This window comes from Dysgonomonas sp. 520, assembly GCF_010501095.1.
Lineage (GTDB): Bacteria > Bacteroidota > Bacteroidia > Bacteroidales > Dysgonomonadaceae > QVMP01.
In genome coordinates this window covers 66557-124227 of record NZ_QVMP01000011.1, presented here as the reverse complement: position 1 = coordinate 124227, position 57671 = coordinate 66557, and the positions used below count along the sequence as shown (strand labels likewise).

Here is a 57671-nt window from a genome sequence, read left to right as displayed (position 1 = left end):
TTATGGACTATCATTAACCCATACGAATATATGGAACCAAATTTATCAAGCTGGATGGACTATCCGATGATGCGTACATTTAATTTTGGTGTTAATCTAACCCTTTAATACAGAGTAGAAAATGAAAAAATATATTTTATTGTTAACAGTAGTTTTGTTTTCTTTTTCATCGTGTGATGATTTCTTCGATGTAAAAGACTCGTCTACAATAAACCCTGAAATATGGGATGATTATGCTTCTGCAACATATTTTGTGAATACCTTGTATGGAGAGATGGTCATAACTCAGAATTTTGCCGGAGGTTCTACTCCTTTTGGCTTGCATGCTGGTTATACAGAAGAAACTGTTGGATCTAATAAATATCTGAACGGAGAATATGAAGTTGGAGATAACATGGGAACATTTACTCCTGAAGCATACGGAAAAATCCGTAGGATAAATATGGTGATAGAGAATATGAATGGAAGTGCAATGTCTGAAGATAATCAGAACAAGATATTAGGGCAGGCATATTTTTTTAGAGCTTGGACACATTGGACTATAATTCAGGTTCACGGTGGTGTACCTTATGTTAAGAGAACTATAAATCCATACGTAGATGGAGGTGAGAAGATAGATCCTCCTCGCGACAAAACTTCAGATTGTATAAAATATCTTTGTGAAGATTTGGATGAAGCTATAAATAGACTTCCTGCAAAATGGGACACAGAAGATTATGCCAGAATAACACGAGCAGCAGCTGCTGCTTTGAAAGGGCGTATCCTTTTACATTATGCAAGTCCAATGTTTAATCCAAGCAACGATGTTTCGAGATGGAATGATGCGTATGAAGCTAATAAAAAAGCAAAAGAAATATGTGATGCTGATGGTTATGGATTCTATAAAGGTGAATTAAAGGGCATGTTTTTAGCAGAAGGAAAAAGTAATCCGGAGGCAATATTTGTAAAAGCTTATAATTCTTCATTAAGTAGTACCTATTATCACAGTTGGTGTAATTCTGTGAGACCATTTGTTGGAGGTATTGGAGGTGCTGATGGTGGAGGAACAACAGCGAATCCAACATGGAATTTAGTTAGTGCATTTCCAATGAGCAACGGTCTTGCCATAAACGAATCAGGATCGGGGTACAGTCAAGATCATTATTGGGTAAACAGAGATCCTCGGTTTTATGCAACAATTGGTTACAATGGCTGTGATTGGCCTATACCGGGAATGTCTGCAGGTGGACAGTCTTTGACAAAAATATGGACTTATGTAGAGAGTGATACTGAGGAAGTTAACTATACAAGAACAGGCTTTTACTGTCGAAAGATGACCGATGATAATATTGCTGCAACAGACTCAAAGATGTGTGGTACCGATTGGATGGAAATAAGATATACTGAAGTGATAATGAACTTAGCGGAGGCAGCAAATGAATTCGGAAAACAAGATGAAGCATTGGATTTGTTAGCTCAGGTAAGAGATCGCGCGGGTATTGTTAAAGGTAGTGGAAGTTATGGTTACGGGTTGAAGGATTCTTATTCAACATTAAATCTGAGAGAGCTTATTTTGAATGAACGCCTTATTGAGTTTGCTTTCGAAAATAAGAGATTTTGGGATATGAGACGTTGGTTGATGTATCGTAATGATTTAGGAAATACTCCGAAATTGAATGGTTCAAAAAGAAAAAGAATTGATACAATGATGCTTGATGATCGCAATTCAAATATTGAGAAACTAATAGCTATAAGAGGAACTCTGGATATTACAAAAAATCCATCTCAATCGGATAGTTGGTTCTTTTTCGATATATCGGACTACACTAATGATAGGTTATATCCAATAGATGTACCTGAAAAATATGACTTCATTGCCATACCTAAACAGATAATTGAGCGCTCTGCAAATATAAAGCAAACAAAAGGCTGGACGGCTGATGCGGATGTGTTTGATCCTTATGAATAATATCATATAGATAATTAAAATAGCTTTTAGAAGATTATCCATTAAATGATTGAGTGCATTTAATGGATATCTTCTAACTTTAAATAAACAGAAAAGTATGAAAAAGTTATATTCTTTATTGTGTTTTGTGTTTTCTTTTTTACTGTTTACTAGTATTATGAATGCACAAACTTTGGCATTTCCTTCGGCAAAAGGATATGGTAAATATGCGACAGGTGGTCGTGGAGGTGTAGTTGTTGCTGTAACAAATTTGAAGGATTATATTCCCGGTGTAGAAGATCCTATAGAAGGAAGTTTCCGGTGGGCATTTACTCAAGGAAAAGATTCAACAAAAAACAAATGGGGCACATGGGTTTATTCATGGAAACCTCTTACTGTTGTTTTTAAAGTAGGTGGTGTAATTGATCTTAAAGCAGATTTTTCTTTAAATCGTAGTAATGTTACTATTGCAGGACAAACAGCCTTAGGTGATGGTATTTGTTTTAAAAACTATACAATAAAATTGGGCGGAAATAGAAATGGTATTATTCGTTATCTTAGGTCTAGGCCAGGCGATGTTACAGGAGAAGAAACATCTGGCATGCGTTGGGAAAATGGAGGTAATTTTATTATTGATCACTGTTCGTTAAGTTGGGCTATTGAAGAAACAACACATTTTTCTAGTGCTGATAATTTTACCGTACAGTGGTGTATTGTAAGCGAAGGATTGTATAACTCGATTCATAAGAAAGGTCCTCGTGGTTATGGAACACAATGGGGAGGACAATATTCAACATATCATCATAACTTGTTAGCTCATCATCAATCACGTAGTCCAAGAATAAACGGAGCAAATAAGGATGATATTGAGTCTTTAGTTGACTTTAGAAATAATGTTAATTTCAACTGGGGATCTTCCGGCGCTTGTTATGGAGGAGAGTGGGAAGTTCCTGGAGGTAAAGGTTTTGCTCATACTAATTTTGTTAATAATTACTATCAAAAAGGACCAGGAACAGCAAGCTCTTTGTATTTTGCCTCTCCATCCTACCATCGGCAAAATGTTACTCCTGCCGGATACGGAAAATGGTATTTTGACGGAAATGTAATGGAAGGTGATTCAGAAAAAACAGCTGATAACTGGAAAGGTGTTAATACAGGAACTGTAGGAGGAAAAGACAACATATATTCTGCAATAGAATTTGTTCAATCAGATGGTATATTGGAAGATCATAGCTCTTATACAGAGACTGCAATAAATGCTTATGAATCTATTTTAGACAAAGCAGGAGCAATATACCCAAAACGTGATGGTCATGATGAACGGCTTATTCGAGAGATGAAAGGCGAAATACCTATTTTGCGTTCAGTTTATAACAAGGAAGACTTTACAAGTCCGGCAAGAGGTGTAAACTCAGGCATTATTGATACTCCATGGAATTTAAAACCGGCTAATGCCGGAGATGATTGGGATCCTTGGTATAGTTATTATACAACAGTTGATTATTCTCAAGCTCCTCAAGATTCAGACCATGATGGTATGCCGGACGAATGGGAACAGGCTAACGGTCTTGACCCGAATGACCCGGAAGATCGTAATTTGGTGACAGAGGAAGGATATACTGCACTGGAAGTTTATTTGTGTTCGTTGGTTGACGAAAAAATCGACCCGATTTTTAAATCATCGATAGAAGATATTAAAAATAACGTGGAGATTAAAATTTCAGTCAATAAAGATAAACTATCTGTTTTGTCAGACTCGTCTGTAAAAAATATTAAAATATTCGACACCGTAGGTCAACAAGTTGTAAATGCGATGAATACTGATTCTGTGGATATATCGAATCTTACAAATGGAATATACATTGTGGAGGCGATAGTGGCAAACAATCAAAAACAGATATTAAAATTCAACAAATACTAAATGAAACGTTTATTATTCATAATATCAGTACAAATGCTTGGGCTGGCAAATTTGTCGGCTCAGGTGTTTGACTACGTGGTAGCAAAAGACAATTCGGGCGATTTTCAGACTGTGCAAGAAGCCATAAACGCATGTCCTGATAATGAGCGAAAAGTGATTTTTGTTAAAGCAGGCAAATATGAGGAGAAAGTGATGATTGGTTCCCACTCAAAAGCATCAAATAAGTTGTTGTCTATAATTGGTGAAGATCCTGAAAAAGTAATTATAACTTGGGACGATTATAACAAAAAGACTATAATTTACGATGGAAAGCAAGTTACTTCGGGAACTCCTCAATCCGCAACATTCACTGTAAATGCAGTTGATTTTTATGCTGAAAACCTAACCATAGAAAATTCGTACTCAAAAGCGCAGGCTGTGGCTCTATATAATGTTGGAGACAGGCAAACTTTCAAAAATTGTAGGTTGATAGGATATCAGGATACGCATTATTTGAAGAAGACCAAGAGGTCTTATTTCTACGACTGCTACATCGAGGGTGGTACAGATTATATCTGTGCCGGAGGTACTGCCATCTTTGATAATTGTCAGTTGCATAGCGTGAGAAATGGATCTTATATAACTGCCCCTGAAGATATTTCGGCTATGGCTTTTGGTGATGATAAAGTATATTTCTATGGATTTATATTCAGAAATTGTTTATTAACAACGGAGGCCGGATATGAAGTGTTTCTGGGAAGACCTTGGCAAGGAAAATCGTCTTCTGTTTTTCTTTCTTGCAAAATGGACGGTGTGAAAAGCGCAGGTTGGTCTACATGGGATGGAAACAATCATTTAACGTCGTTCTTTGCAGAATATAATAGTACGGATCGTGATGGAAATCCGATAGATGTTGCAAATCGTGTAGAGTGGAGCCATCAACTAACAAAGCAAGAGGTAGATACATATTACACTAACGAAAAAATATATTCATTTACTACCGGAGATTATGATCCGTTCTCGCTGGTCAAATCGCCAAAGAATCCAACTAGCGTAACTCTTTCGTCGGGAACTCTATCCTGGACAGAAGTTGCCGGAGCTAAAGGATATATTGTTTATAAGAATGATCAAATAATAGGCTTGACAGAAGCTACATCGTTTGTTGTTGATTCGAACGACAAAGATGTTTTCACCATCAAAATTGTTGGCGCACACGGTAATTTAAGTAATAAAATAGCAGAAGGAGAGTATTCTTCAATCGCAAATAAAAACACATCTGAAAGAGCAATATATTTCAGAAACGGAACATTATTCGTACCCGAAAATAAAAAAACAGATCTCTATACTTTAACAGGAGCATTGATAAGTAGAACTTATGGCGAAACAGGGATTAATTTGTCAGAAACAAAAACAGGTGTTTGTATCGTTAGAGTTGAAATAGAGAATGGAAATATAATAACTGTAAAAGTAGTTCTCTAAGGAACGTTAATCAAAATATTGAGTAGATGAAAAAAAGATTTTTTAGTGTATGTGCAGTTGCGATAGCTTGTTCGCTTTCAGTATCTGTGTTTGCACAGTATCCAAAAGTATCGAAAGAAGATCAGGAGAAAGAAAAAGAATTGGTAGCTAAAGCAAAGGCAGACTCAGAAGCAGCTTTTCAGAAGGCTTTGCCTATTATAGAAAAAGAAGCTAAAGAAGGAAAACCGTATATTCCTTGGGCAGCTCGTCCTACCGATCTTCCACAAGCAGAGATTCCCGCATTTCCGGGTGCGCAAGGTGGTGGAGCCTATTCGTTTGGCGGACGAGGAGGTAAAGTTATTGTTGTGACAAGCCTCGAAGATAGTGGGCCGGGTACTTTACGCGAAGCCTGTGAACAAGGAGGTGCACGTATCGTAGTATTTAACGTAGCCGGTATTATAAAGCTAAAATCACCGCTAATTATTCGTGCTCCGTATATTACAATTGCCGGACAAACTGCTCCCGGAGACGGAATATGTGTTGCCGGAGAAACTTTGTGGGTGAATACTCACGATGTGGTTGTGCGTCACATGCGTTTTCGTCGTGGAGAAACTTGGGTAGGTCGTCGTGACGATTCTTTCGGGGGAAATCCTGTCGGGAATATTATGATAGACCACTGTTCAACCAGTTGGGGATTGGATGAAAATATCTCATTCTATCGCCACATGTTCAATCCGGGCGATGGCTCTAAAGAACTGAAACTGGGTACAGTGAACGTGACAATTCAGAATACGATATCTTCGCAAGCATTAGACACATACAATCATGCTTTTGGCAGTACCCTTGGTGGTGAGAATTGCACGTTTATGCGTAACCTTTGGGCTAATAATGCAGGACGCAATCCATCTATCGGATGGAATGGCGTGTTCAATTTTGTAAACAATGTTATTTACAACTGGGTACATCGCTCTGTGGATGGTGGAGACTATACGGCTCTTTATAACATTATTAATAATTATTATAAGCCGGGTCCGCTTACCCCAAAAAACACTCCTGTCGGACATAGAATATTGAAGCCGGAGTCGGGACGCAGTAAGTTGGGTTATTATGTGTTTGGGCGTGTATATGCCAACGGAAACATAATGGAAGGATATCCCGAAATAACAAAGGACAACTGGGCCGGAGGTATACAGGTTCAGGAACAACCAAATACTGACGGATATACCGAAAACATGAAGTGGAACAAGCCATTCCCTATACAAAATCCTTTCCCTATTATGCAAGCTCAAGAGGCTTACGATTTTGTAATGGATAATGTTGGAGCAACTTTCCCTAAACGAGACATTGTAGACCAACGTGTTATTGAGCAGGTGAAGACTGGCAAGGTATATTATGATAAAAAAGCCGACAAGACAGATTTTTATCAATTCGAACATCGTCGCCTGCCGAAAGATTCTTATAAATATGGAATCATTACAGATATTGCTCAGGTAGGTGGATATCCTGAATATAAAGGTAATCCATACAAAGACAGTGATGGTGATGGCATACCGGACGAATGGGAAAAGAAATACGGCTTGAATCCTAACGATCCGTCGGATGCAGTGAAGGATATGAACGGAGACGGATATACCAATATAGAGAAATATATTAACGGTATAGATCCGACAAAGAAAGTAGACTGGACAAAACCGGAGAACAATTATGACACTTTGGCAAAAAGAACTAGTTTATTGAAATAATCTTTTATATAGGATTGACGGCTTTTTTTATTCTTGCCGTCAATTCTTTTTTTTGAAATAAATCAGATAAAACAGAATTTTAAGGAGGCGTCCGAAAAGTAAGATTACACTATCAAAGTGTTACTTATCTTTGTTATTTTGAGTGTGACGAAGAATCTGGATTCTCAAAAAACAGATCCTTCTCTCTGTTCAGGATGTCAAAAAGACATAGGTGTTTGCTTTTTGGACACCTTCTAAGGTAAAAAAGAAACATATATTTTAATTTTTAAGGTTATGAAAGTCATTTTTTCTTTTCTTGCAATCAATTTTCTTTTTCTGTCATCTCTATTTGCACAAGATGATGCGGATTATATAAAGGTGCTGACAGGAAGAGCAGACAAGATTGTTAAGACATTAGGAATCGAAGATTCGGAAAAATATAAAAGAGTTACAACAGCTTTGGTTAATCAATATAAAGGTTTAGGTGAAGCAAATGATGCTTTAGAATCTGAAAAGAAAGTAACTAAAGAGTCGATTAAAGATAAAGCAGAGTTAGAAAATGCTATAAAAGCTTTAGAAAATAAAAGAGATGCAGAGCTTTACAATTTGCAATGTATATTTATTGGAAGCCTTTCTGCTGATTTAACAAATGAGCAGATTGACATGGTAAAAGATGGTATGACTTACGGTGTGCTGAAAGTAACTTATGAATCGTATCAAGATATGATCCCGACTTTGAAAGAAGACGAAAAAAGACAAATATACGCATGGCTGGTCGAAGCCCGTGAGCATGCAATGTCTGCGTCGTCGTCGAAAGATAAACACGGATGGTTTGGAAAATATAAAGGACGTATCAACAACTATTTATCCAAGCAAGGATATAATCTCCAGAAAGAGCGTGAAGCCTGGGGCGAACGTGTAAAAGCAAGAGGAGGAACGTTATAAGAGAGTCTGTTTAAAAATATAATGAGAGCCACTACAACTATGAATAGATTAATTTTTCTGCTATTGTTCAGCTTTTTTTTCTGTGGAAATATTTTTTCGCAGAAAAAAGTAAAACCACAGCCGCCACTTAGCTTTAATAAAGATGGAAAATTGGTTTATCTGCCTGATAGTTTAGGTAATAGGATTCCCGATTTTTCGTATGCGGGATATATGGCGGGAGAAAAACCTATCCCCAATATCGAAACAAAAACTGTTGTGCCTCTGGTAAATGGAGATGCTACAACGTTGATACAAGCGGCATTAGACTATGTTGGTTCATTAAAACCTGATGCAAATGGTTTTAGGGGAACTGTTCTTCTTCAAAAAGGAATGTATAAGGTTTCGGGTAGTTTGCTTATCCGTAATTCGGGAGTTGTTTTGCGGGGTAGTGGAGTAGGAGAGAATGGTACTCAGCTCATAGCCACAGGAAAAGACAGACGTACATTGATTCGTGTTTTGGGTGAAGATGATAGACAAACAGGTGATACACTGCACATATCCGACTCTTATGTTCCTGTAAATTCTTTCTCGGTTACTCTGTCAAATCATAGCTTAAAAATTGGCGATAAAGTTCTGGTTGTTCGTCCATCAACAAAAGAGTGGATTGATAAAGTTGGTACAGAACACTTTGGTGGAGGCATCACCTCGTTAGGGTGGAAGGTCGGAGGTCAAAATATAGTTTGGGACAGAACTGTTGTTTCTGCAAATGCAGGCAGTGTTTCTTTTGATGCTCCTTTAACTACGGCTTTAGACAAGGAATATGGTGGTGGCTATCTCGTTCCTTACTCGTGGCAAGGTCGTATCTCGAATGTTGGTGTGGAGAATATGACACTTCTTTCGGAATATGACGAAAAAAATCTGAAAGATGAAGCACATTCGTGGATGGGTGTTACGTTAGAAAATGTGTCTGATGCTTGGGTACGTAATATTACATTCAAGCATTTCGCAGGTTCGGCAGTCATGGTTTTGGAAACAGCCAAATGTGTAACAGTCGAGAATTGTAAATCGTTGCAACCTGTATCTGAAATTGGCGGGCAACGAAGATATACTTTCTTCACGATGGGGCAACAATGCCTTTTTCAAAGATTATATGCAGAAAGTGGTTATCATGATTTCGGGACAGGATTTTGTGCGCCCGGACCCAATGTTTTTCTGCAATGTCATTCCGAACTACCATATAGTTTTAGTGGAGCTATTGACAGTTGGGCTTCCGGTGTTTTATTTGATATTGTAAATGTTAATGGCAATGCGTTGAGCTACAAGAACAGGATGCAAGAGGCTCAAGGTGCGGGATGGACAGCCGCAAACAGTGTTTTTTGGCAATGTTCGGCATCACTGATTGAGAATTTCTCGCCACCAACAGCTCAAAATTGGGCGTTTGGTTCTTGGTCTGAATTTTCGGGCGATGATTATTGGAACGAAAGTAATAACCACATTAAACCTCGAAGCCTGTATTATCAGCAATTGAAAGAACGTTTAGGCGAAAAATACATAGATCATTCAAATTTGATGCCTACCGAAACAGAGGCTTCAAGTTCTCCTCCCGTATCGGTTGCGATGGAATTGACGAAGAAAGCCTATGTCCCTGCTTTAACGCTTACGGAATGGATTGATAAACTGTGCGATGAAACTAATATTCCAATAATATTCGATCAGTCACAGATATATAACGAGAAGAAGCAAGGTTTTCTGAAACAGATATATAAACCGACAGCAAAAACAGCTCCTTTGTCAATAGAAAACGGCTGGATTGTGAGAGGGACTGAGGTGCAGACAGGCTTCAAACAAGATATCCGATGGTGGAGCGGCTCTGTTCAACCGGCTTATCTGAAAAAGAATGCAACACCTCATTTAACACGTTTTGTTCCCGGTCGGACGGGAATGGGTTTAACGGATGATGTAGACTCCGTTGTGCAGATAATGAAGCGGAATAATTTTCTTGCAATTGACCATAATTACGGATTGTGGTACGACCGTCGTCGCGACGATCACGAACGTATCCGACGTATTAACGGCGAGGTTTGGCCTCCGTTCTACGAACAGCCTTTTGCCCGAAGCGGGGAGGGCACGGCTTATGATGGATTGAGCAAGTATGACTTGACTAAATACAACGATTGGTATTGGATGCGCCTTCGTCAATTTGCCGATTTGGCAGATCAAAACGATTTGGTGTTGATGCACCAAAATTATTTTCAACATAATATTATCGAGGCGGGAGCGCACTGGACTGATAGTCCTTGGCGTCCGGCAAATAATATCAACAATACGGGATTTCCTGAGCCTGCGCCTTATGCAGGAGACAAACGTATCTTTTTGGCAGAACAGTTTTACGATATAAATCATCCTGTAAGAAGGGAATTACACCGTAAATATATCCGTCAGTGCTTAGACAATTTCAAAGGAAACAATAGTGTAATTCAGTTTCTTAGCGAGGAATATACAGGGCCTCTTCACTTTGTGGAGTTTTGGCTCGATGTGATTGCCGAATGGAAAATGGAAACAGGCGAAAAGCCTATGATTGCCCTGAGTGCAACAAAGGATGTGCAAGATGCCATTCTGAATGATCCTGTCAGGTCAGAAATTGTTGATGTGATTGATATTAAATATTGGTTTCACAGGGAAGATGGTACAACATACGAACCAAAAGGAGGGCAAAATCTTGCTCCTCGTCAGCATGCCCGTTTAACCAAACCCGGTAAAGTGTCATTTGCTTCAATTTACAGAGCTGTAAGTGAATACAGAACAAAGTACCCCGAAAAGGCGGTCGCTTATTTTTCCAATCTTTATCCTCAGTTTGCATGGGCGTCATTTATGGCTGGTGGCTCTATGGCTTGCCTGCCTGAGATAAGTGATCGTAATTTTTTGAGTGCTGCATCTTCCATGAAACCAATTGAAAGTCAAAATACAGATAATCAATATGTGTTGGGGAATGTTGAAAAGGGATATATAATTTATACGATGAATGGTTCGGTTTCACTGGATATCGAAAGTAAATATAAATACGATGTGTTGTGGATAAATTCCAAAACAGGAAAAACAACAAAAGCGAAACAAGTGAAAGGCGGAGGAAAGATAGAACTGCAAAGACCTTCCGATCAGGTAAACGTTGCTTGGTTGGTACGTAAATATTAAATATAAAGAGACAATGAAAAAGATATTATTGCTATTGGTTACAGGAACATTTTTGTTTTCCTGCAATTCGAATAAAAAAGATAATGGAGAGGATGCTCCTGCCGAAAAAGAAGTGTACATGTTTACTTCTTTTCACGAGCCTGCAACTGACGGACTGCGTTTGCTGTACAGTTACGATGGCTATAAATGGGATAGTATTCCGGGAATATTTCTGAAGCCTGATGTCGGACGGGATAAACTGATGCGTGATCCTAGTATTGTGAAAGGAGCGGACAGTACATTTCATCTGGTGTGGACATGCAGTTGGAAAGGCGATCCGGCATTTGGTCATGCTTCATCTAAAGATTTGGTTAATTGGTCGGAGCAGCAATATGTACCGATAATGGCTTTTGATACTACAACTGTAAATGTTTGGGCTCCTGAGCTTTTCTATGAAGATGAGACAAAAGATTTTATTATAGTTTGGGCGTCTACTATTCCGTTCAAATTTGAAAAAGGGATAGAAGATGAGTATAACAATCACCGTCTATATTACACAAAAACAAAAGATTTCAAGGATTTTACGAAAGCTGAATTGTTGTACGATCCGGGTTACAGTTCCATTGATGCTGTGATTGTGAAGCGTGCCCTTTCCGATTACGTTTTGGTGTTTAAGGATAATACTCGCCCCGAACGGAATATGCATGCTGCATTCGGTAAATCGGCAACAGGTCCGTACGAAAATCCGACTGAAAAGTTTACGGCTAATTTTACGGAAGGCCCTTCTGTTGTGAAAGTCGGTGATGAATGGCTGATCTATTTCGATGCTTACGAAAAAAAATCGTATGATGCCGTTTCCACTAAAGATTTCAAAACATTTACGGATGTGAATGATAAAATATCTATACCCGAAGGTCATAAACACGGAACCATATTTAAAGCATCGGAAAGCGTGCTGAAAGGTTTATTATCAGCTAAGAAATAATTATGAAAAAAACGATAATATTATCATTCGTATCACTATTAAGCGTGTTGATTATTCAAGCTCAAAGTGGGATACACTACACAGGAAAAACATTGTCGAATGTTGATTATCATCACGGGCAATTAAGTCCTGCCGTAGGAACACATAACATACAAACATTGCGGGCAAGCCGTGAGCATCCCGAAAAAAGTGATGGCTTGGGTTGGACTTACAATCATGCCCCGATGTTGGCGTATTGGAACGGAACATTTTATCTCGAATACCTGAATGCACCTGTTGGAGAGCATATGCCTCCCGGACGCACCATGTTGCAGACATCTAAAGATGGTTACAATTGGTCGATGCCGGTAACAATTTTCCCTGAATACAAGGTGCCTGACGGATATACAAAACCGAACAGAGATGGCGTTGCAAAAGATTTGTATGCAATCACGCATCATCGGGTAGGTTTCTTCACATCATCGAAAGGACGGTTGTTGGCAATGACATATTATTGTGTTGCCCTTGATATGAAAGACGATCCGAATGATGGCAACGGCATTGGTCGTGTGGTACGTGAAATAAAGAAAGACGGTTCGTTCGGAGATGTGTATTTTATACGATACAGCCATGCTTTCAACGAAAAAAATACCGATTTCAAATTTTATAAGAAGAATAAAGATAAAGGATTTGTCGAGGCTTGCGAAGAGTTGCTGGCAAACCCGCTCTATATGATGCAGTGGGTTGAAGAAGCGGACAGGAATGACCCCATTATCCCTTTGAAAAAGCCTTACAAAGCATTCAGTTACTACCGCTTACCTGATGGGCGCATTGCTGCTCTTTGGAAACATGCCTTGACCGCAATCAGTGAAGATGGTGGCAAAACATGGCCTGAAAACGCATATCGTGCGCCCGGTTTCGTTAACAGTAATGCTAAAATATGGGGGCAAAGAACTTCTGACGGAAAATATGCTACGGTTTACAATCCGTCCGAATTCCGTTGGCCTTTGGCAGTATCGACCAGCGTAGACGGTCTGAATTATAACACACTCTATCTGGTTCATGGCGATATCACGCCGATGCGTTACGGGGGCAATTATAAATCGAGAGGGCCTCAGTATGTGAGAGGAATTCTGGATAATAACGGAACTCCTCCCGATGGTAATATGTGGGTGACTTACAGCATGAACAAGGAAGATATGTGGGTTGCTCGCATTCCTGTGCCTGTTACGGATAAGGCAATGAGCCATGCCGATGAAACATTCAACTCTATGCCCGAAGGTAAGGAGCTGGATATGTGGAACATTTATAGTCCGTTGTGGGCTCCTGTGAAGATTGAGAAAAGAGCGGATGGAAAACGTTGGCTTTCGCTGAAAGATTGGGATTTGTTCGATTATGCTAAGGCAGAAAGGGTTGTGCCTGAATCCAAGACATTGGAATCTTCTTTTTCTGTAATCTCGGCGCAGAATGATAGGGGTAATCTTCAAATCGAATTTCAGAATGTAAAAGGGGAAGCCTGCACACGCATCATCTTTGATAAAGATGGCATATTGAAATTGAAAACGGGGGCAAGATATAATACTTTAATGCCATACGAGGCAAACAAGGAATATAACATTTCGGTGTCCTTAGCTACCGAAACACGTAGCCTGACAATGAAAATAAATGATAAGGAAATCCCGACACGCTTATTCTTCAATCCTGTTGAATCAATATCGAGGGTTGTGTTCCGCACAGGCGATTTGCCTATCGAACCAACTCCGAATACTCCTGCCGACAGATTCACGGATATGGAAAATACGGGTAAAGATGAGCCTAGGACAGAATATTATATCTCTCATCTAAAGACCTCTAATCCGTCTGTTCAATCGGCTGTGCTGGATGTAAATGACTATAAACATTATGTCGATTATTTCAACACAATGGAGGATGAGAATATTGTTCAGGCAATTCCAAACTCGCAGTCGTGGGAATGGATGAAAACGAATATTCCTTTGTTTGAATGTCCTCAGGCAAATTTCGAAGAAATGTATTATTACAGATGGTGGTCGTTGCGTAAGCATATTAAAGAAACCCCGGTTGGTTATATAATGACTGAGTTTCTCGTAAACCGTTCTTATGCAGATCAGTACAATCTGATTGCCTGTGCATTGGGTCATCATACCTATGAAAGTCGCTGGTTGCGCGATCCGAAATACTTGAATCAGTATGTACATGTCTGGTTTAGAGGGAACGAAGGTCAGCCGATGAAGAAACTTCGCAATTTTAGCAGCTGGACGGCTAATGCACTTTACAATAAATATCTGGTGGATGGAGACAAAAACTATCTGTTGGATATGTTCCCCGATCTTGAAAAAGAGTATGCCCTTTGGGAGGGAGATCACCGCTTACCTAGTGGTTTGTATTGGCAAGGAGATGTTCAGGACGGAATGGAAGAAACCATAAGCGGTGGTCGTCGCAAACAATATGCCCGCCCGACTATCAATTCGTATATGTTTGGGAATGCTAAAGCTTTAGCGAGTATTGCCCGATTGAAAGGCGATAATGCAACTGCACAAAAGTATGAGGAGAAAGCCTCCGAAATAAAGAATCTTGTACAATCTCAACTTTGGAATCCTGATAGCGTATTCTTCGAAACACTGAGAAAACCGGGCGAGTTTGCCCTTGTTCGTGAGGCTATCGGTTACATCCCCTGGTATTTTAATTTGCCTGACGATAAGGCAGATTATGCAAAAGCATGGGCGCAGGTGATGGACGAAGGTGGTTTCCTTGCTCCTTATGGAATGACAACTGCCGAACGCCGCCACCCTGAATTTCGTAGTCATGGTTGTTGTAAATGTGAGTGGGATGGTGCTATCTGGCCTTTTGCTTCTTCGCAAACATTGACAGCTATGTCCAACCTGATAAACAACTACAAGCAAGATGTGGTGAACGACAGTGTTTATTTCCGTCACATGGAGTTATACGTCGAAAGCCAATACCACAGAGGAAGACCATATATAGGTGAATATCAAGATGAAGTGACAGGCTATTGGCTGAAAGGTGATCAGGAACGTAGCCGTTATTACAATCATTCAACTTTTGGCGATTTGATTATTTCAGGTCTTATCGGTCTGAAACCTCGACCTGATAATGTGTTGGAAGTGAGTCCGCTTGTTCCGCAAGGTAAATGGGATTGGTTCTGTTTGGATAATGTGCCGTATCACGGAAAAAACGTGACAATAGTTTGGGACAAAACAGGCGAGAAATATAAGAGAGGGAAAGGCTTTTATATTATGTTGGATGGAAAGACGGTAGCCAAATCCGACAAATTGGAAAGATTGACTTACGAAATGAAGAATTAAAAGTGAAAAGTGAAAAATTAAAAGTTAAGAATATTACATTCTCAAAATTCCTCCTCCTTTTGGGGGAGGTTAGGAGGGGGCGTTTACTTGTAACTCGTAACTTGTTTACTTGTCTACTACTAAAAAAAGCAATAGCAAGTATCTGCCTTCTATTATTTACAATATCAACATTTGCCCTTGATGTAAAAAAACTTACCTGTGAATTTCAGGAGGCACCATTGGCAATAAACACTCTGAATCCACGATTTGGCTGGCAGTTGGCATCTGAAGCGAATGGAGATAAACAAACAGCTTATCAGATTACGGTTAACCATAATGGCGTGAAAATCTGGGATTCGGGAAAAGTGAAATCAGACCAGAGCCAACTTGTAAATTATAAAGGTAAATCTTTACAAAAAGGACAGAGATACGTTTGGTCTGTAAAAGTGTGGGATGCTAAAGGAAAAACGACCGAAAGCAACTCTACTTATTTTCAAACAGAACCTGATTTAACAAAATCGAAAGCCAAATGGGTTGGAGCAATAACCAGAGAAGCATCTAATCTGCCTATCGGTAGACGCGATTTTCACGGTCCATCGTTCAAGAAACAGGCGAATAAAGATGTTTATGAAAAAGTAGATCAACTGGCATTGCGTAGCATTATGCTACGTAAGTCTTTCAATACAAACAAAGAGGTTGTAAGAGCTATTATTTATGTTTCGGGATTGGGTCATTACAATTTATCGGTCAATGGAGAGAAAGTAAGCAAAGATATTTTTACTCCTGTTTGGAGCGATTATGACAAGACCGTTTATTATAATACATATCAGGTTGATACTCTTTTGAATAAAGGTGAAAATATACTTGGTGTTACTCTCGGAAATGGTTTTTACAATGCTGTTGGCAATCGTTACCGTAAATTGTGGGTGACTTTCGGACCACCGACATTATTTCTTGAAATGTATGTGTATTATAAGGATGGAACAGAAGAAGTTATCGTTTCCGATACTTCATGGAAATATGATTTAAGCCCTATCACGTTTAACGATATATACGGTGGGGAAGACTATGATGCCCGTTTGGAGCAATCGGGTTGGGATAAATCAGGATTTGACGATTCGGCATGGAAACCAGTGGTTGAACAAGGTGCGCCCGAAGGTACACTGCGTTCGCAAGTTGTGACAAGTGTTCGCAGGATGAAAGAATACGGTGCAACATCCATGTCGAAGATTGATTCCAGCTATGTATTGGACATGGGGCAGAATCTTGCCGGATATCCGGAAATTAAGGTAATGGGTAAAAAAGGGCAGACGGTGAAACTTACGGTCGGCGAAATTTTGAATGAAGAAACAGGAAAAGTTTCACAAAAACAGTCGGGAAGTCCTCATACTTACTCATATACGCTGAAAGGTGACGGCGTGGAAACATGGCATCCCGAATTTACTTACTACGGGTTTCAATATATCCAGATTGACGGAGCAAATGTTCTTTCTATGCAAGATGCTGATAAGCCGTTGGTAGTGGATGTTAAATCGCATTTTATTCATAATTCAACACCCGAAAGAGGTCATTTCGAGTCGTCGAACGAGATATTTAACAAAGCGCATATTCTGATTAAAAATGCTGTGAAAAGTAATATGCAATCGGTGTTTACCGATTGTCCGCATCGTGAAAAATTGGGTTGGCTGGAAGAAACACATCTGAATGGTCCCGGATTATTATACAATTGGGATTTGACGCAGTTCTATCCGAAGATAATGCAGGATATGAAAGACGCTCAAAAACCGGGTGGATTGGTTCCGACCATAGTTCCCGAATATGTGGTTTTTGATGCAAGCCTGGATGTATTTCGCGATTCGCCGGAGTGGGGGATAGCTTCTATTATAGACCCTTGGTTGTATTACAAATTTTATGGCGATGACTCTTTATTGAGGGACTACTTTGATGTGATGACCGGATATGTAGATCACATGCTTTCGAGGTCGGATAATTACATCGCTTCTCACGGATTGGGCGACTGGTATGATTATGGCGAGCATCGTGCAGGTTTCTCAAAAAACAGTCCTGTTGAAGTGTCTGCAACGGCTCATCTTTACTATGGTGCGCACCTTGTTGCAGAAGCAGCTAAAATGCTGAGCAGAAAGGATTTCGAAAAAAAATACAGGGAAATAGCCGATAATACGAAGAAGGCTTTTAATGATAAATTCTTTGATAAGAATACAATGCAATATGGTAACGGAAGCCAGTTTTGTAACGCAGTTGCCATATTTATGGGGTTGGTTGACCCGAAAGATAAACAGGCTGTGATGGAAAACCTGAAAGCGGATATCCATAAGCATGGCGACAGGCTTACAACAGGCGATGTGGGCAACCGTTATCTTTTTCAGGCGTTGGCTCTGAATGGCGAAAATGAGTTGATGTATTTGATGCACAATCATACAGATGCTCCGGGGTATGGTTTCCAGATTAATTTCGGTGTGACCACTCTTTCCGAGCAATGGGACCCGAGGAAAGGTGCTTCGTGGAATCATTTTATGATGGGACAGATCGACGAATGGTTTTTCCGCACATTGGCAGGAATCGAGCCGATGGCATCAGGTTTTAAAGAATTCAAGATCGAGCCAAAACCCGTAGGCGATTTGGAATGGGTGAAGGCAGACCATGAAACCCTGTATGGAAAAATAACAGTGGATTGGAAAAAGAAAGACGGTTTTTTCAATCTGTCTGTTGATGTTCCTGCAAATACGAGAGCAACTGTTGTGTTGCCCGATGGCAAAAAGCAGGTTGTGGGTTCGGGTAAATACAATTTTGAGTGTAAAATGTAATTCATTAAAATACTGTTTTGTCATCCTGAACGAAGTGAAGGATCTGGATTTCGAATATTGAGATTCTTCGTTTTACTCAGAATGACAAATCGAATATAATCTAATATACATAAGAATGAAGATTAAAGGTTTTATTGCGGGTTTGTTAGTTTTAGGAACTGTCGTTCCTGCCTCGGCGCAGAAAGGATTGACCAATACAACGCAAAGTCCTTATGCAAAGATGCATAGCGTAGATTTAAGTAGTGTGCAATGGACAAAAGGTTTCTGGGCAGAACGGTTTGATGTCTGTAAAGATACTATGTTGCTCAATATGTGGCGGATATTCGACGATCCTGAGTTGAGCCATGCCTATCGTAACTTCGAAATTGCAGCAGGCTTGAAAGAAGGAGAACATAAAGACCCTCCATTTTTTGACGGTGATATGTATAAATGGCTCGAAGGGGTTGCTGCTGTTTATGCCATAACTAAAAATCCTGAGTTGGATAAATTGATGGATAAGTTTATAGAAACAATCCGTTTGGCGCAACGTGAAGACGGGTATATCCATACAGCTACAATTGTGGCAGATAAAAATAATCCGGGTGCAAAAAAAGGTTTTGAGGAGCGTCTTCATTTCGAAACGTACAACATGGGTCACCTGATGACTGCCGGTTGTGTTCATTATCGTGCTACGGGAAAGCGAAATTTATTGGATATTGCCATAAAAACAACCGATTTCTTATACAATTTCTATAAAACAGCAACCGTAGAATTGGCTCGCAGTGCCATTTGCCCGTCTCATTATATGGGAGTTGTGGAAATGTATCGTACAACCCGCGATCCCAAATACCTGGACCTTTCTAAAAGTTTGATTGATATTCGTGGTATGATGGAAAACGGAACCGATGATAATCAAGACCGCATACCTTTCCGTGATCAAAGAGTAGCTATGGGGCATGCCGTACGTGCAAATTACCTTTATGCAGGTGTTGCAGATGTTTATTTGGAAACAGGAGATCAATCTCTGTTAGAGTGCTTAAATCCGATCTGGCATGACGTGACTCACAGAAAGATGTATGTAACAGGAGGTTGCGGTGCTTTGTATGACGGAACATCGCCCGATGGAACGTTCTATACTCCCGATAGTATTCAGAAAGTGCATCAGTCTTACGGTCGTGCTTACCAATTGCCACAAGAAACGGCTCACAATGAGACTTGCGCAAATATTGGTAATATGCTTTGGAATTTCCGTATGCTTCAACTTTCGGGTGACCCAAAATATGCCGATATTATGGAGTTGACATATTACAACAGTATTCTTTCGGGCATCAGTCTCGATGGAAAGAAATTCCTGTATACTAATCCGTTAAGCCAAACGGCGGATTTTCCTTATTCGCTTCGTTGGGGTGATTTCCGTCAGGAGTATATCACATGTTTCTGCTGTCCTCCCAACACTGTTCGCACGATAGCGGAAGCTAACAGTTATGCTTATGCAACATCCGAAAAAGGCGTTTATTGCAATCTTTATGGAGGTAATACGCTGAACACTAAACTGGCAGACGGTTCTGAAATCAGCATTACTCAAGATACAGATTATCCTTGGGATGGAACAATCAAGCTGAAGATAGAAAAAGCTCCGAAGAAAGAATATTCCGTATTTATGCGTATTCCCGAATGGGCAGATAATGCGACTTATACTTTTGGTGGAAAGGAATTTAAAGCAACGGCAGGAACTTATGCCGAGGTGAAGAACAAGTGGAAAAAAGGAGACGAAATAGTATTGAATCTGCCGCTTCGTCCTCGTCTGATAGAGTCTAATCCGTTGGTTGAAGAATCTCGTAATCAGGTTGCTGTGATGTACGGACCAATGGTTTATTGTATGGAATCGGTAGATTTGCCAAAAGAAACCTCTGTATATGATGTGCTGATTCCTTCGTCAATAAACCTGAAACCCAGAGCAACAACAATAGATGGCAGCAAAGTTGTTCTGTTGGATGGAACGGCAAAGGTTGTAGATAAGAATGAGTGGGATGGTAAGCTTTACAGGGAGATTAAAACTCCGGCAAAAGACGTAAATGTATCTCTTGTTCCTTACTATGCCTGGGGCAATAGAGGAAACTATGATATGTCGGTTTGGTTGAGATTGGGAAATTGAAATTGACGTGACTATAAGAAAAAAATGGGGTTACTCAAAAAGTAACCCCTTTTTTGTGAGTTTAGAATAATTATTTTATAATTACTTTACTTGCATTTCCATCCACAGAAACAATGTAGATTCCGGAAGGAAGTTCAGTTGATATTTCTGCGCCTGCCGCAATTGTTGAATATACGGATACACCTTGCAGGTTAATTACATTTATTCTTTCATAGCCATTTAAGCCATTGATGTATAGTATGTTTTCTCTTGCATAGATGTTGATGGCATCTTTCACACCCTCACCAATTCCAGTAGAAGCAAGAACTGCCATAGGGGTTGTTTTGAATACATTATCACCTGTAAATTTAGGGAAAGCTGTTGTGGTCATCGAACACACTACTTTCTCAGTCTGAGGTTTCAGGAAGGTGAATTTACCATCAGCTTCGGTATAATCGTCGTTTACCACCAATGCAGTACCAGACTCCGTTGTCCAAGTATATGTTGTAGCAACAGGAGTAGCTAAAACACCTTTTACGTTATTCTGAGAAGAAAGGTCAAGCTCGGCATTTTCCTGAATACTTTCAGGAATTTCATAAGCTGCCTGAGGAGCATAATTGAATCGGGCACTTAACGATCCGGGTTGAGGAAGAGTTGCAATATTCAGATAGTTTTTTGAGCAGTTAAAGGTAAAAGATGTTTTTGCCGCAAAAGCATCTGTTCCAACTAACGAGGTTAGCAGGTTGCCACTAACATTCAATGTTCTCAATTTTGTCAACGAAGGCCATACAGAATCATCAAGTGTTGCTATCTTATTATTCTGTAGATACAAATCCCTTACAACAGTATTTTTGCTATAATCGATTGACGAGATATTATTATCCGAAACATTCAGATAATCTAATAAAGGACTATCTTCTACATTTATTGCTGTCAGATTGTTGCCAGAACAATTCAAATAAGTTAAAGCAGCATTGTCTTTCAACTTAAGCGTTGTTAAGTTTTTATTTTTTGTGTTATTGATCACTAATCTGGTTAAAGCAGTGTTATAGCTTAAGTCGAGTGTAGAAATAGATTGGCTAACACATGTCAATCTGGTCAGGTTTACAGCACCTGTTACGTCAAGCGCTGTTACAACTTCCGGAGTTTCAAGGTTGAAATCGCAATCAAAAGCTGTGATTCCTACTCCTTTAATCGTAATTTCTCCTGTTCCGGATGGTGTGCCAGTGGCTTCGAAAGTTTCAGATGCGGAAGAACCGTCTTTATCTACGGTGTAGTCGACGAATGTACCATTTCCCCAATCAATTGACACGACTGTAGGTATGGTTGAAACTCCAAGACCAAATGTCATCTCACTTGTTGCGGTGGAGGTGAGTTTAATCACATCTTGTGCCTTAGTTATTGTCGTCAGACTGATAAAGCCCAGACACAATAAGAATGTAAGTAATCGTTTTTTCATAATTTGAAATTTTTAATGAGTATATAGAGTATTATTTTATCAATATTTTATATGATTGTGGCGATTTGCTTTCTCTAAACAATCTTATAATGTAAACACCTTTCGAGAGAATACTGGTTGATATGTCGTAAGATGTACTTGCGTTTTTATTCTCATACAGCATATTTCCGTTGAGATTATACAATGAGATGTTTTGAATATCACCTTCACTACTTAAGATATTTATATGAGAGTCAGATATGGATATCTTTATTTCGTCAGCATCTGTTTGTCCAATTCCAGATAGGTCATATTCTATAGTTACGCTATCGGAGAGAGGAGTTTCTCCAAAATCTCCAACTGCTTTCACTGCATAAATATTTTCACCGTTTAATGGACTTTCGTCCGTGAACAATAGTTCTTGCGAAGAACCTATCTTCTCACCATTTCTATATATGTGATATCCTTTGACTATTGATGAACTAGGGGTAGGATAGATGGCAATATTATCGACATGCCACCAATACGAAAGTCCTTCGTTGTTGTCGTCATAAGCATGGAACGCTATTTTCATATTATCCGATTGATGTGCAGATAGGTCAACAACAATGCGTTCATATTTATTTGTTGTTGAACTTTGAGTTTTCAAATCATATACATTCTCCCAACTATTACCACCGTCTTTACTAACTTTTACATAATAAAAATTATGAGCGTTCGTTTTTCCGGGAGCGATAGAGTTTGAATAGAATATCAATGTAGATCCATTGGCAAAGGCAGGAGATATCAGCCATTCATCTTGATGACGGTCTTGCATTTCGGAGTTGAGTCGTGCCGAGAATTTTCCTTCGTAAGGCAGTTTGTATTTCTCACTCTCTTGCCATACCCAACCAACGTTGTTTTCAGTTTTGAATGTCCATAAGCCTTTATTCGCAATGTTTTCGAAGTCTTCAGTTAAAGTCGGAGTTCCCTCTAACGGCTTTTTCCAAGTCAGGGCTATTTTGTTGTCCGTTTCTTCAGCAGTCAGTCCGTGAGGTGGTTGAATGATGTCAGACTTTTGGAATATGTCAATTGTTGCAAATATAGCATTGTTTGATGTGCTTTCGATTATCAGTTTACCATCTCGAATAGCAGCTTGGTTGTTCCGGCTATTTGTGGTAACGGTTAATGTGGAGCTACCTGCATTTCCGCTGAGTGGAGAAACTTCCAGCCAATCTGGTTTCGATTTTACTTGCCAGTCTGTATTCACTGCTTCTATTTGGAAAGATGTGCTGCTACCTTGGTTTCCATTCAATGAAATAGTGGTTAATGACGGGTGTATCTGAGTGGAAAACGGCAACAAGTCGAAAGATATTGTTTCTCCGCAAGATGAAACATTGCTGATTGCAAACTGAGCCTCGCGCCCATCTGTATAAAATGGTTTCTCGCTGGCCGATCCTCCGAATGCGACACGTCCACTTTCCTGGCTAAAAGCTGCTTGTGAAATGTTTCCGTCGGAGGTTGTTGTACCATTTTTACGGAAAAGATATTGTTCGTCAAATTTGCTTATTCCATCGTAATTCTCATTGCCTGTGAAATTGGGGTTGATTCGATATACTAATAGTCCGGAAGATGGAATGCCACTCTCGAAAGGGCCATCTTTTTTGCGGTATTCCAAAACAAAATACTCGCTTGATCCTGTGGGTTTTATTTTGTATGCTATGTTTTCTTTTGAGTTCCCTCCAACAGGATTTAATGTGTATGTACCGGGAGTGGATATTTCGGGAATTTCGTCTATCCATTTGCAGTATTTATACTTGGTATAGGCACTCATTCCCTGTGGTGTCTGCAAATTGTCAGACATCAAGTCCCATGTTCCTATCGGGCTCAGGCCTTTCTGATTATGATATAAGTCTCGCGTACCCAAAGTATGCGACATCTCGTGACACAAAACTCCTGCATTGAGGGGAGTGGGAGAGAGGTTGCTCCAACCATTTCCGTCGGCAAATAAGAGGATATATTCATTCACTCTTTTCTCATGAATACTACCTTGTATTATATACAATGTAGACCTGTGAGGCCACATCATATATCTGTTGCTGATTTCTGAGTTCCCGCTGATGATGAGTGTGATGTTGTCAATCACCCCATCGTTATTTTTGTCAAGGTTTTCGGTGGATGGAATTATAGTTTCCATGTAATCTGTGATTTCTTTCACCAGATTCTGTTCTCTCGATAAAGCATCGGTAGCATTATTTTCGTCATAACCTTCCGGGTTGATACTGGTTTTATGCAAGTAATAATTTCTGGACTTTTGAGCTTTATACGAAACTATCGTCGTATTATTTGCAAGGGGATACATTACACTTTTCCATTTCAATTGTCCGTACGACGCTTGCCAGAAATAATTGTACACCGATGCAGAAGTGGTCTCCTCGTTATTAAACAATTGCTCGTAATGAGTTATTGTCTGATCAAAAATAGATTCATCTTCATCTGCAAAACGGACAAAGCATACAAGGTTTGCCAGTTCTCCTTTATTTTGCTGAGCCTGCGATGAGAAGACGAACGATGTTAAAATGACAAATAGTGTAATGTATCTCATGCAATTATATTTTTATTTAATTATTATTTTTTGAGTATATGCTTTTTCGCCGTTTGCAGCTTTAACTACATAAACTCCTTTTGCCAAGTTGCTTACATCCAAACTGTTTGCATAAACAGATTTTTCAGTAGCACCTTGCAGATTGTAAACAGATATGTTTGCCATTCCGTCTAAAGAAATAGTTTTTCCGTCGAACTTGAATGAACCATTTTCAACATTTCCGATGCCTGAATTTGGAGTTGAAGTCATTATCTTCATTCCGTGGATGAAAATATCATTCTTTGTAAGATTTTGATAATAAGCATACATCGTGGTGGCAGATTCATAATCAAAGTAAGGTTCGTTTCCACTGTTTAATTTATGCATATCGGTCCAAGTTTTTTGACCAGCTGACATTAGTGGTGCAAATACAGTAGAGTATTTTGCCGAAACTACTGTGTAGTCGGTAAATCTTTTATTTGCAGCTTCAGCTCCTAACAAACGTGCATATACTTTACTATCGGCAGAAAGCATAATGTTAAACGATGTACATGAAGGCATTTTTATAGCGAAACCACCGCCGTTAGCAGTCATTGAAGCCGAAGCGGGTGCTACTTTTATTGCTCCTGTTTTAGCATCAGTACCACCAAGGTCGCCCTCTGTTCCTGCACCAATAACTGTAGGAGAGGCTTCAGAATCGGCATAAGGATCAAAATCGGCACAAACTAACTGGATAAGTTTTCCCGATTCGTCATATTGCATATTCTCATTATCAGCCAGACCAATATATTTGTCAATTTTGGCTTGAGTATCGAACCATATCCAGCCATCAGCATCCACATCGGCAGGATCGAATAAATTATATTCTTGTGCATTGGAGTAACTTACAAATCCAAAACACATCATTGCAATGGTAAAAATCTTTTTTTTCATATTCAATCTTTTTTTAATGTTGTTAATAAATTTACTTATATCTTTTTTTAACCTTCTGTCCAGTCCGGATTTTGTTCTACACCATGATATTTCTTATCATCCCATGCTATTGGGTAATAATATTGCCTATCTTCAAAATATCTGACTCTTGATGGGAATCTGTTTATATTAGATATGGTATAGGTGGTTGGTTTTCCTTCTTCTTTCACAATCTTCATTGCTTTCAGAGGATTAGTTTTACCGTTCATCTTATCAAAAGCAATATTGTAACGATAGAAGTCCCAATAAGTAGTTTCTTCGAAAGCCATTTCTACCCGACGTTCGTTCATAATAGCTTCCCATGTGATGCTCGTTAACTCGTGCATATGTGCCCGTCGGCGTATCCGGTTAACTTTCTCCAGTGCATCGCCTGTTCGTCCTTGTTTAAAGTCTATTTCGGCATAGTCGAGCAATACTTCTGCAAATCGCCAGATTATGTAATTCTGGCTACTGGCATAGGTTGGGTCGGAATTTATTTTTTCTCCTTCTTTGACAAATTTCCCCATATAATATCCTGTTTTTGTAACAGCAGCACTTTCAGACGCACCATACGGAGTTAGGTCTGCACCGGCTACTTCTTTGCCATCTACCTTTGTATAATGGATTTCCATTGTGTGATTATTATAAACACAGCCATCGTACAGAATATTGGCATAGAAACGATAGTCTCTGTTTTCATACGGATTGCTGGGATCGTAAGTTTTGCCTTCCTGCATTCCATATTCATCCACATGGTTTTGTGTGGGAGTGTATGCAGCGGTTGTTCCTCCATAATAAGAAGAAGAGGCTTCCCTGTCCAGTTTATGTCCGAATCCTGATGAATAATCGCCATTATCGGAATGTTGAACTTCCCAGATAGATTCGATAGAATTTTTTGTAAGAAAAATCTGCCTGTATCCTTCCTTAATCTGTTCTTGTGAATCACCATCTATTTGCACTAAATCATACGGAAGTTTCATCAATTCGTCATAAGCCTCTTTTGCACTAATAAGCATAGCTTCTGATCTATTATCAGGAAAACCTAAATAGTCTTTTTCCTGATTTTGGAAGTGGTCGCCTGCCACCCAAAAGTACGTTTTGGCTCTCAGCATAATTGCTGCGCCTTTGGTTGCCCGTCCTATATCTTCCGAACCATACGTATCGGGAAGATAAGATTCAGCCAGAATTGCCTCTTGTGTTATAAATTCCACCATTTCTTCGTAAGAAGCTCTTGGGTATTTCTGTGGGTTTTTTAGTGGGTCATACACTTCTTTCAATAAGATAGGCCCTCCGAATTGACGCAATAGCATATAGTAATAATATGCTCTGAAAAAGTGAGCTTCTCCCAGAATTCGATCTTTATGAGTCCCTTCAGGAATTTTTCCCTGATTCTCGAAAAGAAGATTTATAGATCTGATCTGCTCGTAATAAGTGGTCCAAAGAGAAAGCCCTTTTATCCTTATGTTTTTGGGGTCGCACTGCAATATACCTCCATAGGAAGTATTATACCAATCGCTCTTACTCACAGTTATCTGGTCGCCAAACCAAGGCAAAAACTCCCTGCTGATACCATGTAGTAAAGTATTGGTTGGCATGTATACGCTAAAACCGTTATTCATTTTCCTATACCAAGGCAAGACATATCCGTCCAACAGTTTTGGATCTTCCCAGATCATGTTTTCGGGTAGTTTATTAATGGGACTATCCCGAAAAAGATCATCACACGATGTAGTTGTCAATAAGCCTGCAAACAGGACGAATGTTGCGATATATTTTTTTATTTTCATAATGAAATTTCTTTTCTGTTATACCTTAAAAACCGATACTTAGACTAGCTCCATAGCTCCGTTGAATGGGATATCCTCGTTGCGATTCGGGGTCCATATCTTTTAGTGACGATATGGTAAATAAATTGCTTCCTTGCAAGGATATACTCAGGGAACTGAGACGCAGTTTTTTTACTATATGAGTGGGCATTGCATAACCGATAGATAGAGATTTGAGGCGCAAGAAGTCACATTCTCTTATCCACAGAGTCGATGCTTTCCGATTGTTATCGGTTGTGGGCGCAAATTTTATCCTGGGATATTTTGCATTTGGGTTATCTTCTGTCCATGTTTCCTCCAGATGATATTTTTGGAAACGTTGCAAGCTGTTGCTTTCGAGAGTATAGATATCATTGATATATTTTTTATATCCCGTAACACCATGAAACAGTGCATTCATAAAGAATCCTTTGTAATTAACACCCAATTTCAACCCAATTGATAAGTCGGGATAATTAGAGCTTTTCACGGCTATCTGATCTTTCTCATCTATAACCTTGTCTTCGTCCGGATTCTGGTTTTTGTATCTGATATCGCCCGGAGCCAGGGTTGTATTCCCTTTTCCGTCTTGGTCATAATCCAGATTTTCTATTTCTTCCCACGATTGGAACAGCCCTTCGGCTTCATATACCCAAGTCATAAAACGGCCTTTGCCTTTTCTTCTGAGATTTTCGAGTTGGTTAGATTCGTTCCCGTAATCCAGCCATTTATCCGTAAATTTGGATAAAGTCAGATCAATATTATATTTCACTTTATCTATGGCATTCTTGTGGCTAAATGTCAAGTCCCACCCCCAGACTTTCATTTTTCCAAAGTTCTGATATGGAAGCCTGCCTCCAATACCTGACGATGGCGGGTAATTGTAGGATGAAACCGGCTGTAACATATTAGTTTCATACCTCCAATAGTACTCATACGTTAATCCAAATCTATTATCCCAAAAACCAAGATCGGCAGCTATGTTATAATCTTCTCTTTTTGCCCATTGAGTTTCTATGTTGGGAAGTTCTTGCACGGCCATGATAATTCCCTGATTATACTTGCCCCCTATATTATAACCATCGTTGGAAGTAGCTATATACCCCATTAGATATGAATACTCATTTACTAACCCATCATCGCCGAGAAGCCCTGCTGATCCTCTGAATTTGATGTTTGAAATAGCGTCTTGTTTCCAATCTTTAAAGAATTTCTCATTCGATAATATCCAAGAAGCCGAGGCCGAAGGGAAGAATCCCCACCTATTGTCAGGGTGAAATTTAGTAGATCCATCCACCCTGAAATTAGCTTCGAAAAAATATCGGTAATCATATCCATAAGTAAAACGGCCTATTAACGAAGCTCTTTCAGTGTAAAATTCATCTCCGTTCAGTTTTCCGGAAATATTGGTTCCGATAATTTCAGGATATGAACTGGTCATGTTTTCATTTATTCCACTGAAATATCTGGACTTAGTTTCCTGATAGTTTGCAACCAACATGCCCGATACATTGTGTTTGGCTGCAAATGTGTTATTGTAATTGATACCGGCTTCCAGCAACCTGTTGTCAAGATTCTGATCTCTTTCAGTCAGTGTACCGGTTGCGTCGGGGTATATCGTTTTTTCATCCACACTTATTTCTCCTGTTTTCTCATCGTATGTGTAGAGGGCAACCGGATTCTTTTGCGTTTTGATTATGCTGTTATTGGTGTCAAAAGTTGCTCTTAGATATGTGGAAAGCCCTTTTATGCCCGAGAAATCATATTTAAGATTAGCTGATAAGGTGTTAAGGTTTCCTTTGTTTTTTGTGTATCCTCCCAACCCTTTTATTCCTATAAGAGGATTGGAACTGTTGATACTGGCCAGATGCCCGTCGGTGAACTGTAATGTCTGTGTTGGCCTGAAATTATATGCAGCATCTAAGGCTCCGGAAGTTGTATACTTATATTCAGATCGTGTACCCATCATGTCTACCGACAATGTCAACCCTTTCATCAATTTGGCATCCAACTTCATTGAATAATTGTACCTGTCTCGTCCTATCCCGCTATATAAACCCCGAGTGTTTACGTAACCTCCCGAAATATAGTATGTAATATCTTCTCCACCTCCTGTTGCCGAAAGGGTGTGGGTGGTTGAATAACCATAATCTTTCAGATAATCCATCAAATTATTGTCTCCATACACGTTCGGATTGGAATGAGTTTGGATCATTTCCAATTGTTCATCTGTATAAGGTGTATAAGTTGCATCAGGCGAATTTTCAACTGCTCTGTTAAAAAGCTTGGCAAATTCGTAAGCATTCAGAAATTCAGGGAGTTTAGTCGCTTTTTGCAGGTTGAACTGACCCCTGTAGTTTAATTTTACTTTTTTGTTGCCTTTCCCTCGTTTAGTTGTTACAAGTACAACTCCATTGGCAGCTCTGGCTCCATATACGGCGGAGGCAGCGGCATCTTTAAGGATGGAGATACTTTCTATGTCGTCCGGATTCAAGTCCGATAATCGGGTTTCGCTGTTGGAAGTATCTGTTCCGAAACGAGGTACACCATCAATCACGAGTAAAGGATCTTTTGATATTCCCCGGATGCTTATATTTGCCTCGCGTCCCGAACTTGGATCGCCACTCATTGACATGGCATTCATTCCTGCAACTTGTCCGGCAAGAGCCTGATCAATATTTGTGATAGGAACTTTCAGAAGGTCGTCACTATTTATAGTTTCGATAGAACTGGTAAGGGATGAACGCTTTTGTGTTCCGTAACCGATAACCACTATCTCATCCAGTTTCTGAGCGTCTTCTTTCAGTACGATATTGAGCTCCGTTTTTCCTGCTACTTTCACATTCTGAGATTGATATCCCATGTATGAAACCGTTAATATAAGATCGGGTTTGCTAGGAACGTCAGCTTTAAAAAGTCCGTCAATATCGGTAACAGCTATCATCTTGCCGTCCAGTAGCTTTATACTTGCTCCGATGATGGGTTCGCCTCGTGTATCAGAAATCTTCCCTTTTATTGAAACATTCTGTGCTACTAAACCCACCGAAAAGAGGAATAGTATGAAAGTGTATATCAATTTTTTCATTAGCAATATATTTTGTAATTGATGTAATTTATATGTTATAATTTAAAGATTATAACTTTCTCTTAATCTTTAAACAGTTTTTCGAGTTTAAGAATCTGATACTCATAGTAGTTCTTTGTTGTTGCATCAGAAACTGACGACCTTTTTTTCTTATATAGGTTCAATACATTCTTCAATTGACTGGTCATTAATGGATTTAATGACATTGCGGGCAATGTAGACAGTCCGAAGTTGATTCTCAGAAAAGAATGTCCGTCATGATCACTGTGCTCCAATGCCGAATGATTGCAAGGAAGTGTTGGTTCGTCCATCGCTAAGACGAATTCTTCGTAAGCTCCTAAAATAGAAGATGCTTTCTTTTCCGGTTGTTTTAATCCGCTTCCGTTTATCATATAAGTTATGGCAGAAGTTTGAAGATTGATATCTGCCGAACTTAATGCTTTATTGTTATGTGTCGGCTTAAATATTTCGGCAACAACATCGTTCACATATTCATTGAGAGAATAGTTGTTTTCAGGATCAATTTTTTCACTTTCGGTGATGCGATAGAGAACTCCGGTGTTGAACAATCCGCCAACTACTGCGTTTTGTAACTTATCGTTGGCATTCAGGTCTATACCGATTTTCATTGCCAGGTTAGGTGGAGTCAGCCAGTCGTTGTAGGTTCTTGCCTGATCAACAAGCCAGATTATAGCTCTTTTTTGTTCCTTCTTGTCAAAATATTTTTTCGCAGCATCGGCGTCGGAATCACCTTGTCTGATTTCTTTGAAGTTCACACCTCCTATGTATGGAAGTACGTGGCGGAGATGTCGTCCGTATTGACGGACAACCTGCTGGTATGTGCTTTCTACATTGTCGAAACGTTCACCTCTTTCCATCGTCCAGTCTTCCAGATTTTGCATCACGATTTTCAGGTTGCTGATAGCCAAATCGCCTGCTTTGATGTGATCATTACCTAAGTCTTCTGTTTGGTCGGTAGGGTCGATGGTTCCGAAAAATTGTTGTGCACCAAATTCATACATCGGGTCATTTTTCTTTTCTTCAATCCACGATGTAAGGATTGGTTTTTCATCTTCGGGAGTTTCTGCATTCGGGATTAGCCTGTATCCCCAATTGATAGCAAAAATATCGTAAACACCTAATATTGGCGGTGTTAGTTTTACTCCTTTTTCCATATCTCCGGGTTGAGCTATGAAGTTGTTACGTGCATAGTCCATTATACTTGGCGTTGTGCCATATTGTTGAGTAAAAGACGGACTGCGCAGTGAATCGACCGGATAAGAGTAACTTGCTCCCATATTGTGCATTAGCCCGATTGTATGCCCTATCTCGTGAGATGATACATAGCGCATCGATTCTTGCATTACATCATCGTCAAACACACTTTTGCGAACACGAGGATCGACAGAAGCTGTTTGAACAAATCGCCAGTTGTGTAGCAGCGATAAGATGTTGTGATACCAGATGACGTCTGCTGTAAGTATTTCTCCCGATCTGGGGTCTATGTGGCTTGGACCCATTGCATTAGCTGTGCGCGTGGTTGCATATTTTACACAACTGTACCGCATGTCGTCAGGATCGAAATCAGGGTCATTCTTCGGATAATCGACTGCCTTTATGGCGTTCTTGAATCCGGCAACTTCGAAAGCCATGTTCCAGTCTTCAATTCCTTGTTTTACTGCCACTCTCCATTTTTCGGGGAATGCGCTGTCTACATAGAAAACAATTGGTTTTACAGGTTCAACCAGTTCACCTCTGAAATATGCGTCTTTATCTTCGGGTTTGGGTTGCAAATTCCACTTATGAATAAAGGTGTATGGCACAACTTTATCTTGTTTGGTTGTATATAAACTTCTGTCGGAGCTGAAAAATCCAACCCGATTGTCTTGTAAGCGTTTGTTCATCAACGTATCGGGTAGAAGAATAATCGAGCGGTTCATAACCACAGTATAAGGCTCATTGAGTGGAGTAGTGGTGAATGTCAGCATACTGCGTATCTCAATGTTTTTTACAAATGTTTTTACTTCCTGCACGCTTGAGGCATCCGAAACAAATGTCCCTTTCAGGTTTGAAGAGCCTCCAAGTAGTTTGGCAAGAGGGCTGTCCGGCTTTATGGGACTGATACACTTCTCATTGTCACCAAAAAATGATGTGACATCAATAACAATGTTTTCTCCGTTTTCGGAAACAATAGGAAAACCTTTGATAACCGGATCGAAAAAGTTCTTTTCGAAAGAAGATTCTATTGAAGACCCTTTTTCTACTTCGCTGTCTGTTTGCACTTTATGCAGGTATACATTTTTCTGGTCTTTCGAAAAACGTATTACCATAGGCCGGGTAGCCATTTGACCTGCCACAAAATCGTGTGTATTGCTGGTTGATGCAATTCGGTTCGAAAGTAGATATGTATGTTCTAGAGCCGAATCGTTGAATTCGAGATATAGCTTATTTTCTTTCGAAAAATGAGTGGTAAATAGACCCTTCTTTGTTTTAGAGTCTTTTATTATATCCTCATATTTCTTTTTAGGAGTTGATGTACTATCATTTTTTGCTTTTTCAACAGCTTCTTCAACTAATTTTTTAAATGGATTTGAGGCATAGGAGTTGAATGAAAATGATAGTAATAACACAATACATAGAGAAACTTTTTTCATACACAAATTTCGTTTAGTTTTTGAGACAGATCACCTGCTTTTAAACTTCTATTTAAGATAAATAGTTAGCTTTTAATACAAAAGTAAGCTATTTTATTTTATGTTTTTCTTTCAATATTGTCGTTAACATTGTTAAAATCTTAAATATAGCAATAAAAAAACATTTGAAACATAAAAAAAAGTATTAGTTTTATGACAAATGTTAAAATATTACTTCCTGTTTCCTGTTATGGTTCTGGTCTTTATGTATTTGTTCTTTTTTTATTTAGAGAAAATAAATAAAAATTGTTAATTTGAGTCAGTGGTTGTTTTGTCTTGCTGATGATAGGAAGTATCTGAAGAACACATGACAGTTATCAGTAATTAGTTGACAATCTCGTATTCTAAAAACAGATCCTTCTCTTTGTTGAGAAATAGCGTTCGCCGAGGTGTAGATGAGGCAATGGCTAGTCTTTGGGCAGACTAGAAGCGGCGTAGAGCAATATTCCCAGTAATATGAAATACTTTATTTTCATGACTTTATTCATCTTTCAGATCCAACATCATTTCTATCCATTGCGGAATGAGTGTGCGTCTTTTTTCTAAGAATGTTTGGTAATCGTCTTCTGTCATTTCGTTTATTTTTGTCAAAAGAGGTTTCGCAATAACAGGAAAAACGGCCATTGATATAATGTTTATAAAAACCTGAAGAGGAAAATATGGATCTGGATTTTTAATTTTACTTCTTTCGTCCAATTGTTTATATAATGTGCTGTTGCGGATGAAATTTCTGTTAATGTTGCTCTTTTCAATGAATTTATCCGGATTTGATTGAATCTCCCGTAGAACAAATAGCGGGAGATGAGGGTTCCCTTTAATTAAGTCTACATAGTTATTAGTTATTAAGTATATTTTTTCTTCTATACTTGTATTAAGATCATCAGCGATTTCCATCATAAAGGCGAACATTTCATTCACGCTTTCTGCCATGATTATATCGAAAAGTTTTTCTTTACTGCGATAATAATAATTGAGTAAGGCTAAGTTAATACCTGCTTCTTCCGCTATTTCTCTCGATTTTGTTCCTTCATAACCTTTTTTCTGAAATAGTTTTCTGGCGGCTTCCTTTATTTTTTCTTCTGTTGATGAATCTTTTTCCATGATGTCTTTTTTTTGATAGAAGTCATCTAGACTTTTTAAATTATACTTAATTTTTGAGTTTTTGTCATGTTGAACGTAGTGAAACATCTAAAAAACAGATCCTTCGATACTCTCAGGATGACAAAATTGAATAAAACGAAAAAGTCTAGACGGTTTGATAGTTATTTATTTTCGATAAAAGTAATTTGAATATTTGATTTAAACAAGTGTTTAATTGTTAATTTTTAAACATCTGTTTAAATTGGTGTTTTATACTATTAAGGACAGGACATCACCCGGAAGCTATGGCTTCGAAGCGTGCCGATAAGGTGGTGCAGACAAATCGGAGATAGGATGGGAGAGGCTTTGGCTTCTGTCTGAAATTAAAAAAGCTAAGGTTTTTCGCTTAACGTGTCCCCGCCTACGCCCCCCATATACTCACACGCACAACAAAGCAAGAGATAATATTATAAAAAAGCTGACATCTGAAAGAAATGCCAGCTTTTTGCGAAAATAAATAATACCCAATACCTATTTAAATGATATTATATGTTATTTGAACGTTTTGGAAGTTGTAATGGAACCGTCTTCGTAAATATCTTGTTTGATATATACATTTGAAACAGATGGTTCGTTTACTTCTATTCCATTTAAATTATAATATCTGGTTGAAATAATTATACCTTTATCAGCAGCGCTTGAATCAATAGAGTTGGTTGCATTTGTTGTAAATGGATCTGATTCTACAGATTCGTCCGAATTGAAGTAATTATTGGTTTCGTTCAACGCTGTCACTGTATAAGTATACTGTGTTAGCTCTTCTAATCCGGTAATAGTTAAACTACTTGCATCTTGACCTTCCGTAGTTTCGTGTGTGCCAACTGGTGTAGAGCCTTGGTATACTGTTACTTTATAGTTTGTTGCATTTACAACAGGAGTCCAGTTTGCTGTGAAACCATCGGTTGTAATAGCTGTAGCTTCAGATATAGCAGGAGTTTCTACTAATCCAAGAACATCATTCCATGTTTGAGCAAAACGAAGTCCGCCTATTTTGGCTGCGAAATTTGATCTTTGACGTACTGTAATGCCTCTAATACTGTTAACGCCAGATGAAATTGTATACTCTAAAGGTGTTGAAGTTGGTTCTGTTGTATTTATTGCTGGTTCTACAAATAATTGTACTTTACCGTTAAACTCATATTTCAACACTAATAAATATGTTGTGTTTAATTGATATACATCTGTCGATTCTGCGGCAGTACCATTGCTTTCAAGCAATGCAAACTTAAAGCCTCCACCTGATTTTATAATACAAATTTTTGCTCTTTGAGTGTTTAAATAATAATTACCCTCTAGTGCAAGAAAGTCTGTGGGAGTGGATGCTCCTGCGTTTGAAAAATTAACTAAGAATGAAACATAATAAGTCGCATCTTTATAGGTATTATCACTAGTTAAAGAGTACCCTGTGGTACGACCTTCTCCACTGTTGAGCTTCAATAATTCAAAACTCAATTGATCTGTTTCAATATATCCAGGATAGCTAAGGATATCTGTAATTAAGGGACTATTCCCTGCTCTGTTGTCATTTTTTCCGGATGAGTTACTTTTCCCTGTAAGATTCCATTGAATCATGACCGGATTAGTTTCCTGATCATTTGTTGTAGATGTATATTCTCCTTTTTCTAAATTATCTCCAATAGAATAACCATCCAGAAAATCATTCTTTATTAATTGGGCATTAACTGCCGTCATACCTAAAAATAAAGTAAGACCTGTTAGTAAAATCTTTTTCATTGTAATATTTTTTTTATTTGTATTGATTTGTGTTTTATTTAACAATCTTGGATGTTTCGACAGAACCGTTTTCATATACATCTTTTTGGATATATATATTAGATGTAGCAGGTTCTAAAACCTCAATCCCTTTCATGTCAAAATATTTTGTTGAGATGATGTTGCCTTTATCCATATTGCCTTCGTTGATTGATGACTGTGTACCTTTTACTGCACCTCCCCAAGAATCGGCAAAACGGATACCTCCGATTTGTATTTTAGTTGTTGTGCGTTGTCTTACCGTTAAACCTCTTAGCACTGCTAATGACGTTGCTTTCACATCAGTAGCAATTGTAGGAGTTGCGGGGGCAGATGTTGCTGTAATGTCGGGATTTATAAATAGTTGTATACCGTTAGATCCGACAACACCTTTTGCGTCGAAATTGTATGCCAATACAAGAAGATATGTTTCTCCTTTGTTATATTCTGCTGATGTAGTCACTGCTGGTGAGCTGCTATCGTCAGCAAGACCAAAAACGAACTTAGTGGCGTCTTCTGCTGCATTCTTTACAAAAATTTTAGCTCTTTGATTATTAGCAGTATAGTTGCCGTCGAGCATGAAGAAGTCGGCACCTGCAGAAGAAGCAACTTCTTCAACATTCACCATCATAGCCACATAGTAAGTACCTTCTGTGTATTCACTGCTGTTAGTTAATGAATATATAGAGAAGCGTGAAGGTGAAACACTTTCAACTTTTTCAAATCTGGCTAGTTGTATAGCATTGCTTACACCCGATTCCACATATCCCGCATACGTCATAGGGGCTATTACCAGAGGGGAAGTACCTCCCTGATTGCCATCGCCTGTTTTTCCGGTTCTGTTCCATTGATTTGCTTTTATCGGATTTTCTTCTCCTTGTGTTGTTGATGTATATTCTCCTTTTTCAAGTTTTGCCCCGATATTAAGTCCTGTTGTAAAATCATTTTTTATAACTTGTGCATTAATGCTAAAGATAGATGCACAAAGGACGAATGTTGAAAGTAAAATTTTTTTCATAATCGTAATTCTTAAATTGTTAATAATTATATCAAAGGTGATTGCTTTTTATTTTATTGTCACTTTATAGATGTACAGAGCACTTGTGGTTGGGTTCGATATCCTTATCTGAGTGGCGTCTTCGTCTAAAGAAAAAGAATAGAATGCTTTTTGTTTAGTCAGTATGGTAGGCTCCCCAACTTCAACCCATTTGTTCAAAACCTTTTGCTCCACAGACATAGTCTTTCCTTCCGACCCTGTTGATGCTTCTATGATTACCTCTTTTGCATTTTCAAATTCGGGGAACTCGATATTTGACTTTGTAGATTTCTTATCCAGAATCACGCGAATTGTACCTTTTCCTTCTTTTTGGAAAAGTTGTGCATGATTGAATTTTACGTCTTTCACTATCGTGCTTGTAAATGATCCGGCTTCGGGACGCTCGGTTACAGGTTCTCCCCAGCTTTTATCGTTGAAGTTGTATACTGTTTTTTGTGCATACCCGGATAGGCCGAAAATAAATAGTGCACTGATGACGAATAATAACTTTTTCATGGTTTTATGATATTATTTTAAAATGAATTTACGGCTGGCTTCGTATTCTTTGTTGTTGATAATTAGTAAATAAACTCCTGCCGGTTGTTCTTGTAGAGGAATTGTTATATTATTCAATCCCGAATAAGAATAAGCCGAAAAAGATTTTATGATTGTTCCGTTCAGATTAGATATTTTTATAGTTGTATTGGCGTTGTTTTTATTGAAGAAATTGATACTTAGTGTTTTATTTATAACTTGACAGTCGATGACTTGAGACGAAGATTTGTTAGTATCGATACCGGAGGTAAATGTTAGTTCAAAATCAATTGCATGCGGACCTACGTGCTCAATACCTAATATGCCGTTAGAAATAGCCTCGTCGCTACGTTCATCTGCACCTATATCCTTGTTCCCTTTTCTGGGTTGTCCTTCAAAATCGAGTGTTGAATAATCCGAATTTAATGTTGCAGCATCGATGGCCGGGCTGTAACGGTCTAATTTATAGGTGTTGTAAGGTAATAAATTGTTGCAGTCTTCTCCCGGATTTTTGCAGTTCGTTTTTATAAGCCCGGGGTCTATCTGTTTTGCCTGAGCGTCATTTAAACTCGTGCCAATGCTGCCGTTTTCGGTTGCATACATTATATTATTGGAGAATGAAACACCTGCCAAAGACGAAGCATTGTGGACTTTAACTATCGGGTTCTCATTGTTGATGTATATATTGTTGGTTATCAGGCAATTTTTTGGTACTTTTCCGTATTTTCCTTCATTGTTGAAGCCGATTTCAATATCCGATTTGTTGTTGATGTACGTATTGAATGCAAAAACCACATTCTCGGGAATATTGTGAGAGCTCCAACTGGAAGACGGATTTGATACATCTCCATTTGTTATGGTGCAGGCTGCATCCCATTTTTCGCCTGTCAATCCTTCAAAATAGTTGTTGATAATTTTATGATCGATCCCGTATACACGAACTCCGCCACAACCGTTTCCGTCAACCTCTTTCGCATCTCCAAAGAAATAGTTTCCGTCTACCGTATTGCGAGAGCCTTGACGTAGACAAACAGTACCCAAACAACCCCTGAATGTATTGCCCCTTACCAGATTGTCGCACGATTTTATAGAAACCACTTCCGGGTCGCCGTCACAATTTTCGAACAGATTATATTCTATTGTGCAATATGCACTGGTAGGCGTTAGGTCTGTTACCCCAACGCGTATTGTTTCTTTTTCATTTGCAACCCTCGGAGTATTGTTTCTGAAATGGTTATGATCTATTACGTCATATTTAGAAATATCACCGGGGCTTGTTCCGTGAGCTCCATCTATTACAACCCATGCTCCTCCGTCGTATTTTCCGTCGAATAGATTATGATCTATTCTGTTGTGATGACTCCTGCAAACCGCATTGTCCCAGACATCGCCTATCGTTATCCACTTTGAGGTTTGTCCGTCAGACTCTTTCTTCATCCTGAATTCATTTTTGGTGATGCGGACATAGCTACACCCTTCCATCTTAAAAATGGTTGACAGAGCATCCAGATCGAAGATTAGTCCTTCGAAAGTTACATGGCTGATGTTGCGAAGTGTAAAATTGAGTTTACCCGTTAGTCTTGCTTGTCCTATATTTTTTGCCCTTATAATAATAGGTCGTGTTTCACATCCTGTTTGGGTAACAGTGAGCCCATTGCCGGAGTATGTTCCGTCTTCCAACTCTATAATATCGCCAGGATTCATTGCAGAAAGAGCATTTTTTAGTTCTGCATAAGTTTTCACATTGCGAACAGTTCCTTCTGCCGGAATTTCCGATACATCTGCGCCGATTGTCATATTCTTTGTCATCGTAAAAGTGGTGGGATATGAAGTCGCAGACAGGTCGCCGGTCCATTTGTTGAACCGATACTTACATAGATCGCTGATGGTTACACTAGCTGTAACTTTAGTTCCTTCTGTATATTTTCCGTCAACAGGTTCGGGCGAAATGCTGATCGTTGCATTCTGAGGTTGATTGATTGACAGTGTATATTGCTTTGTGTCTCCCGGATCTCCTCCTTGAAAATCGATGTCGGATATTGGGTTAGAACCGATGTATATATCATCAATTGCTACATCAAAGGTTCCGCTCGATTGAAGAAAACGGATCGAGTGGTAATCAATCGGTTCTTGCCTTACTTCCCTAAAGGGTAATGCGTCGGTGTATGCATTTCCGTTCAGCGCAAACTGGTATGTTTTGGTAGTGTTATTTTGTTTGAAAGATATCCGATTCCATTGTCCTAAGGTGTAGGTTGGTTTTATTGTTGATGATCCGCTGCTTCCGCTGTAGACTTTTATTTTACCATCGGCAGAGAATTCTATCATAAAGCTTCTACTGTCTTTCGAGCCAAGGTCGTAACCCGTGATGCTTAAAGCACCGGTGGAAATAGAATTTATTTTTATCCAAAAGTCTACATATACTTCTCCGGTTAATCCTGTTTCTGCTTTTGTATAAGCAATATGATCCATTTGAGCGCCCGAAGCCGATGTGTATTTTATTCCGTTAGTTTCTGTATGGCTATAAGATTGATCCTGAACAATTGTTGCGGATCCTTTGGTCACACTCCATTTGTTTTGTTTGTCTATATTGCCGGTTGAATAGTCTTCAAATGAGGTATTAAGCAGTATATCTTGCGCATTGCAAAATAGGCAAGGTAAGAGTATGATTGTTAATATGGTAAAAATGTTTTTCATTGGCACAATTGTCTGATTAGGGTGTAATAAATCAAAATTGTATTGTGTTTATCTGCTGCTAATCATTGTTTTACAAAGCAAACGATTTAAGCTAAAATTTCTTTGTAGAAATCAATCAGAATATTGTAAATTCCATTCAAATAGGAAGGAGCCTGTGCAATTGAAGAATCAATATAAGAAACAGGCAGGCCCCTGTTTCTTATATTGTTTGATAGGTAAACCTTTACGAGAAGAAGATCCCTCCGTTAATATCAACGTTTGTACCTGTGATATAGTCGGAATCGTCAGCAGCAAAGAATGCAACCAAGTCGGCAACGTCGTCGGCGTCACCTTCCCTGCGAAGAGGATAGACTGCTTTCATCTTTTCTCTGTTTTCGGGTGTGTTGAATCTGTCGTGGAACGATGTTGCAATAGTGCCCGGAGCAAGAGCATTCACGCGGATTCCTTTCGGACCTAATTCTTTAGCCATAGAGCGTGTAAATGTCATAACCGCCCCTTTCGATGTTGCATACAATGAAGCGCCTGCACCACCACCGTCTCTTGCGGCAAGCGAGGAGAAATTGATGATAGAACCACCGTCCGTCATGTAAGGAACAGCCTCGCGTGTACACAACCAGCAGCTTTTCATGTTTACGTCCATCAAGAAGTTGTACCAGTCTTCGTCTTGTTCCGTAATTGTTTTACGTCCAACAAGTCCGCCAACTACATTTACCAAGATGTCAAGTTTTCCGCCAAAAGCCTTCATGCCTTCGTCAAAAAGTCTTTTCACATCAGCAGCTTTTGTCATATCTCCTTGTACAATGATTGACTCGCCGCCGATTTCTTTTACCATTTTCTGAGTATCTTCCGCTTCTTCTATTTTGTCAAAATAGTTGATAACAACTTTAGCACCTTCCGAAGCCAATTTTACGGAGATAGCTCTTCCTAAGTCTCTTGCGCCACCCGTAACGATGGCAACTTTTCCTTTCAGTTTCATAATTTTTTTAATCTTAAATGTTCTATTTAATCTGTGTTATGAGTTACATCACCCTTCGGATAGTTGCACAGTAAACGAGTTGGCTGTAAGTTGTATAACTTAAAACTTATAACTCGTCTACTTGTAACTTGTAACTGAACTATTATTTTTTGTTTTCTATTTGTTCAATCTTCCCGATAGTCAAGAAGATAGATATTAATGACAGTGGAACCAATGCACCCAAAAGACCAAATAATAAAGGCCAGCTGGTTATGTATTTTGCAAATACCATTGCCAGAATGGTACCCAATACGGCTGCTGCGCCACCAATACCGGCTAATGATCCTACCGATTTTCCTGTGTGCAAGTCGCTAGCCAATGTCTGAATATTAGTCATTGTGAATTGGAATCCTGCAAGTACGAATGCCATCAACACAACAGCCATTACTGCGCTTTGTGCCATTACGGAAGCTATGATCGACGGAATGATTATAATACCACCTAATAGCATGGCTGCTTTTCTTGCATAATTGACACTCTTTCCTTTACGGATAAGATATCCGGAGAACCATCCGCCGGCAATACTTCCTACCATGGCTCCCACGTAAGGTATCCATGCCGAAAATGCTAATTCTTTAATGTTCAAATCAAATTGTGCTATCAAATACATTGGCAGATAGGTCACAAACATCCACCAGATCGGGTCAAGGAAGAAGCGGCCAAGTATTACCGAATAGTTTTTCTTATTTGACAACAATTCTCCCCACGATTTACCTTTATCGTTTGTGATTTTTGCTTCGGGTTGACCGCTAAGTATATAGTGTTTTTCTTCTTCCGTAATCCAAGGATGCTCTTTCGGCCCTTTCTTATTGATGATAAGCCAAGGTATCAACCACAATAAGCCTAATCCGCCGACAACAACAAACGTTACCTTCCAGCCTAAAGACATATAAAGCATCAGTATGATGATAGGGGCAAGGATTGATCCGATGGAAGCTGCTGCCCCGAAAAGACCTTGTGCAAAGGCACGTTCTTTTTGAGGGAACCATTCTGCATTGCTCTTAGTTGTTCCGGGCCAAGGTCCGGCTTCACCCAGTCCGAGCATCATACGGAATGCCGTGAGCGAGATTTTTCCTCTTGCCAAAGACGTTAGAGCGTCGGCAGTTCCCCAAAGCAATACGGAAACAACAAATCCTTTTCGTGTTCCAATCTTGTCATACAGTTTTCCTGAAAAAAGCTGGCTGATTCCGTAGGCAATCATGAAAAAAATGGTAATTGTGCCAAGTATGTCTTTAGCTTGCTTTTCTGTTTCTTCGGGTGATGCATGCTTGTCTACTATTCCAAGGTCGTATGCAATACCTTCTTTATTTACAACCGTTTTCCCTTCGTTTTTGAAAGATATATGAGCAGCATCCCGAATTATTTCTTTTCCGTTTTTAGCTACCAGTCTGTATGTTTTGTCAGCCGCTATATACTGAGCCTGATTTTCCCGGTTTTCAGTGTTTGTTATTTGGTCTACCAACTCATATTCGATGTTGGCAACCCACATATAATTGAGTGTTCCTCTGTCCAGATAGTTGATAATTGTAATCAACATTATCAGACCGATTACCCACCAACGTAAACCTTTGATTTTCATAATAACTTTTTGATATTAAGTTGTTTATCGTATTCTTTAGGTGAAATTTAGAGATAAAGTTGTCCTATACAAGCCTTACAAGGCCTGTTCAGATTTTTATTAAAAAAAAGATAGAGAGGGGTTAGATTTTAAATGGTTGCGTAGAAATCTTCTCTTATAGGACTAAAAACGTCAATCAGTATCCCGGCTTCAAGACAAACACATCCGTGCATGATGTTAGGCTCTGTATAAAAACCATCACCAGCCTGCAATATTTTTGTTTCGTCTCCGATTGTCATTTCAAATTTTCCCGATACAACGTAGGTTGTTTGAGCGTGGATATGAGCATGTTGTTGACCGATTGCGCCTTTCTCGAACATTACCTTAACCATCATTATACTGTTGTCATATCCTACAAACTGGCGTGTAATCCCTTTATCTGCGTCATATATTTTTTCGTCTGCTGCAATAAAAAACGGATTGCTTTTAACTTCTTCCATCATAATTGTTTCTTTTTATGTTACTTTACTTTTACGGAATATGCTCCATCTTTGATGGAAACCGTAACTGTTTTATTATCTTTTGTTTCTATGTTTATCTGTTTGTCTGCGTTGTGGTTGGCATAGCTAACGGATTTTATGTTAGAATAGGGCTGGATGGTATATTCTTCTCTCGGATTAAATTCGCCATGAGCCTCTATCACAGAAACGAAAGTTGCCTTGCTCCCATTATTTCTTATCATAAACGAAGGCTCGTTTCTCAAATTGAAATTTGGGTCATTTGCTCCAATCCTGTTAAAGAAATATCTGTTGTTATTGTTGTTTACTGTTGTAATGGAATAGAACCTATTTCCATTCAGGAATGTCATGTATACATTATTTCCCTCCATATTTTCCGCAGATTCGGCTTCTTTCCAAAGATATTGGTAACCATTCTTCGTGCCCAATTGGGTGCGTTGCGTTGTATGTGCTGTATACTTAATATCTGTTGACATGAGTTGCCCCATGTAGTAAAATGACAGGTCGTATTGATGATCGCTTTCAGAATCAACATCATATACATCTAATACCAGCGGTTTTGAAAAACCTTCGGGTTGAATCATCAATAAAGTTCTGTTCATTTCAACTCCCGAATATGCATTGGTTTCTATGGCTGAAACAGCTTTTATATCTTTTCCGTCGTAAAAACCCGTGATAGTGGGCGAATGTTTTTCTGCAATATTCAGTTTGCCTCCATAATTGGATGTTTCGTCCACCACAAGTGTGTTATGAGCGATGGTTTGTTTTGCCCAATCATCATTTTCAGGAAGATAATGACCGCCGTTTTTAGGTTCAATATTTAAGAAACGAGCCGCACCATAGTCTTGCAATATTTCTTTGCCATTGTCATAGTAAGAGATTGACAACTTGTCAAAGTGCCCGTGTCCCATACCTTGTGCCGTCGCCTTAAATACAAGTGCCGTTTGATCGGAAGAGTCTCCCATACGGAGGATTCCTATGCCACCTTCGTCGCCATTGGCTCCGTCGCGAATGAGGATTGTTTTTTGTCCGAATGGTTCTGATCTGTTTTCGGCTATTGCTTTTGCCACTTCTATTCCGGCATCGCCAAGTATTACTTGACCTTGTTCTTTTGCGATGGCAAGCAAGCTGTTGTCTTTTGTTTTATTATAGATAATATCTACCCCGTAAACGATTTCTATACTATGCCATGTTTTGTCTAAGGCATCATTTAGGTGGAAGAATTGCCCGTCTGTGTATGCCAGTTGCAAAGATGTATGAACGGCTTTCGATAGAATCTGGTTGCGATATTCAAATATTTTCAGTTCCGGCTGATTTTTCTCTATTGCCTGAGCAAAGACGATAAATGGCTGCAACGAATATCGTTGATAATAAGGTCCTTCTGTGAAATATCCGTCAGGAGAGAAAAGTTTGTTTATCTGCATCAAAAAGCCTGTTTTCTTGTCTTTTTCGGAGCCATAGAGAGATTTTTCCACCCAATCTTTGTTTCCTGTTACATAGCCTATCATACCCACTCCGGCAACAGCCCAAGTTCCGTGATTGTGTATCTTGTTGAATGTTTCGTAATTGTCTTCTGCAATGAACTTAACCATTGGAACAAAAAGATTTTTCTCGATATTTTCCCGTTCCTTTGCTGTCAGGTAATCATATACACAATCGTATGCCTGTGCCGTATGAACCAGCCAAACACACTCGTTCAATCCTTGCCAGAACAGTTTGCCTCTGTATTTCGATTTTTGAACAGGGTGCAATGGCAATGTAGGATACATTTTAGCATATTCATTCAACATGTTTTTTATGAAAAGTGCATATTTTTGGTCGCCATACAATTGATAAAGTACTCCTGCCTTATACATTTCATTGTAATTTTTCTTGTGGCGTTCGTGTGTATATCCACCTCCTGCGTCTTTAGGTGCAGGAACGTCGATTGGCGAGTTTACGATTAAATCTATTTCCGACTTTGCTGCACTTAGAGTTTTGTCGAACAATGGAACCTTTCCTGTTTCTCTCTTTATTTTTGCCACACCATCCTTGCTGAGAATCAGGCAGGGATGCTCGTTTGCAGCAAACAGCGATGCGGAAAAGAATGCCGCAATAACAGTTAGAATGAAGTATGTAAATGTTTTTTTCACTATACTCAATATTTGATTTGATTGTTTTCTTTAAAATTTTCGGGATGAATTTCAGCCTTTGCAAAATTCATAACGCCTTTCAAATGCTGTATCATCATCATTTCTGCCCCATCTGCATCCTGACTGCGGATATACTCGAACAAAAGATTATGCTCCATGCCTGCTATATTCTTGTTCTTGTCACAAATCCAGTATTTTCTGTAATTTGTCATGATATCAGGGGTGATGATCAGCATCATCGATTTCAATACTTGATTTTTAGAAGCCTGAGCTATTTGTCTATGAAAGTTCAAGTCTTCTTCCACTGCTGCATTTCCTTCTTTTATCTTCTTTTCGCAAATGAGCATGCTTTTTTCCAAAATTCGCAAATCGGCCTCTGTTCTTCTTTCGCAACATAGCCTGATCGCGTTCACTTCTAGTATTTGCCTTGTTTCAACCAAAGAGAAAAAATCGTAAGTCTCAATTTGCATCGCATCCGAAATCAGGTCTTCTAAAGCAGAAGTTTCTAGCGCAGCAACAAAAGTGCCCGATTGAGGCTGTGTTTTTAGAATTCCATAAAATTCCAGTTTTTTTATAGCTTCCCTTACAGGAGCTCTTCCTACTCCGAATTTTTCGGCAAGTTTTCTTTCCGACAATAGTTTGTCTCCGGGTTTCAGTTGCCCCGAACTAATCAGGTATTTAAGTTGACTTATTATTGAGTCAACGGGTTTCTCTGTGCTTTCCGACTTTATTTGTTTGTTATTGTCTAATGTGTCCATCTTTTATGTTTAGTTATTTTTAATTAAATCCTGAATTGGTTGACCATTTATATCCTTAAATGAGATAAAATTAAAAATAATATGTGAATTTAACAATCTGGTATACCAGTTTGGTTTTCCAAAAGTACAAGATGTTTTCATATAAAAAAATATATGTAGGGGTAATCTTTCTATGTTATAAAACATTTATATATTTAATGATTTGTATTTCAGTTAATTATGTGCTTATTTGTCTTTGTTGATGGTTTTTCGAATGTTAATGCAGTATTGATGTGTAATTATTTATTTTATATTTGTCAAACCAAATTGGTATACCAATTGATTCGGTGATTTTGAAAATTTGAGGTGTGCCATAGGGTCTTTGTTGTAGCGAAAGAATCAGGAGTTGCTAGAAGTATAAAAGAGCAAAGCCGGTTCTACTCCCGGTTTTGAACTATTCTTGCAAAAGTTTGATTGAATTTTACAAGTAAGGCTATTTATCTGTATATATCTTTGAAACGTACATAAAACACATATATCAATACTTTCTGAAAATATACCATGTATAAGAAATATAAAATTGATAAACTTAAATAACAAAGAACAACCAAATGAAAAACATTCTTATTATGAAGAATTTATTTTTTAGGGCTGGGCTCATCTTTTTGATTCTGGCATTGTCCGGGGGGAATATTCAAGCCCTGGCATCTCCTGCCGAAGCACAGCAGGCTAAGACTGTAAGTGGTACTGTTGTTGATAACGAAGGAATACCTTTAATTGGTGTTACGGTCAAAATTCAAGGAGCAACTATCGGTACCATAACAGATATAGATGGAAATTACTCCATTCAGGTAGAAGGCTCAAAAACTGTACTTCAGTTTTCTTTTATTGGGTTTGTACAACAAAATATACCTGTGGGCAACAACTCTGTTATTAACGTAACGATGAGTGAAGATTTGCAAAATCTGGAGGAACTGGTCGTTATCGGATATGGTGTGCAAAAGAAATCGCATCTGACGGGTTCTGTATCCAAACTTAAGGGTGAAGGTCTTTCAGACTTGCCCGTAACGCGAGTTGACCAAGCATTGCAGGGGAAAATAGCCGGTGTTACGATTCAGAATACGACAAGTGAAGCAGGGGTTGCCCCTCAGATACGTGTGCGTGGTATGGGATCGTTGAGCACAGATAGCGAACCTCTTGTAGTTGTTGATGGTATGCCGGTGGCAGATGGATTAGCTTTCGTAGAGGCTGCAGATATCGAATCGATAGAGGTGTTGAAGGATGCTGCATCGGCAGCTATTTATGGTTCACGCGGATCTAACGGGGTTATCATCATAACAACAAAAAATGGAACGATAGCGAAACCAAAGTATACGTTCAATATGTATCATGGAATAAAGCAAGCTTATAAGAAGCACGATAATATGAATTATTCCGATTATGTGAGATTGTTATATAACGAGGCCGGACTTCGTCAGGAAGACCCTAGTGTGGCAGAAGCCAACTGGAATAAAATAACGGAGCAAGAACGTGCAGAGTATGTTATAAACACTCAAATTTATGGTAACAATACGGATTGGCAAGACGAGGCTTTGCGCGATGCTGCCTATATGGGAAATTATCAGTTAAGCGTTTCGGGTGGTGTAAAGGAAATAAAATATTATATATCAGGAAACTATAATACAGACCAAGGTATGATGGAGCATAACGTATACGATAAGTTTAGTGTACGTGCAAAAATTGATGCTCAACTGAGTAAAAAATTGAAGGTTGGAGTAAACCTTAACCCTACTTACAGTAAAAGAGAAAGACCATCTAACAACTATACGGACTTCTATCGTTTCCGTTCGTGGCTGCCGGTAAAACACACTGCCGAAACAGCAGCTTATACAGGTCAGGCTATCGGCTCGTGGGCACATCCACGACACTTTAGCAACCTGACGTATAGAGGGGTAATGCCCGATGGGGAAGAATGGATATCTAATGGGCCTCTTGATCCGTGGTCGTCACAAAACAATAACCCGAAATCGATAATGGAAGGCGACACGCGCAAGAATTACCAATATCGTTTGATGACTAGTGGCTATTTGACTTATGAAATAATGAAAGGCCTGGAGTTTAAATCTTCCAACAGTATCTACTTGAATTATACAAAAGACAATACTTATCTGTCGGCGGGTGCAAAGAAAGAGGGCGAACCAAATCAGGCTACATTCAATTCGAGCATGTCGACAAGTTTCCTTACGGAAAACACACTGAATTATAATACTACAATTGCTCGCGATCATTCTATTCAAGGTTTATTGGGATTCACTTACCAGAAAGATAACTATGAATATACTTACATCAGTGGTTCTAATTTCCCGACAGACGAAATTCAGACTATAAATTATGCAGCTTTATCTAATGGCTCTACGTACAAATATGGAAAAGCATTAGTTTCTTATTTGGGACGTGTGAATTATGCATATAAAGATAAGTACTTGTTGTCGGCAAGTTTGCGTACCGATGGTAGCTCTCGTCTGGCAAAAGGAAATCGTTGGACGTGGTTCCCATCGGTTTCGGCAGGATGGCGTGTTGAAGAAGAAGGTTTTATGAAAGCCGTTCCTACAATCAGTTCTTTAAAACTGAGAGCTTCTTACGGGCTAACGGGTAATGATAATTTACCGATGAATAAATCGGCTATTGCATCAGGATCCAGCTATGCTTATTCCAATTCGTTTTTGGGTGCGCACTATCCATTAGGAACCAATAATATGGTGACTCCGGGTATTGCAGCCACAAGTTATGTTTTAGGAAATGACAATTTAGGTTGGGAACGTACCAAGGAATACAATACGGGTATCGACTTCGGTATATTGAAAAACCGCATTATGTTGAATCTCGAATATTATTATTCAATTACCGACAAGCTATTGTTCCTGCAAAATACTATGTCTTTCCCCGGCTATAACCAATATTGGAATAATGGAGGAAAGGTTCGCAACAGAGGGTTGGATATAGAATTGACAACAGTAAATATTACGAATAAAGATTTTGAATGGTCAACATCACTCAACTTCTCTACCAACAGCAACAAACTTATTTCTATCGGAGGTGCTCCATACGAGTATCGTTATGGCGAGCGTAACGAGGTTTATGCGGCAATTGTTGGTCAACCGGCAATTCAATTCTTCGGATACAAAACTGATGGCGTATGGCTTTCTGACGAGGAAATTGCGGCTGCTAAAGAACATACAACCTATAATGTGTCAACAGTTGCAGGAGGCTTGAAGGTTGTTGATACAAATGGCGATGGAGTTGTTAATGCAGACGACCGTGTTGTGACTGGTAATCCCTTCCCCGACTTTACATGGGGTATGACAAATACTTTCAGATATCGGAATATAGACTTTTCTTTCATGCTTCAAGGTGTTCAGGGCATAGATGTAATAAATGGTGACCACTACTACTCGGAAGTTGTTAAGTTGAATAAAGATTATGTGAAGAATCGTTGGGTATCTGCTATGTTTCCGGGTAATGGAAAGACTCCTTACTACACAAACGGTATAGAAAGAATGTTGACAGATTATGTTGTTGAAGATGCTTCTTATATAGCACTTCGGGATGTTCAGATAGGCTACAGATTGCCGGCAAAAGAAGCTAAGAAGCTTGGTTTGAGAGGTATCCGTTTCTATTCGGCTATGCAAAACTTACTTTATATCATGATGGGCGATTATAAAGGAATCAATCCCGAATCGAGGATAACATCAAACCCTTACAATTCTCCTATGGTTAGCGGATATCAACGTGGAGGTTATCCATTGCAGCGTACATTCACAGTAGGTATTGACATTACATTCTAAAAAAAATAAATAGCAATTTATCATGAAAAAAATAATATATTATATCAGTCTGATAGCGTTTATATCTTTTTACGCTTGCGATGAAACCCTTGATATAGATGCAGATTCTGAAATCCTTTCTCCTGATAAGAAACTGGAGACGATACAACAACTGCGTGCGGCTGTTATAGGATGTTACAACGGATTGCAAAAACCGATGGAAACAGAGTGGATGCTGACCGAACTGCGCAGTGACAATGCGGTTCAGGGAACGCCCACAAGTACAAATGCTCAGAACATAGAGTTCAATCAGTTGGACATGTTTTCCCTATTGCCAACTCACGCTAAGGTTTATGACTATTGGATGGATTCTTATGCAAACATAGGAAGAACCAATACGGTATTGAAATCTATCAGTCTTGCCACAAACGAGTCGGAAAGAAAGAATCTGGAAGCTCAGGCGCGTTTCATCCGTGCTCATCACTATTTCAATTTGGTCAGATTGTATGGTCCGTTGTTTATAATAACAGAAGATATTTCTCCGGACGAAGCTAAATTGAAAGACCGTTCGCCGGTTGAGGATGTTTACAAACAAATAATAGAAGATTTGACTTTTGCTGCTTCGGATGCTTTACCTGAAAAATGGGACGACGAAAATCTTGGACGGGTAAGTCAACTTGCAGCCAAAACATTATTGGCTAAGGTATATTTAACATTGGGGCAACTATCGGAAGCGAAAACCCTATTGTTGGACGTAAAAGGCAGTGGTAAACACAGACTGTTGCCATACAATGAAGTATTTGCAATAAATAGAGAAATGAACGACGAAATTATCTTTGCCGTTCGTTACAAGGCAAATGCAAATGGACTGGGTTCACCTTTTGCAAACAGGTTTGCTCCAACATCGAGCGGAAATGCTGTGGTTAATGGCGATGGTAGTGGATGGAACTTCCCCTCTTATGACTTTATGGAAAAAGCGTATGAGGCAAATGATGCCAGAAAAGACGTGACTGTGAGCACATTCGGAAATGCTACTTGGGTGAAAAACTATGTGAAGAAATATCTTTCTCCGGTATCTGTGACGTATGATGCCGAAAACGATTGGCCCATTCTACGCTATTCTGATGTGTTATTGATGCTTGCCGAGATCATCAACGAACAAGAGGGGCATGTAAATGCATTGCCGCTGATTAATGATGTGAGAAATGTTCATGGAAATTTACCTGCGTTAACCATGGTTACAAGTCAGGCCGAATGCCGTTTGGCTATTGAAAAGGAAAGACGTGTTGAGTTTGCTTTCGAAAATCATCGTTTCTTCGACTTGGTGCGTACGGGCAGAGCATTAGAGGTGCTGAACTATCAGATCTTCGATTCGGATAAAAACTTCTATGCAAGATATAAGGATATTGCACCAAAACCGACAGAAATAGTAAAGGAATGGCAATTGTTACTTCCGATTCCACAACGTGAAATCGATTCGAACAACAAGATTGTGATAACACAAAATTATGGTTACTAATTTTTTAAATGAGAAATAAGATGAAAAATATATCATATAAATTGGCGATATTTTTGTCGGTTATACTTTCGTTCACGTTGGTTGCTTGTGACGAAGACGGGCAAATCGATACATCAGACATAAGAGGAAGTGTTGTTGAACCTGCAATAACATCATTCGAGCCTCTTTCCGGAGCGCCCGGAACAGAAATAATGATTGCAGGAGTAAACTTTGCAACGGTAGATACCGTATACATCGGTGGCGAATTGGCTACTATAAAGAACCGTATATCGAACACAAAAATTCTGATCGAAGTCAGCCCGGAAGCTCGAAGTGGAAAAATACAGGTGAAGAATCCTAAGGGCATTGCAGAAAGTAGTAGCGATTTCACTGTTGAGGTTGTTGTCCCTACATTGGCAGGAGTCAGGCCATCGGTCGAAGGAAAGATGACTATCGGAGAAACTGTGATAATGAAAGGTACAGATCTAAAATCAGTGATGAATGTGTATGTAGGTGACGTTGCAGCCAAGATATCGTATGTGACTAATGATAGTTTAGGCTTCATTGTTCCTCAACTCACAGTTGGGGCTTCGGTTAAAGTCGCTATCGGGTATTTGGACGGCGCGTCGGAGGTTGTTGTCTCAGATACGGAAAATTTCGTTATCGCTAAACCTACCGCTGTTCCGGTTGTTTCGGAATTCCCCACTTCGGCAACAATAGGTGAAACTATAACTATTACAGGTACTAATATGGATTCAGGAACACGTATACTGTTGGGCGATGAGGCTATCAACTTCGAGTCTCAAACACCAACCGAAGTAACGTTTACTATCCCTACATCATATTATGCAGAGACAAAAGTGGATATGATATTGGTATACAACGAGACAGAGCAAATGACAGTTGTGTCTAACTTCGTAATCAATGTCCCTTCTATTTCCAACGAAGTAACTTTCTATCCCGGATTGGAGATACATGCACAAGATCCGGCTATGACCAACCAGTTCTTTAACGTTGAGAAAGGTATTTTCTATTCGGCTTGTGAATATGCAGCAAACAAAAATAATATAAGCTTCTTTATAACCTGGAGCGACTCTAATGGCACGTTCCAAATAAACAACCCAAGCAATAGCGCAAACCAAACATCTATGTTCATGTGTGGCGAAACGTTATTGCCGGGCGAAAAATTGCCGACAGTTTTGAAATTCAGGTTGATGAGGCCGACCAACAAGAACGAAGGCCCGTTCTATACTCAGGTCAAGAACAGAACATTGGGTAAGATAAGTCCGGAAATAATAAGTGAGGCGAAGATACAGAATGCAACACTCAATACTCCTCGATTCAACTATAACAATATAAATCCATCCAATCCATTCTCGGAAGGTGATGTGTTGATGTTCCAAAAATTCGATTCATCAGGAGCAACTGTGCAGAAAGTTGGATTCATAGAGATTGTTAAGGTGGATGTTCCGGACGATATTAAGAGACAGACTACAATGACGTTCAATTGCTGGTTCCAAAAAGATTAAAACAGAGCAGGTTTGTCCCAAAAGTAAAAAGGAATTTCTTTTGGGGCAAACATCTCTTTCAATTAAGAAAAACCATGAAAAAAATAATTTTTACAAGTATATTTCTTTGCTTACAGTTTTTTTTACTAAATGCTACTACATACAAGGTGGCTACTATGGTAGAATATAATGAAAAAGTGAAGATTCTTCAGCCCGGTGATTCTCTTGTCTTGTCGAAAGGTGTATGGAAAGACGCTCAGTTGGTTTTCTTCGGCGAAGGGACAGAGTCTCAGCCTATAACACTGACAGTGGAAGAGTATGGAAAGACAACTATGGAGGGCTTGTCCAACCTTCAGATGTATGGAAACTATCTGGTTGTAGACGGTTTGGTCTTTATCAATGGCAATACACCAACAAAGGAGGTCATAGATTTTAGAAGAGGTACTTCAAAAACTGCCAACCATTCCGTGTTGCGTAACTGCGTGATTGATAGATATAATAAAGCCGACCGTTCGGAACAAGATGCGTGGGTAAACCTCTGGGGGCGTCATAACACCGTAGAATATTGCTATTTTGGAGGGAAGACGAATCAGGGAGTAACACTTATTGTCTGGCCAAACGGAGAAGGGCATAATCAGAATTATCATAGAGTATACCGGAACTATTTTGCCGCTCGTCCTCGTTTAGGAGCTAATGGCGGAGAAACTATCCGCATCGGAACAAGCCATGTTTGTGAACAGAACTCGAATACGATAGTTGAAGGAAATTATTTCGAACATTGCAATGGCGAAACGGAGATCGTATCTATAAAGTCTTGTGAAAACAGAATCATAGATAATACCTTCTATGAGTGCGAAGGTAGCGTTGTGCTACGACATGGCAACAGGAACGAGGTTTCGGGCAATTATTTCATCGGAAATATGAAACCTAGCACAGGTGGAGTCCGTGTCATAAACGAAGGACATAAGATTTTCAACAACTATTTCTATGGGTTAAGAGGCAAAGATTTTCGTGGACCTTTGGTGATTATGAACGGAGTGCCAAACTCACCGGCAAATCGTTATCTTCAAGTGAAAAATGTAGAGATATCTTTCAATACATGGATCGACTGTGAACTGCCTTGGCAATTGTGTGTAGGTAGTGATGAGGAACGAACATTGCCACCGCAAGATGTCAAAATCTCAAATAATATTGTTTATTGTCCGACGGAGCCACTTCTGATAAAAGCATTTGATAAGATTGACGGAATACAATTTTTCGACAACCTTCTTTATAGCGAGAAAGGAAACGAAGTTGGAGATGGCTTTGCGCAGGGAGAAGCCCGACTTGGCAGAGGTGTAGCCGGAATGCCTCTGGTATTCTCAAAGCTGACTACAAAATCTGATATACCCTATGTGACAGCAGATATTGACGGACGCATACGTGGCACTCAGAAATGGCTGGGAGCTATCGAGATGAACGGAGCTCAAGCAACGAAAACACAGGCTGTTAAAACCAACTGTGGACCCGGTTGGTATGTTCCTGCTCCAACCGAATTGGCAGGTAAAATAGTGAAAATATCACCCGAATCGGACGCATTGTTAAAAGCTATACGTAAATCGAAGGCCGGGGATATTATAGAATTGGAAGAAGGAGAATATGTTAATTCGAGAAAGATGCTCATCCCTCATACATTGACAATCCGTGCTGCGGAGGGAGCGAAAAAAAGACCGGTAGTAAGGGTCGAGTCGGAAGGGTCTACTGTAATCGTATTTGAGATAGGTAGCGCGCTCACGTTCACCGTAGATGGCATTGCAATAGATGCCGGATTGAAACAAAAAGTACCGGCAAAGTATGCTTTTGCAACATCGAAAGAAAGTTCGGATGCATATAACATCTTCATCAACAATTGTGAAATATACGATTTCAAGCAAACAAATGGAGGGTGTATCTATAAAGCCTACAAAAACTCATTTGCCGAAACCCTGAAAGTGACCAATTCTATACTTAGAGATAGTTACAGAGGCTTTGCATTGAATGACGAGAAAGATGAGAAAGGCCTTTATAGTGCCGAATTTATAATCTTTGAAAACACTGTATTCCGAAATATAGATCAATGGGCCTTGGATTTCTTGCGAGGGGGCAATGATGAATCTACTTTAGGAGGCAATCTGTATATCAACCATTGTGTTTTTGACAATGTATACAGCAAAGAAAATCAAACGATGATACGTCAGTCGGGCTTGGTAACTATAGATATAGAGAATACTATTTTCTATAACTCTATGGCTAAATCGCCTATAAGACTGACAGGCCCATACAATAAGATAAGTTTCAGCAATGTATATGATGCCGGGAAAATTTCAGCATCAGGAGGTGCCAGGATAGGAGAGGGGATGATTTATTCCGATCCTAAATTCGAAAAGAAAACATTTTATCAGTTGAGCTCTAAATCACCACTCATAGGTAAGGCTAGTGATAGCAGTAATATTGGTTTGAAGTAAATTTGATTAATGAGGAAAGGGGAAATCTTTTTCTATGATTTCCCTTTCTTTTTCACTGTTACATCCTTAATCCATGAAGATAAAAGTTATACTATTATTTATATGCCTTTTTGCGGGAGTGAATCTTTCGGCACAGACAAGCCTTGTTCAGATAGATGAATCGGGGAGTTTGACCTATGCTTCAGACCCGGACGGATTCATTATACCCGATTTCAGTTATGCCGGGTACAGAGGTGGTGGTGTTGAAATTCCAACAATTCCGGTTGTAAAAGAAATTTCACCAATTGCAGGAGATAATACATCTCATATTCAAGCAGCAATTGACGAAGTGGGTAAGAGAACTCCGGATGCAAATGGATTTCGTGGAGCATTGCTGCTGAAAGCCGGAAAGTATGAAATGACAGGGACGTTGTATGTAAAATATGACGGGGTTGTTGTAAGAGGTGTTGGGAATGGAAAATCGGAGACAAACTCTACCATAATTTATGCAAAAGGTAATATGCCACATCAGCGGGATGTGGTTGTGGTGGGAAACACAATGCAGAATAGGTGGAATTCGAAGATTAGCGGAACCCAAAAAAATATAATGGACGATATTGTCCCTGTTGGAGCAACATCTTTCACCGTGTCAAGTGCAAGCCCTTATCAGGCAGGAGATTTGATCGCTATCTATCATCCATGTTCCGAAACTTGGTTAAAAGCCATTGATTATGGTGGAGTTCCTGCCCCGTCGACAGGTGAGGCTGATGAAAGGTGGTCGGAGAATCAGTTTCCGATAATTTATCATCGTTACATAAAAAAAATTGAAGGGAATAAAATTACGATTGATGCGCCGGTTTTTTATACGCTGAATAAATCGTTGTCTCAGTCTTATGTATATAAGTTCAACAAAACTACAATAATAAAAGAGGTGGGGATTGAAAATCTGCGCATAGACATAGAAAGCGCAGGAGGTGAAGATGAAAATCATGCTTGGCAGGCTGTCAGATTGAGAAGTGTAGAAAATGCGTGGGCAAAGAATGTTATAACTTCGGGATTTGGTCAGTCTGGATTTATAACAGACTGTGCTACACGTACAACTATCGAAGATTGTCAGGCTGTTGATCCTGTGTCTATAATAACGGGAGAAAGACGGTATAACTTTAATACATACGTAAACTCGCAACTCATACTTTTCAAAGATTGTTACGCAAATAACGGGCGGCACCATTATGTTTCTAACGGAACATCAAGCGCATCGGGTGTTGTTTTTCTGAATTGTATATCGGATGCTGTGAATTCTACAAATGAAGGGCATCGGCATTGGACGCAAGGGATGCTTTACGATGGGCATAAGGAAACCAACCTGAAACGAAGTTTCGTGTTGGGGTTGTATAACCGTGTTGATATGGGAACAGGTCACGGATGGGCTGCGGTTCATTCTGTGTTGTGGAACTGTGATATGACCGGTGCCGGTATTATCGGGTTACAGAAACCGCCAACAGCTCAGAACTATGCCATAGGATGTACTGCAAAAAGCATAACAGGAAAACCTGTGAACAATAGCAATTTCCCCGTTGGGTATGTTGAACTGCAGAATAAGCCTGTTTCGAAGATACCTTCGTTGTATGAGGCTCAATTAGAACATCGTCAAAAACAGATGTCAGGAATAGCAATTGAAACACAGAAAAGAAAACCATACACAGTTGATACTCTAAACAGCGGGAGTGTAAAATTATCATTCGGCGATGTTAATAATCCGATAAGCATACATGTTTTTGATATAGCCGGTCGTGCATGTGCGACATATAAAACGGATAAACAAGATTTTCTGTTGGATTTCACCTCGTCAGGAATTTACGTACTAAAAATACAAATTGATGGAGAAACGTATTCGGAAAAGATGATTCGTGTGAATCGGTAGTTATTTAAATTGTTGACAAGTTAAGAAACTAGTGCCTCGTATCTTGTTCCTTGTTTACTTGCATACAGATGCTTCGTGTTGCTCAGCAAGACAAAGCCCTAAAATGATTAATGCCAATCAGTAGTTGAGTTTATTATAACAAAAACGTTCTTTTATTTTATATAATACACTGCGCGGAATTAAAATTCCTTGCATTCCTTTTGACCAAAGCCTCAAAAGGAATCAAAAAGGCTTTCTGTGACTAAGGCTTCTTGCCGACCCACAAACAGCTTATAAGCTGAACAAAAAATAACTCGCACCAAAAGCCTGTTAAAATCAGAATGGTTCGACTATGCTCAAACAGCTTTTTGTTCTGGTCGCTTATTTGCGCTGTGTGGGTACCCCGTCAATTAGCCAAATGTGACGTTTACACCCGTCAGGCAGAACGGCATCTGCTTCGCAGGCGGGGACACGTTAAGCGAAACAAGGCGTAAAATTG

Annotated in this window: 32 protein-coding genes (1 of these 32 cut by a window edge); 16 read left to right on the top strand and 16 right to left on the bottom strand. The window is 39.2% G+C overall.

What is annotated here, in order from left to right; genetic code table 11:
- From D0T56_RS08440 to D0T56_RS08390, 11 genes are all read left to right on the top strand, one after another.
- A protein-coding gene (locus D0T56_RS08440) for a TonB-dependent receptor (RefSeq protein WP_163319697.1) crosses the window boundary here: on the top strand, positions 1–108 show its end. It extends 3180 nt beyond the left edge of the window; the window shows 108 of its 3288 coding nt (coding positions 3181–3288); its start codon lies off the left edge, out of view; its stop codon occupies positions 106–108.
- Between the two features lie 13 nt (positions 109–121).
- Positions 122–1948, top strand: coding sequence for a RagB/SusD family nutrient uptake outer membrane protein (locus D0T56_RS08435; protein WP_163319696.1), 1827 nt, complete (start codon positions 122–124; stop codon positions 1946–1948).
- Between the two features lie 157 nt (positions 1949–2105).
- Positions 2106–3848 (top strand): T9SS type A sorting domain-containing protein, encoded by a 1743-nt coding sequence (locus D0T56_RS08430; RefSeq protein WP_163319695.1) that lies wholly within the window; start codon positions 2106–2108, stop codon positions 3846–3848.
- Positions 3849–5306, top strand: a complete 1458-nt coding sequence (locus tag D0T56_RS08425; RefSeq protein WP_163319694.1) for a pectinesterase family protein — start codon at positions 3849–3851, stop codon at positions 5304–5306.
- Between the two features lie 26 nt (positions 5307–5332).
- A complete protein-coding gene (locus tag D0T56_RS08420) occupies positions 5333–7027 on the top strand; it encodes a polysaccharide lyase (protein WP_163319693.1) in 1695 nt (564 codons plus the stop codon).
- 273 nt (positions 7028–7300) lie between these two features.
- Positions 7301–7951 carry a DUF3826 domain-containing protein gene (locus D0T56_RS08415; protein ID WP_163319692.1) on the top strand — a complete coding sequence of 217 codons (651 nt, stop codon included), beginning with the start codon at positions 7301–7303 and terminating at the stop codon, positions 7949–7951.
- A gap of 39 nt (positions 7952–7990) precedes the next feature.
- Entirely contained in the window at positions 7991–11122 is a 3132-nt protein-coding gene (locus D0T56_RS08410) for a DUF6298 domain-containing protein (protein ID WP_221412345.1), read from the top strand.
- 13 nt (positions 11123–11135) lie between these two features.
- Positions 11136–12086, top strand: coding sequence for a glycoside hydrolase family 43 protein (locus D0T56_RS08405; RefSeq protein WP_163319690.1), 951 nt, complete (start codon positions 11136–11138; stop codon positions 12084–12086).
- 2 nt (positions 12087–12088) lie between these two features.
- Positions 12089–15409 (top strand): glycosyl hydrolase family 65 protein, encoded by a 3321-nt coding sequence (locus D0T56_RS08400; RefSeq protein WP_163319689.1) that lies wholly within the window; start codon positions 12089–12091, stop codon positions 15407–15409.
- A 101-nt stretch (positions 15410–15510) separates the two neighbouring features.
- Positions 15511–18213, top strand: coding sequence for a glycoside hydrolase family 78 protein (locus tag D0T56_RS08395; protein WP_185153865.1), 2703 nt, complete (start codon positions 15511–15513; stop codon positions 18211–18213).
- A 115-nt stretch (positions 18214–18328) separates the two neighbouring features.
- A complete protein-coding gene (locus tag D0T56_RS08390) occupies positions 18329–20347 on the top strand; it encodes a glycoside hydrolase family 127 protein (RefSeq protein ID WP_163319688.1) in 2019 nt (672 codons plus the stop codon).
- Positions 20348–20417: 70 nt separating this feature from the next.
- On the opposite strand, the gene D0T56_RS08385 is transcribed toward D0T56_RS08390, so the two are convergent.
- The 16 genes from D0T56_RS08385 to D0T56_RS08310 all read right to left on the bottom strand — a co-directional run bounded on the left by D0T56_RS08385 (position 20418) and on the right by D0T56_RS08310 (position 45998).
- Positions 20418–21785, bottom strand: a complete 1368-nt coding sequence (locus D0T56_RS08385) for a T9SS type A sorting domain-containing protein (protein ID WP_163319687.1) — start codon at positions 21783–21785, stop codon at positions 20418–20420.
- A 31-nt stretch (positions 21786–21816) separates the two neighbouring features.
- On the bottom strand, positions 21817–24348 hold the full coding sequence (locus D0T56_RS08380; protein WP_163319686.1) for a M6 family metalloprotease domain-containing protein: 2532 nt from the start codon (positions 24346–24348) through the stop codon (positions 21817–21819).
- 12 nt (positions 24349–24360) lie between these two features.
- Entirely contained in the window at positions 24361–25260 is a 900-nt protein-coding gene (locus tag D0T56_RS08375) for a T9SS type A sorting domain-containing protein (protein WP_163319685.1), read from the bottom strand.
- 47 nt (positions 25261–25307) lie between these two features.
- On the bottom strand, positions 25308–27065 hold the full coding sequence (locus D0T56_RS08370) for a RagB/SusD family nutrient uptake outer membrane protein (protein ID WP_163319684.1): 1758 nt from the start codon (positions 27063–27065) through the stop codon (positions 25308–25310).
- A 25-nt stretch (positions 27066–27090) separates the two neighbouring features.
- Positions 27091–30168 carry a TonB-dependent receptor gene (locus D0T56_RS08365; protein WP_163319683.1) on the bottom strand — a complete coding sequence of 1026 codons (3078 nt, stop codon included), beginning with the start codon at positions 30166–30168 and terminating at the stop codon, positions 27091–27093.
- A 62-nt stretch (positions 30169–30230) separates the two neighbouring features.
- On the bottom strand, positions 30231–32822 hold the full coding sequence (locus tag D0T56_RS08360) for a zinc-dependent metalloprotease (protein ID WP_163319682.1): 2592 nt from the start codon (positions 32820–32822) through the stop codon (positions 30231–30233).
- Positions 32823–33341: 519 nt separating this feature from the next.
- Positions 33342–33962 carry a TetR/AcrR family transcriptional regulator gene (locus D0T56_RS08355; RefSeq protein WP_163319681.1) on the bottom strand — a complete coding sequence of 207 codons (621 nt, stop codon included), beginning with the start codon at positions 33960–33962 and terminating at the stop codon, positions 33342–33344.
- A gap of 531 nt (positions 33963–34493) precedes the next feature.
- Positions 34494–35810, bottom strand: a complete 1317-nt coding sequence (locus D0T56_RS08350) for a fibronectin type III domain-containing protein (RefSeq protein ID WP_163319680.1) — start codon at positions 35808–35810, stop codon at positions 34494–34496.
- The gene (locus D0T56_RS08345; protein ID WP_163319679.1) at positions 35770–36771 is read right to left on the bottom strand and encodes a hypothetical protein; all 1002 of its coding nucleotides are present in this window, start codon (positions 36769–36771) and stop codon (positions 35770–35772) included. The genes D0T56_RS08350 and D0T56_RS08345 overlap by 41 nt, the downstream gene beginning before the upstream one ends.
- A gap of 48 nt (positions 36772–36819) precedes the next feature.
- Complete coding sequence (locus tag D0T56_RS08340) at positions 36820–37305, bottom strand: hypothetical protein (protein WP_163319678.1); 486 nt, start codon at positions 37303–37305, stop codon at positions 36820–36822.
- A 12-nt stretch (positions 37306–37317) separates the two neighbouring features.
- Complete coding sequence (locus D0T56_RS08335; RefSeq protein WP_163319677.1) at positions 37318–40017, bottom strand: chondroitinase-B domain-containing protein; 2700 nt, start codon at positions 40015–40017, stop codon at positions 37318–37320.
- A gap of 223 nt (positions 40018–40240) precedes the next feature.
- Positions 40241–40993: an SDR family NAD(P)-dependent oxidoreductase gene (locus D0T56_RS08330; RefSeq protein WP_163319676.1), complete on the bottom strand. Its 753-nt coding sequence runs from the start codon at positions 40991–40993 to the stop codon at positions 40241–40243.
- Between the two features lie 142 nt (positions 40994–41135).
- Positions 41136–42611, bottom strand: a complete 1476-nt coding sequence (locus D0T56_RS08325) for an MFS transporter (protein ID WP_163319675.1) — start codon at positions 42609–42611, stop codon at positions 41136–41138.
- A gap of 128 nt (positions 42612–42739) precedes the next feature.
- A complete protein-coding gene (locus tag D0T56_RS08320; protein ID WP_163319760.1) occupies positions 42740–43090 on the bottom strand; it encodes a cupin domain-containing protein in 351 nt (116 codons plus the stop codon).
- Positions 43091–43110: 20 nt separating this feature from the next.
- The gene (locus tag D0T56_RS08315; protein WP_370458793.1) at positions 43111–45240 is read right to left on the bottom strand and encodes a heparinase II/III family protein; all 2130 of its coding nucleotides are present in this window, start codon (positions 45238–45240) and stop codon (positions 43111–43113) included.
- Between the two features lie 5 nt (positions 45241–45245).
- Positions 45246–45998: a FadR/GntR family transcriptional regulator gene (locus D0T56_RS08310; RefSeq protein ID WP_163319674.1), complete on the bottom strand. Its 753-nt coding sequence runs from the start codon at positions 45996–45998 to the stop codon at positions 45246–45248.
- A 608-nt stretch (positions 45999–46606) separates the two neighbouring features.
- Here D0T56_RS08310 and D0T56_RS08305 point away from each other — a divergent pair.
- The 5 genes from D0T56_RS08305 (at position 46607) to D0T56_RS08285 (ending at position 57193) form a co-directional block, all read left to right on the top strand.
- Positions 46607–49822: a TonB-dependent receptor gene (locus tag D0T56_RS08305; RefSeq protein WP_163319673.1), complete on the top strand. Its 3216-nt coding sequence runs from the start codon at positions 46607–46609 to the stop codon at positions 49820–49822.
- 22 nt (positions 49823–49844) lie between these two features.
- Positions 49845–51320 (top strand): RagB/SusD family nutrient uptake outer membrane protein, encoded by a 1476-nt coding sequence (locus D0T56_RS08300; protein WP_163319672.1) that lies wholly within the window; start codon positions 49845–49847, stop codon positions 51318–51320.
- Between the two features lie 20 nt (positions 51321–51340).
- Positions 51341–52828 carry an IPT/TIG domain-containing protein gene (locus tag D0T56_RS08295; protein WP_163319671.1) on the top strand — a complete coding sequence of 496 codons (1488 nt, stop codon included), beginning with the start codon at positions 51341–51343 and terminating at the stop codon, positions 52826–52828.
- Positions 52829–52902: 74 nt separating this feature from the next.
- A complete protein-coding gene (locus D0T56_RS08290; protein ID WP_163319670.1) occupies positions 52903–55290 on the top strand; it encodes a polysaccharide lyase 6 family protein in 2388 nt (795 codons plus the stop codon).
- Positions 55291–55363: 73 nt separating this feature from the next.
- Positions 55364–57193: a T9SS type A sorting domain-containing protein gene (locus tag D0T56_RS08285; RefSeq protein ID WP_163319669.1), complete on the top strand. Its 1830-nt coding sequence runs from the start codon at positions 55364–55366 to the stop codon at positions 57191–57193.
- Positions 57194–57671: the final 478 nt, after the last annotated feature.

Bases quoted from the DNA above. Each gene is read 5' to 3' on its own strand.
- D0T56_RS08375 (WP_163319685.1), bottom strand. From the start codon at position 25,260: ATGAAAAAAAAGATTTTTACCATTGCAATGATGTGTTTTGGATTTGTA.
- D0T56_RS08335 (WP_163319677.1), bottom strand. From the start codon at position 40,017: ATGAAAAACATTTTTACCATATTAACAATCATACTCTTACCTTGCCTA.
- D0T56_RS08340 (WP_163319678.1), bottom strand. From the start codon at position 37,305: ATGAAAAAGTTATTATTCGTCATCAGTGCACTATTTATTTTCGGCCTA.
- D0T56_RS08290 (WP_163319670.1), top strand. From the start codon at position 52,903: ATGAAAAAAATAATTTTTACAAGTATATTTCTTTGCTTACAGTTTTTT.
- D0T56_RS08380 (WP_163319686.1), bottom strand. From the start codon at position 24,348: ATGAGATACATTACACTATTTGTCATTTTAACATCGTTCGTCTTCTCA.
- D0T56_RS08360 (WP_163319682.1), bottom strand. From the start codon at position 32,822: ATGAAAAAAGTTTCTCTATGTATTGTGTTATTACTATCATTTTCATTC.
- D0T56_RS08390 (WP_163319688.1), top strand. From the start codon at position 18,329: ATGAAGATTAAAGGTTTTATTGCGGGTTTGTTAGTTTTAGGAACTGTC.
- D0T56_RS08330 (WP_163319676.1), bottom strand. From the start codon at position 40,993: ATGAAACTGAAAGGAAAAGTTGCCATCGTTACGGGTGGCGCAAGAGAC.
- D0T56_RS08325 (WP_163319675.1), bottom strand. From the start codon at position 42,611: ATGAAAATCAAAGGTTTACGTTGGTGGGTAATCGGTCTGATAATGTTG.
- D0T56_RS08305 (WP_163319673.1), top strand. From the start codon at position 46,607: ATGAAGAATTTATTTTTTAGGGCTGGGCTCATCTTTTTGATTCTGGCA.
- D0T56_RS08370 (WP_163319684.1), bottom strand. From the start codon at position 27,065: ATGAAAATAAAAAAATATATCGCAACATTCGTCCTGTTTGCAGGCTTA.
- D0T56_RS08410 (WP_221412345.1), top strand. From the start codon at position 7,991: ATGAATAGATTAATTTTTCTGCTATTGTTCAGCTTTTTTTTCTGTGGA.
- D0T56_RS08345 (WP_163319679.1), bottom strand. From the start codon at position 36,771: ATGAAAAAAATTTTACTTTCAACATTCGTCCTTTGTGCATCTATCTTT.
- D0T56_RS08415 (WP_163319692.1), top strand. From the start codon at position 7,301: ATGAAAGTCATTTTTTCTTTTCTTGCAATCAATTTTCTTTTTCTGTCA.
- D0T56_RS08405 (WP_163319690.1), top strand. From the start codon at position 11,136: ATGAAAAAGATATTATTGCTATTGGTTACAGGAACATTTTTGTTTTCC.
- D0T56_RS08285 (WP_163319669.1), top strand. From the start codon at position 55,364: ATGAAGATAAAAGTTATACTATTATTTATATGCCTTTTTGCGGGAGTG.
- D0T56_RS08350 (WP_163319680.1), bottom strand. From the start codon at position 35,810: ATGAAAACGGTTCTGTCGAAACATCCAAGATTGTTAAATAAAACACAA.
- D0T56_RS08355 (WP_163319681.1), bottom strand. From the start codon at position 33,962: ATGGAAAAAGATTCATCAACAGAAGAAAAAATAAAGGAAGCCGCCAGA.
- D0T56_RS08430 (WP_163319695.1), top strand. From the start codon at position 2,106: ATGAATGCACAAACTTTGGCATTTCCTTCGGCAAAAGGATATGGTAAA.
- D0T56_RS08420 (WP_163319693.1), top strand. From the start codon at position 5,333: ATGAAAAAAAGATTTTTTAGTGTATGTGCAGTTGCGATAGCTTGTTCG.
- D0T56_RS08320 (WP_163319760.1), bottom strand. From the start codon at position 43,090: ATGGAAGAAGTTAAAAGCAATCCGTTTTTTATTGCAGCAGACGAAAAA.
- D0T56_RS08365 (WP_163319683.1), bottom strand. From the start codon at position 30,168: ATGAAAAAATTGATATACACTTTCATACTATTCCTCTTTTCGGTGGGT.
- D0T56_RS08295 (WP_163319671.1), top strand. From the start codon at position 51,341: ATGAAAAATATATCATATAAATTGGCGATATTTTTGTCGGTTATACTT.
- D0T56_RS08310 (WP_163319674.1), bottom strand. From the start codon at position 45,998: ATGGACACATTAGACAATAACAAACAAATAAAGTCGGAAAGCACAGAG.
- D0T56_RS08385 (WP_163319687.1), bottom strand. From the start codon at position 21,785: ATGAAAAAACGATTACTTACATTCTTATTGTGTCTGGGCTTTATCAGT.
- D0T56_RS08435 (WP_163319696.1), top strand. From the start codon at position 122: ATGAAAAAATATATTTTATTGTTAACAGTAGTTTTGTTTTCTTTTTCA.
- D0T56_RS08400 (WP_163319689.1), top strand. From the start codon at position 12,089: ATGAAAAAAACGATAATATTATCATTCGTATCACTATTAAGCGTGTTG.
- D0T56_RS08425 (WP_163319694.1), top strand. From the start codon at position 3,849: ATGAAACGTTTATTATTCATAATATCAGTACAAATGCTTGGGCTGGCA.
- D0T56_RS08300 (WP_163319672.1), top strand. From the start codon at position 49,845: ATGAAAAAAATAATATATTATATCAGTCTGATAGCGTTTATATCTTTT.